Annotated in this window: 54 protein-coding genes, 1 tRNA gene and 1 pseudogene (2 of these 56 running past the window's edge); 22 read left to right on the top strand and 34 right to left on the bottom strand. The window is 33.8% G+C overall.

Annotated features, from left to right (window positions below; all coding sequences use genetic code 11):
* Positions 1–772, top strand: partial view of a Bax inhibitor-1/YccA family protein gene (locus GON26_RS16085; protein ID WP_160375795.1) — the 3' portion only. It extends 2 nt beyond the left edge of the window; the window shows 772 of its 774 coding nt (coding positions 3–774); its start codon straddles the left edge of the window (only 1 of its three bases is visible, at position 1); it ends in the stop codon at positions 770–772.
* A gap of 64 nt (positions 773–836) precedes the next feature.
* Here GON26_RS16085 and GON26_RS16080 read toward each other — a convergent pair whose 3' ends face one another.
* From GON26_RS16080 to GON26_RS16050, 7 genes are all read right to left on the bottom strand, one after another.
* On the bottom strand, positions 837–1,784 hold the full coding sequence (locus GON26_RS16080; RefSeq protein WP_160375794.1) for a DUF3078 domain-containing protein: 948 nt from the start codon (positions 1,782–1,784) through the stop codon (positions 837–839).
* 79 nt (positions 1,785–1,863) lie between these two features.
* A complete protein-coding gene (locus GON26_RS16075) occupies positions 1,864–2,373 on the bottom strand; it encodes a DUF2480 family protein (RefSeq protein ID WP_160375793.1) in 510 nt (169 codons plus the stop codon).
* Positions 2,374–2,447: 74 nt separating this feature from the next.
* Positions 2,448–2,771, bottom strand: a complete 324-nt coding sequence (locus GON26_RS16070) for an SUF system Fe-S cluster assembly protein (protein WP_160375792.1) — start codon at positions 2,769–2,771, stop codon at positions 2,448–2,450.
* Positions 2,772–2,773: 2 nt separating this feature from the next.
* Complete coding sequence (locus tag GON26_RS16065; RefSeq protein ID WP_160375791.1) at positions 2,774–3,496, bottom strand: hypothetical protein; 723 nt, start codon at positions 3,494–3,496, stop codon at positions 2,774–2,776.
* A 1-nt stretch (position 3,497) separates the two neighbouring features.
* Positions 3,498–3,917 carry a SufE family protein gene (locus GON26_RS16060; protein WP_160375790.1) on the bottom strand — a complete coding sequence of 140 codons (420 nt, stop codon included), beginning with the start codon at positions 3,915–3,917 and terminating at the stop codon, positions 3,498–3,500.
* A 2-nt stretch (positions 3,918–3,919) separates the two neighbouring features.
* Positions 3,920–4,345: a hypothetical protein gene (locus tag GON26_RS16055; RefSeq protein ID WP_160375789.1), complete on the bottom strand. Its 426-nt coding sequence runs from the start codon at positions 4,343–4,345 to the stop codon at positions 3,920–3,922.
* Between the two features lie 10 nt (positions 4,346–4,355).
* Positions 4,356–5,570: an aminotransferase class V-fold PLP-dependent enzyme gene (locus GON26_RS16050; protein ID WP_160375788.1), complete on the bottom strand. Its 1,215-nt coding sequence runs from the start codon at positions 5,568–5,570 to the stop codon at positions 4,356–4,358.
* A 222-nt stretch (positions 5,571–5,792) separates the two neighbouring features.
* On the opposite strand from GON26_RS16050, the gene GON26_RS16045 reads away from it, so the two are divergent.
* Positions 5,793–7,142, top strand: coding sequence for a serine hydrolase domain-containing protein (locus GON26_RS16045; RefSeq protein WP_160375787.1), 1,350 nt, complete (start codon positions 5,793–5,795; stop codon positions 7,140–7,142).
* A gap of 154 nt (positions 7,143–7,296) precedes the next feature.
* Here GON26_RS16045 and sufD read toward each other — a convergent pair whose 3' ends face one another.
* From sufD to GON26_RS16005, 7 genes are all read right to left on the bottom strand, one after another.
* Positions 7,297–8,613: a Fe-S cluster assembly protein SufD gene (gene sufD, locus GON26_RS16040; RefSeq protein ID WP_160375786.1), complete on the bottom strand. Its 1,317-nt coding sequence runs from the start codon at positions 8,611–8,613 to the stop codon at positions 7,297–7,299.
* Positions 8,614–8,679: 66 nt separating this feature from the next.
* Positions 8,680–9,426 (bottom strand): Fe-S cluster assembly ATPase SufC, encoded by a 747-nt coding sequence (gene sufC / locus GON26_RS16035; RefSeq protein ID WP_160375785.1) that lies wholly within the window; start codon positions 9,424–9,426, stop codon positions 8,680–8,682.
* A 13-nt stretch (positions 9,427–9,439) separates the two neighbouring features.
* A complete protein-coding gene (locus GON26_RS16030) occupies positions 9,440–9,928 on the bottom strand; it encodes a flavodoxin family protein (protein ID WP_160375784.1) in 489 nt (162 codons plus the stop codon).
* Positions 9,929–10,036: 108 nt separating this feature from the next.
* The gene (locus GON26_RS21825) at positions 10,037–10,207 is read right to left on the bottom strand and encodes a type II toxin-antitoxin system YoeB family toxin (RefSeq protein ID WP_160375783.1); all 171 of its coding nucleotides are present in this window, start codon (positions 10,205–10,207) and stop codon (positions 10,037–10,039) included.
* Entirely contained in the window at positions 10,198–10,395 is a 198-nt protein-coding gene (locus tag GON26_RS16015; protein ID WP_160375782.1) for a DUF2683 family protein, read from the bottom strand. The genes GON26_RS21825 and GON26_RS16015 overlap by 10 nt, the downstream gene beginning before the upstream one ends.
* 15 nt (positions 10,396–10,410) lie before the next feature.
* Complete coding sequence (sufB, locus tag GON26_RS16010) at positions 10,411–11,859, bottom strand: Fe-S cluster assembly protein SufB (protein WP_160375781.1); 1,449 nt, start codon at positions 11,857–11,859, stop codon at positions 10,411–10,413.
* 72 nt (positions 11,860–11,931) lie between these two features.
* Entirely contained in the window at positions 11,932–12,261 is a 330-nt protein-coding gene (locus GON26_RS16005) for a HesB/IscA family protein (protein ID WP_160375780.1), read from the bottom strand.
* Positions 12,262–12,556: 295 nt separating this feature from the next.
* Here GON26_RS16005 and GON26_RS16000 point away from each other — a divergent pair, with 295 nt between their 5' ends.
* Positions 12,557–13,483: a hypothetical protein gene (locus GON26_RS16000; protein WP_160375779.1), complete on the top strand. Its 927-nt coding sequence runs from the start codon at positions 12,557–12,559 to the stop codon at positions 13,481–13,483.
* 83 nt (positions 13,484–13,566) lie between these two features.
* Complete coding sequence (locus GON26_RS15995; protein ID WP_160375778.1) at positions 13,567–14,424, top strand: MBL fold metallo-hydrolase; 858 nt, start codon at positions 13,567–13,569, stop codon at positions 14,422–14,424.
* Between the two features lie 74 nt (positions 14,425–14,498).
* Here GON26_RS15995 and GON26_RS15990 read toward each other — a convergent pair whose 3' ends face one another.
* Complete coding sequence (locus tag GON26_RS15990; RefSeq protein ID WP_160375777.1) at positions 14,499–20,270, bottom strand: T9SS type A sorting domain-containing protein; 5,772 nt, start codon at positions 20,268–20,270, stop codon at positions 14,499–14,501.
* Positions 20,271–20,571: 301 nt separating this feature from the next.
* Between GON26_RS15990 and GON26_RS15985 the strand changes: the two genes are divergently transcribed.
* Entirely contained in the window at positions 20,572–22,206 is a 1,635-nt protein-coding gene (locus GON26_RS15985) for a S8 family peptidase (protein ID WP_160375776.1), read from the top strand.
* Between the two features lie 61 nt (positions 22,207–22,267).
* Entirely contained in the window at positions 22,268–24,148 is a 1,881-nt protein-coding gene (locus tag GON26_RS15980; RefSeq protein ID WP_160375775.1) for a M1 family metallopeptidase, read from the top strand.
* Between the two features lie 55 nt (positions 24,149–24,203).
* On the opposite strand, the gene hflX is transcribed toward GON26_RS15980, so the two are convergent.
* On the bottom strand, positions 24,204–25,442 hold the full coding sequence (gene hflX, locus GON26_RS15975) for a GTPase HflX (protein WP_160375774.1): 1,239 nt from the start codon (positions 25,440–25,442) through the stop codon (positions 24,204–24,206).
* 554 nt (positions 25,443–25,996) lie between these two features.
* On the opposite strand from hflX, the gene GON26_RS15970 reads away from it, so the two are divergent.
* From GON26_RS15970 to GON26_RS15960, 3 genes are all read left to right on the top strand, one after another.
* Positions 25,997–26,776 carry a TatD family hydrolase gene (locus GON26_RS15970; protein ID WP_160375773.1) on the top strand — a complete coding sequence of 260 codons (780 nt, stop codon included), beginning with the start codon at positions 25,997–25,999 and terminating at the stop codon, positions 26,774–26,776.
* 63 nt (positions 26,777–26,839) lie between these two features.
* Positions 26,840–27,976 (top strand): 1-acyl-sn-glycerol-3-phosphate acyltransferase, encoded by a 1,137-nt coding sequence (locus GON26_RS15965; RefSeq protein ID WP_160375772.1) that lies wholly within the window; start codon positions 26,840–26,842, stop codon positions 27,974–27,976.
* Entirely contained in the window at positions 27,966–28,997 is a 1,032-nt protein-coding gene (locus GON26_RS15960; RefSeq protein ID WP_160375771.1) for an asparaginase, read from the top strand. Before GON26_RS15965 ends, GON26_RS15960 begins: the two co-directional genes overlap by 11 nt.
* A 253-nt stretch (positions 28,998–29,250) precedes the next feature.
* Here GON26_RS15960 and GON26_RS15955 read toward each other — a convergent pair whose 3' ends face one another.
* Positions 29,251–30,480, bottom strand: a complete 1,230-nt coding sequence (locus GON26_RS15955) for an MFS transporter (protein ID WP_160375770.1) — start codon at positions 30,478–30,480, stop codon at positions 29,251–29,253.
* Positions 30,481–30,570: 90 nt separating this feature from the next.
* Here GON26_RS15955 and GON26_RS15950 point away from each other — a divergent pair, with 90 nt between their 5' ends.
* From GON26_RS15950 to GON26_RS15940, 3 genes are all read left to right on the top strand, one after another.
* Positions 30,571–31,443, top strand: coding sequence for a LysR family transcriptional regulator (locus tag GON26_RS15950; protein WP_160375769.1), 873 nt, complete (start codon positions 30,571–30,573; stop codon positions 31,441–31,443).
* A 58-nt stretch (positions 31,444–31,501) separates the two neighbouring features.
* Positions 31,502–31,588 (top strand) — tRNA-Ser (locus tag GON26_RS15945).
* Positions 31,589–31,884: 296 nt separating this feature from the next.
* The gene (locus GON26_RS15940; RefSeq protein ID WP_160375768.1) at positions 31,885–33,858 is read left to right on the top strand and encodes an ATP-binding protein; all 1,974 of its coding nucleotides are present in this window, start codon (positions 31,885–31,887) and stop codon (positions 33,856–33,858) included.
* A 189-nt stretch (positions 33,859–34,047) separates the two neighbouring features.
* On the opposite strand, the gene GON26_RS15935 is transcribed toward GON26_RS15940, so the two are convergent.
* The 5 genes and pseudogenes from GON26_RS15935 to GON26_RS21910 all read right to left on the bottom strand — a co-directional run.
* Positions 34,048–35,337 carry a sensor histidine kinase gene (locus GON26_RS15935; protein ID WP_160375767.1) on the bottom strand — a complete coding sequence of 430 codons (1,290 nt, stop codon included), beginning with the start codon at positions 35,335–35,337 and terminating at the stop codon, positions 34,048–34,050.
* A gap of 233 nt (positions 35,338–35,570) precedes the next feature.
* Entirely contained in the window at positions 35,571–36,338 is a 768-nt protein-coding gene (locus GON26_RS15930) for an SGNH/GDSL hydrolase family protein (protein ID WP_160375766.1), read from the bottom strand.
* Positions 36,339–36,404: 66 nt separating this feature from the next.
* Positions 36,405–37,187: a DUF3050 domain-containing protein gene (locus GON26_RS15925; RefSeq protein ID WP_160375765.1), complete on the bottom strand. Its 783-nt coding sequence runs from the start codon at positions 37,185–37,187 to the stop codon at positions 36,405–36,407.
* 83 nt (positions 37,188–37,270) lie between these two features.
* Entirely contained in the window at positions 37,271–38,452 is a 1,182-nt protein-coding gene (locus GON26_RS15920; RefSeq protein ID WP_160375764.1) for an acyl-CoA dehydrogenase family protein, read from the bottom strand.
* A gap of 1,440 nt (positions 38,453–39,892) precedes the next feature.
* A pseudogene (locus GON26_RS21910) lies at positions 39,893–39,955 on the bottom strand (hypothetical protein); the annotation flags it as partial.
* A gap of 145 nt (positions 39,956–40,100) precedes the next feature.
* Here GON26_RS21910 and GON26_RS21905 point away from each other — a divergent pair.
* Complete coding sequence (locus tag GON26_RS21905; RefSeq protein ID WP_369769999.1) at positions 40,101–40,358, top strand: helix-turn-helix domain-containing protein; 258 nt, start codon at positions 40,101–40,103, stop codon at positions 40,356–40,358.
* Between the two features lie 33 nt (positions 40,359–40,391).
* Here the strand turns inward: GON26_RS21905 and GON26_RS15910 are convergent, their stop codons facing one another.
* Genes GON26_RS15910 through GON26_RS15895 form a run of 4 tightly spaced genes read right to left on the bottom strand, consistent with a single transcriptional unit; the run spans position 40,392 to position 41,084 of the window.
* Complete coding sequence (locus GON26_RS15910; protein ID WP_160375762.1) at positions 40,392–40,523, bottom strand: rSAM-modified peptide; 132 nt, start codon at positions 40,521–40,523, stop codon at positions 40,392–40,394.
* Positions 40,524–40,571: 48 nt separating this feature from the next.
* Positions 40,572–40,709 carry an rSAM-modified peptide gene (locus GON26_RS15905; protein ID WP_160375761.1) on the bottom strand — a complete coding sequence of 46 codons (138 nt, stop codon included), beginning with the start codon at positions 40,707–40,709 and terminating at the stop codon, positions 40,572–40,574.
* A 49-nt stretch (positions 40,710–40,758) separates the two neighbouring features.
* Positions 40,759–40,896: an rSAM-modified peptide gene (locus GON26_RS15900; RefSeq protein ID WP_160375760.1), complete on the bottom strand. Its 138-nt coding sequence runs from the start codon at positions 40,894–40,896 to the stop codon at positions 40,759–40,761.
* Positions 40,897–40,946: 50 nt separating this feature from the next.
* Complete coding sequence (locus GON26_RS15895; RefSeq protein ID WP_160375759.1) at positions 40,947–41,084, bottom strand: rSAM-modified peptide; 138 nt, start codon at positions 41,082–41,084, stop codon at positions 40,947–40,949.
* Positions 41,085–41,344: 260 nt separating this feature from the next.
* Here GON26_RS15895 and GON26_RS15890 point away from each other — a divergent pair, with 260 nt between their 5' ends.
* The 7 genes from GON26_RS15890 (at position 41,345) to GON26_RS15865 (ending at position 49,806) form a co-directional block, all read left to right on the top strand.
* The gene (locus GON26_RS15890; RefSeq protein ID WP_160375758.1) at positions 41,345–42,904 is read left to right on the top strand and encodes a vitamin K epoxide reductase family protein; all 1,560 of its coding nucleotides are present in this window, start codon (positions 41,345–41,347) and stop codon (positions 42,902–42,904) included.
* A 93-nt stretch (positions 42,905–42,997) separates the two neighbouring features.
* Positions 42,998–43,156, top strand: a complete 159-nt coding sequence (locus GON26_RS21570; protein WP_202110889.1) for a hypothetical protein — start codon at positions 42,998–43,000, stop codon at positions 43,154–43,156.
* Between the two features lie 326 nt (positions 43,157–43,482).
* Positions 43,483–45,675 carry a peptidase domain-containing ABC transporter gene (locus GON26_RS15885; protein WP_160375757.1) on the top strand — a complete coding sequence of 731 codons (2,193 nt, stop codon included), beginning with the start codon at positions 43,483–43,485 and terminating at the stop codon, positions 45,673–45,675.
* A 42-nt stretch (positions 45,676–45,717) separates the two neighbouring features.
* Positions 45,718–46,077 (top strand): four helix bundle protein, encoded by a 360-nt coding sequence (locus GON26_RS15880; protein ID WP_160375756.1) that lies wholly within the window; start codon positions 45,718–45,720, stop codon positions 46,075–46,077.
* Positions 46,068–47,387 (top strand): HlyD family secretion protein, encoded by a 1,320-nt coding sequence (locus GON26_RS15875; RefSeq protein ID WP_160375755.1) that lies wholly within the window; start codon positions 46,068–46,070, stop codon positions 47,385–47,387. Before GON26_RS15880 ends, GON26_RS15875 begins: the two co-directional genes overlap by 10 nt.
* A 417-nt stretch (positions 47,388–47,804) precedes the next feature.
* Positions 47,805–47,984, top strand: a complete 180-nt coding sequence (locus GON26_RS15870; protein ID WP_160375754.1) for a hypothetical protein — start codon at positions 47,805–47,807, stop codon at positions 47,982–47,984.
* A gap of 172 nt (positions 47,985–48,156) precedes the next feature.
* Positions 48,157–49,806 (top strand): S41 family peptidase, encoded by a 1,650-nt coding sequence (locus GON26_RS15865; RefSeq protein ID WP_160375753.1) that lies wholly within the window; start codon positions 48,157–48,159, stop codon positions 49,804–49,806.
* Positions 49,807–49,854: 48 nt separating this feature from the next.
* Here GON26_RS15865 and GON26_RS15860 read toward each other — a convergent pair whose 3' ends face one another.
* The 4 genes from GON26_RS15860 to GON26_RS15845 all read right to left on the bottom strand — a co-directional run bounded on the left by GON26_RS15860 (position 49,855) and on the right by GON26_RS15845 (position 52,360).
* A complete protein-coding gene (locus GON26_RS15860; RefSeq protein WP_160375752.1) occupies positions 49,855–50,562 on the bottom strand; it encodes a tRNA1(Val) (adenine(37)-N6)-methyltransferase in 708 nt (235 codons plus the stop codon).
* A 141-nt stretch (positions 50,563–50,703) separates the two neighbouring features.
* Complete coding sequence (locus GON26_RS15855) at positions 50,704–51,054, bottom strand: four helix bundle protein (RefSeq protein ID WP_160375751.1); 351 nt, start codon at positions 51,052–51,054, stop codon at positions 50,704–50,706.
* A gap of 193 nt (positions 51,055–51,247) precedes the next feature.
* Positions 51,248–51,772, bottom strand: a complete 525-nt coding sequence (gene rimM / locus GON26_RS15850) for a ribosome maturation factor RimM (RefSeq protein ID WP_160375750.1) — start codon at positions 51,770–51,772, stop codon at positions 51,248–51,250.
* A gap of 15 nt (positions 51,773–51,787) precedes the next feature.
* Positions 51,788–52,360, bottom strand: a complete 573-nt coding sequence (locus GON26_RS15845) for a 30S ribosomal protein S16 (RefSeq protein ID WP_160375749.1) — start codon at positions 52,358–52,360, stop codon at positions 51,788–51,790.
* A 198-nt stretch (positions 52,361–52,558) separates the two neighbouring features.
* On the opposite strand from GON26_RS15845, the gene GON26_RS15840 reads away from it, so the two are divergent.
* Together GON26_RS15840 and GON26_RS15835 are read left to right on the top strand one after the other, a co-directional pair.
* Positions 52,559–53,047, top strand: coding sequence for a DUF6252 family protein (locus GON26_RS15840; RefSeq protein ID WP_160375748.1), 489 nt, complete (start codon positions 52,559–52,561; stop codon positions 53,045–53,047).
* Positions 53,048–53,180: 133 nt separating this feature from the next.
* Positions 53,181–53,534: an RNA recognition motif domain-containing protein gene (locus tag GON26_RS15835; RefSeq protein ID WP_160375747.1), complete on the top strand. Its 354-nt coding sequence runs from the start codon at positions 53,181–53,183 to the stop codon at positions 53,532–53,534.
* A gap of 299 nt (positions 53,535–53,833) precedes the next feature.
* Here the strand turns inward: GON26_RS15835 and leuB are convergent, their stop codons facing one another.
* The 4 genes from leuB to leuC form a co-directional block, all read right to left on the bottom strand.
* Positions 53,834–54,895, bottom strand: coding sequence for a 3-isopropylmalate dehydrogenase (leuB, locus tag GON26_RS15830; RefSeq protein ID WP_160375746.1), 1,062 nt, complete (start codon positions 54,893–54,895; stop codon positions 53,834–53,836).
* Between the two features lie 116 nt (positions 54,896–55,011).
* Positions 55,012–56,535 carry an alpha-isopropylmalate synthase regulatory domain-containing protein gene (locus GON26_RS15825; protein ID WP_160375745.1) on the bottom strand — a complete coding sequence of 508 codons (1,524 nt, stop codon included), beginning with the start codon at positions 56,533–56,535 and terminating at the stop codon, positions 55,012–55,014.
* 127 nt (positions 56,536–56,662) lie between these two features.
* Positions 56,663–57,259: a 3-isopropylmalate dehydratase small subunit gene (gene leuD, locus GON26_RS15820; RefSeq protein ID WP_160375744.1), complete on the bottom strand. Its 597-nt coding sequence runs from the start codon at positions 57,257–57,259 to the stop codon at positions 56,663–56,665.
* Positions 57,260–57,372: 113 nt separating this feature from the next.
* Positions 57,373–57,671, bottom strand: partial view of a 3-isopropylmalate dehydratase large subunit gene (leuC, locus tag GON26_RS15815; protein ID WP_160375743.1) — the 3' portion only. Its footprint extends 1,096 nt past the window's final position; the window shows 299 of its 1,395 coding nt (coding positions 1,097–1,395); its start codon lies beyond the right edge, outside the window — the gene reads right to left on this strand; its stop codon occupies positions 57,373–57,375.

The following is a 57,671-nucleotide window of genomic DNA, read 5'->3' as shown; positions in this document are numbered from 1 at the left end:
GAACTTCAATTCAAAAAATCCATTTTTAAGTAACAAACGTTTTTCATCGAACGCAGTTTCTAAGGCTGAAGAAGTACACCAGGCACAAATTATTGATTATAATCAAGAAATGACTTTGTCAGGTACTATCAATAAAACAGCTATTTTGTTTTTATTATTATGTGGTGCCGCTATGGTAACATGGTGGATGGCTGATAATCAAATGAACCCATTACCTATTGCTATTGGTGGTGCTATTATTGGTTTGATTTTAGTAGTAATTTCTGCTTTCAAACCTCAATATTCTCCTTATTTAGCTCCAGGATACGCTATCTTTGAAGGTTTATTTATCGGTGGAATTTCGGCTATATTTGAAATTAAATATCCGGGAATCGTAGTTAACGCAGTAGGAGCAACCCTTGTTACCTTTTTGGTATGTTTAGGTTTGTACAAATTTAGAATAGTGAAAGTTACGGAACAATTCAAATCAGTAGTAATTGCAGCTACTTTAGCAATTGCAACTTATTACCTGATTTCGTGGGTTATTTCTATGTTTAGCAGTTGGACACCCGTTCATCACGGAAACTCTTTGATGAGTATCGGAATTAGTGTTTTTGTAATTATTATTGCAGCTTTAAACTTATTCTTAGATTTTGATCAGATCGAAAAAGGGGTACAGGAAAGAATGCCAAAATTCATGGAGTGGTACGGTGCAATGGGGTTAATCATCACATTAGTTTGGTTGTATATTGAATTTATAAGATTATTATCAAAATTATCCAGTAAAGATTAATTCTGGATTTATATACAAAAAAGCCTTTTTGAATTTTTCAAAAAGGCTTTTTTGTTTGAAGTATTTAAAATCCGAAATTGATACCCACTCCAAGTACTTGTCTGGTTTGAAAGCCCTGAAAAGCATTATCATCGTAAATGGCCTGGAAAGAAAAATTTGTTGACAGGTATTTATTGACTTTCATTACAATATTTAACGAATAATCAATGTCAACGTTTTTAGGTTTTTCTAAATAATTAGAATACATGTTCAACGTATTTTCGGCTGTAACATTCGTCATTATTGTAAGTTTGTAATAAGCAGAAGCATAAAAACCTAACTCATAACGTGTGCTTTTGTTGGCATCAACCCCAAAATAATCGCCATCTACATACGGTAATCCTGTTCCTGAATCGATACCAGTTGTATAAGCACTGTCAACAAAAGTAAATTTTGAGGTAAGTGGCGCAAAGTTTATTTTTAGGTTATCATCTTTGGTCCAGTAAATACCCGGTCCAAAAGTTAAGTATCCTGGAGATAAAAACGAAGTGTTTTCGGTTCTGATTTCTTTTCCGTTTTCATCTTGTCCGTACACATAACCAGTTGTAAATTGAGTTCTGAAGTTTACAAAAAATGAGTAATACCATTCCCCAAAAGCTCTTTTTCCGAGAACAGAGTTGAACTCGAAACGGTCATCGGTTTTCTTTTCGAAATCGGCATTTTTTGTTTGTAAAATACCATATGAAGCCAAAACTTTATTGTCCCAAGTGATATCATCTTTTTTGTAATTGAAGTCGTAATTGATGCCTAATGTTCCTGAGAAACTATCTTCACCTCCGGCAATCCAATTATTAAAGCTTGATTGATTCAGTAAAAAAGAAAAGTTTCCTTTCGTTCTCCAGCCATTTCCAATGGTGTCTTTTATCTTTTTTACCGCATTTTCGGTGTTTTTGATTAATTCTTTTTCAGAATTTTGTGCCTGAACAAAAGTAAAGCTAGCGAGTAAAAAAATGGATAGTGCTAAGTTTCTCATGGTTGTGAAGTTTAAATTGTAGGAACAAATATACTAAAAACCTGCAAAACGTTAAAAATTACTTAATTGTAAATGTAAATTATTTCTTAGCTTCTTTGTAAAGAGGTACCGCTGAGCAGGCTTCTCCGTACATAATACTTCTGGCAAAAGGCTGTAAATAGGTAGTAGCCAGAATGTAAGCGCGCATGGGTACCGGTTTTCTTGAACAACCTTTTACGATAACAGGTTTGTTTTGATAAACCGAATAATCTATTTTATTTAGGATTTCTTCGTATAAACTGGCTTCAAGATCTTCGATATTTCCGTTGACTACTTTTTTGGCATAAGGTGCCAATTGTACCGCAACCAAAATCGACGCCCAAGCAGGAACTATGGCATCTGTACTGCAATTGATGGCTACATACTGGTCTTGGTATTGTGACCAATCATGATTTTTTAAGTGCTCTCTAAAGTCTTTTTCTTTCAATAAAAATCCTTCTAAAAGCCATTGAGAAATGTCAATTTTAACGCGTGTTCCTTTTGGATAATAATCCTCCAGATCAAAAACTTCTAAAACACTATTGGCAACTTTATTGATAATTTCTTCCATATGAAAAAGTTAGTTTCAGGTTTCAGGTTTCAAGTTGTTGGAACGTGAAACCTAAAAATCTGAAACAAATATTTTTAAAGCATTCCTAATTCTAATTTTGCTTCTTCGCTCATTAAATCTTTGCTCCAGGGCGGATCGAAAGTAATTTCTACATCAACATCTTTGATGTTTTCGATTGTTTTTACTTTTTCTTCAACTTCTCTAGGCAGACTTTCTGCAACAGGGCAGTTTGGCGAGGTAAGCGTCATCAGGATTTTTACTTCGTAATCTGTGTTTACCATTACGTCATAAATCAATCCTAATTCGTAAATATCTACAGGTATCTCCGGATCGTAAATCGTTTTTAAAATCTTTACAATTGATTCTCCTAATTCGTTTGTGTCTATTTCTTGTTCCATAATTATTCTTTACTAAATGATTTTAAATCAAATGTTTCTTCAACACTGATTATTTTTTGAACTCCATATTCCGTATTTGAGAATAAAACATAAGGCGTTACTTTGTCGCTGTAATCCTTATTTAATTCTACGAGGTTTTTGTAAATTCTGTCGTGTACTTTATAAGTGTAATTTCCTTTTAAAGAATCGCTAGTTACAAAATTGATTTTTTTTAAATTCTCCTCAAATGTTTGATTGTAACTTACTGATTGATATTTTAAATAGACTTTTTTCTTATTATAATCTATTTTTACAGTGTAATTAAACTTCTTAAATTTCATTTTTAATATGTCTCTAAAAGAAGCATTTAAATAATCTACATCTTTGGAAACTTCTATTTTTGTACTATTTTTTAACGGATCATATGTCCCTTTAATGATTTCAGTTGAATGACTCAGAATACTGTAAATTTTCTTTAAATCTTTTGCTGAAAATTCTTCTAAAGCAATAAATCCGAGAATATTTGATTGTTCTTTTTTATTGCTGACAATCTTATATTTATGATCAGGAAAATTAGCTTTTAATGATAATGTATCCGCATACAAACCCTCTTTATCAAGTATGCAGTTTGCTCTTCTTTCGTATGTAAAATTAATTTTTGAAGATGTGGTTTTCTCTTTGTTTTGAGAAAAAACAAAGTTTCCGATTACAAATAGTACTAAGAAAATTTTCCTTTTAATATTCATTTTAATTCTTTGAATTGAATGCCAAAGCGTACATTTTGATGTTTTTTATCATCGAAACCAATCCGTTTGCTCTTGTTGCCGATAAATGTTCTTTTAAACCTATTTCGTCAATAAAATCAGTATCGGCTGCTAAAATATCCGAAGCTTTTTGGTTAGAAAAAGTACGGATTAAGATTGCGATAATTCCTTTTGTCAAAATCGCATCGCTATCAGCAGTAAAAACGATTTTATCGTCATTTTCTTCGCCCTGCAACCAGACTTTAGACTGGCAGCCTTTTATTAAATTTTCTTCGGTTTTGTATTCTTCCTTGATTAAAGGAAGGGTTTTTCCTAATTCGATGATGTACTCGTAGCGTTGCATCCAGTCATCAAACATCGAAAATTCTTCTATTATTTCGTTTTGTATTTCTTTTATAGTCATAATTATTCTTCGATAAAACCAGTCAGCAAATTTACCAATTTTTCTATTTCCTTTGGAGGGAAACCATTGTCAAAACTGGTAGTTTCGTATGTTTTCTGATTTTGAATTATTTTTAAATTTGCGATAGCAGCACCATCATAAAAACGTTTTTCGGTTGGTGCTTTTAAGGTTGAGATGGTTTCTAAATTCACTTTTTCAAACTCAGCTACAATCTGATTCCATTTTCCGGCGTCGATTTTGCTTTCAACAGCATCTTGGCCTCTTTCGCTTTCAACCCAAACACTTTGATTTTGAACAGTGATTTTTTTATGAAAACCTCTGGACATTGCCGAATATTCGATTGTAGTGTTGGCCATGTCTGTTTTTTTCTGACTGGAACATCCTGTTCCGATAACCATTATCAAAAGTAAAAAAGATACTATTCTCATAAAGTATTATTTAGCTTAACATTGTTTTTGCTGTTTTTACGGCTTCGACCATTAGATTAATTTCTTCTTTAGTATTATAAAAAGAAAATGAAGCACGAATGGTTCCGGGAATACAAAAGAAATTCATGATGGGCTGTGCACAGTGATGTCCTGTACGAACCGCAATTCCTAATTTATCAATAATAGAACCAATGTCGTACGGATGAATTCCATCAATATTAAACGAAACTACCGAAGCTTTATTTTTTCCGGTTCCGTAGATTTTCAAACCTTCAATTTCTAACAAACGTTTGGTGGCGTGCGCCAAAAGTTCTTCTTCCTGCTTCTGAATATTATCGAAACCAATTTCGTTTAAATAATCAATAGCAGTTCCCAAAACAATTCCTCCAGCGATATTAGGCGTTCCTGCTTCAAATTTATGAGGCAAATCGGCGTAGGTGGTTTTTTCGAAAGTTACTTCTTTAATCATTTCACCACCACCCTGATAAGGAGGAAGCTTGTTCAGCCACTCTTCTTTTCCGTATAAAATTCCGGTTCCGGTTGGGCCACACATTTTATGTCCTGAAAAAGCATAAAAATCGCAGTCTAATGCCTGAACATCTGGTTTAAGATGCGGAACAGCCTGCGCACCATCGATCAAAACAGCAGCGCCAACAGCGTGTGCTTTGTCAATCATATATTTTATAGGATTGATGATTCCTAAAGCATTCGAAATATGATTTACGGTCACAACTTTTGTTTTTTCTGAAAGCAAAGCATCATACGCTTCCATAATCAGCTCGCCCTCTTCGTTCATCGGAATCACTTTTAAAGTTGCTCCCGTTTTCTCGCATAACATTTGCCAGGGCACAATATTACTATGATGTTCTAACGACGAAACAATTACTTCGTCACCCGGTTTTAAAATCGAAGCAAAACCATTAGTCACTAAATTGATTCCGTGCGTTGTTCCTGAAGTAAAAAGTACTTCGTGGGCAAATTTCGCATTGATATGTTCCTGCACTTTGCCACGTGAAATCTCGTAAGCATCAGTGGCTAATTGACTTAAAGTATGTACACCACGGTGAATGTTGGCGTTTATTTCCTGGTAATATTTCGCGTCAGCATCAATCACAACTTGTGGTTTTTGCGAAGTCGCTCCGTTGTCAAAATATACCAAAGGTTTTCCGTTTACTTTTTGTGAAAGTATCGGAAAATCAGCTCTTATTTTTTGAATATCTAGCATAATTTATTTAGAAAAATTCTAATTACAAAAGTACTAAAACTAAATTTGTTTCTACGGCAATTCGATAATTTCCTTTTATAGTAGCATCAATTGACTGTTGAAATAATAATTTTATAAGGTTTGAATCTTTTTTATGTGATATGTGAAATTTAATTCTGAAAAAGACATTAAAAACGTGAACATAAATTATTTATATTGCATTAAAAATAGCACTCACATTTTATGAAAAAAATCCTGAAACTACTTGGTCTTGCATTACTTCTTATCGTTTTTTATTATGGATTTACCACCTATCCTAAGCTTGAATTGATTTCCGGCTTTTCGGCCAAAAGTATCGCCTCGGGTCATTTTATCGATAATCGCTCAAAAGATTTAATCGAAAAAACCGATAATGATATTCCGCTACTCGATTTAGCAACCAACTCTATTGATGATGCAGGGAAATTTGCCACATCGGCTGTTTACGGTTTGAAAGAAAGAAAAGCAATTTATCGTGAAGGTTTGGGCGCTACTCTAATCAACGATGATTTTGATGTTTCGAAACCCTATTTGTTGCCAAAAAGAACCAAATTGGCGAGTAATTTACCTTTTCCTTACGGAAATAATGAACCGAAAGACACTACTTTTTCGAATGTTGATTATGCTAAATTAAAAAAAGCTGTTGACAATGCTTTTGATAAAAGTGGAGGCAAAGCCAAAAGAACTCGTGCTGTGGTAGTTTTGTATAAAGACAAATTGATTGCGGAGCAATACGACAAGAACTTCAATAAAGAAAGTAAAATTTTGGGATGGTCGATGACAAAAAGTATCACCAGTTCGGCTTTTGGGGTTTTAGCCAAACAAGGAAAAATTGATATTTACAAACCAGCTCCTATTAAGGAATGGCAAAATGATGAGCGCAAAAACATCACCATAAATGATTTGCTGCACATGAATTCCGGTTTGGAATGGGAAGAAAATTACAGTACGATTTGTGATGCGACCATAATGCTTTTTCAGTCTGAAGATATGGGGAAAGTACAAATGGATAAACCAGCACAATTCAAACCCAACACACATTGGAATTACTCTTCCGGAACGACCAATTTATTGTCTAGAATTTTAAGAAGCCAGTTTAAAACACAACAAGAATATCTTGATTTTTGGTACAGCGCCGTAATCGATAAAATCGGAATGAACTCGATGATTGTCGAGCAGGATATGACTGGAACTTTCGTAGGTTCGTCTTATGGATGGGCAACACCACGTGACTGGTCTAAATTTGGATTATTATATTTAAGAAAAGGCAACTGGAACGGAGAACAGATTCTGGATGAAAGCTGGGTAAAATATACTGCCACACCAACCAATACTTCCGAAGGAAAATATGGAGCGCAATTTTGGCTTAACGCAGGAGGAAAATTCCCAGATGTGCCTCGCGATATGTTTTATTGCAGCGGCTACCAAGGACAAATGGTAGCAATTATTCCGTCTCTGGATATGGTAATTGTGAGAATGGGTGTTAGAGAAGGTGATAAAAGCTTTGATTTTAATGGGTTTTTGAAAGAGGTGATTGATAGTGTGAAGCAGTAGATTGTTTTATTCCTGCAAGGTTTCCAAAACCTTGTAGGTATCGAAACTTGAGCATAATACCTACAAGGTTTTGGAAACCTTGCAGGAGAGCATAAAAAAACCGATAAACTTTATAAAAGCTTATCGGTTTTTATTTTGTAAAGAATTGAATTTTCTACAAATCAAATCCTAAATTCACACCCAGTTTCATGGCAATGATTTTAGTAATTCTTTGTTTTAATTCCGGTATTTTGATACTTTCGATAACAGCATTTGAGAATGCGTACATCAATAAAGCTTTTGCTTCTTTTTTAGGAATTCCACGAGATTGCATGTAGAACATAGCCGTTTCGTCTAATTGTCCAACAGTACAACCGTGAGAACATTTTACGTCATCAGCAAAAATCTCTAATTGTGGTTTTGCATTGATAGTTGCTTTATCGCTCAATAAAATATTGTTGCTTTTTTGGAAAGCATTTGTTTTTTGAGCTTCTTTTTCAACCAAAACTTTTCCGTTGAAAACGCCTGTTGAGCGATCAGAGAAAATTCCTTTATAATCCTGGAAACTTTCGCAGTTTGGTGTTGCGTGGTTTACCAAAGTATAATGATCAACGTGTTGTTTTTCTCCAATAATTGTAATTCCGTTTAGCGTACTGGTCAATCTTTCACCAAAGTGATAAAAGTTTAAGTTGTTACGCGTAAGATTTCCTCCAAACGAAAAAGTATGTACATAAACATGACTTTCTTGTTGTTGCGAAACGTATGTATTATCAATTAAATTGGCTTCGTTATTGTCGTTTTGAATTTTATAATGATCAACAATGGCGCGTTTTTGAGCAAAGATCTCCGTAACCGAATTGGTTAAAACTGGATTTTCGTTCAAACTTTGGTGACGTTCGATAATTTGAACATGTGAATTTTCACCCACAATAATCAAATTTCTTGGCTGAACCATTAATGCAGCTTCGTTTCCTGTCGAGAAATACATGATTTCGATAGGTTTATCGGCTACTTTCTTTTGCGGAATATTGATAAAAGCTCCTTCGCTTGCAAAAGCTGTATTCAACGAAGTCAAACTTTCGTCTTTGCTGGCAATTTGGTTGAAGTACTTGTCAATAACCATTTTATATTTTGGTTTGGTCAATGCCGATGACATCAAGCAAACGTCGATTCCGTCATGCGTTGTTGAAGACAAATGCGAACTGAAAACGCCATCGATAAACACCAATTTATAGGTGTCGATTTCGTGTAAAAAGTATTTTTTTACGTGGCTAAATTCGATTGCATTTTCTTGCTTTGGAAAAACGGTAAAGTCATTTTTTAAGATGGCGTTTAGCGATGTATATTTCCAAGCTTCTTCTTTTTTGGTTGGGAAACCTTTATTTTCGAAGTTTTTTAAGGCAGTTGTACGAATGTCATGCAAATCTGAATGCACATCAACACGCTCTTCAAAAGCCATAAAAGACGATACTAATTTTTCTTTTAAATCCATTTTTGTAGTTGTAAGTTATGAGTTATGAGTTATGAGTTTTTGCAAACTGTAAACTGTAACTGTAAACTAGTTTTCTGCTTTAATCCAGTCGTATCCTTTTTCTTCCAATTCGTAAGCCAGCTCTTTTCCTCCTGATTTTACGATTCTTCCGTTGTATAGAACGTGAACAAAATCCGGAACGATATAATCTAATAAACGTTGGTAGTGCGTGATAACGATAATGGCGTTTTTCTCGCTTTTTAATTTGTTAACTCCGTTAGCCACAATTCTTAACGCATCGATGTCAAGACCAGAATCCGTTTCGTCAAGGATGGCTAATTTTGGCTCTAACATTGCCATCTGGAAAATTTCGTTTCTTTTTTTCTCTCCTCCTGAAAAACCTTCGTTTAAAGAACGAGATAAAAATTTACGATCGATTTCTAATAATTCAGATTTCTCACGAATTACTTTCAACATTTCGTTGGCCGGCATTTCATCCTGACCGTTTGCTTTACGAGTTTCGTTGATCGCTGTTTTCATGAAGTTGGTAACGCTAACTCCAGGAATTTCTACAGGATATTGAAACGAAAGGAAAACTCCTTTGTGTGCTCTTTCTTCAGGAGCTAAATCTGCAAGATCTTCTCCGTCAAGAAAAACTTCTCCATCAGTAACTTCGTAGTTTTCGTTTCCGGCAATTACAGCCGAAAGTGTACTTTTTCCAGAACCGTTTGGTCCCATGATAGCGTGTACTTCGCCAGCTTTAACTTCTATATTAATTCCTTTAAGGATTTCTTTATCACCTATTGAGGCGTGAAGGTTTTTTATTGATAACATTGTTTTTTTTATTTTATATAAATGTCAATTCTATTTTTGTTGTTTGGTTTAGGATGTTGGCATTAAAATGCGCGTGTCCTAAATATTCCATGCCTAAATAATCGGCTGTTTTTTTGAACGGTATGTAAAAACTTTCTTCAATTTCGTTGTCGTGAGAATTTGATATCACGCCAATTTTCTTTCCTCTAAGTTTTCGTCCGGTTTCTTTTTCAATTCGGATTAAATCTGAAATTCTATCAAAGAAAACCTTCATAATTCCACTCATATTATACCAATATATAGGAGTAGCAAAAATTAAAGTATCGTACTTTTCGATGATTCCTTTTATTAAAGGTAGAAAATCGTCATCTATGTTTTTGCTTTCGTAATCATAATACGAAATCGTATAATCACTTAAATTAATTACATCTATTTCATGTTCTTTAGAAATTTCATCCACAATTTTTGTTGTGTTTCCATTTTTCCTGGATGAACCCAAAATGATGACTTTTTTATTTTCCATTCAATACTTATTCGTAATGTCCTTTTAATGAAGTATATCTAATATCTCGATTGTATTTTCTTCAGTAACTTTATAAATTATTCGATGTTCTTGATTTATTCTTCTAGACTATTTTCCAGACAATTCATATTTCAAAGGTTCCGGTTTTCCGATGCCTTCAAAAGGATGAAGTTGTATATCTTCAATCAAGGCGGTAATTTTATTCATAATTGCTTTATTTTCAGATTTTTTCCAAAATTCTCTGTCTTTCTGTGCCTTTTCAGAATAAATTACTTCCACAAATCTTCTAATTTTATTTTAACTCCTTTTCCATCTTTGATACTTTGTTCAGCATCTAAAATCTCTTTTACAAATTCTGGATTATATGGTTTTTCTTTATCTTCTATAATTTCAAAACCAAGGGATTTTGCCAGTGATTGAAAAACTGGAAAATCTTTTTTCTTTACATTTTTTAAGATGATATCCATAATTTTTGAATTTTATTATCCAACAGATCCTTCCAAGGAAATCTCTAATAATTTTTGCGCTTCAACAGCAAATTCCATTGGCAATTTGTTCAATACATCTTTACTGAAACCGTTTACAATTAAGGCAATCGCTTTTTCAGTTGGGATACCTCTTTGGTTGCAATAAAAAACCTGATCTTCTCCAATTTTACTTGTCGTAGCTTCGTGTTCTATTTTAGCCGATGGATTTTTACTTTCGATATAAGGAAAAGTATGTGCTCCACAATTGTTCCCCATCAAAAGAGAATCACATTGCGAAAAGTTTCTGGCGTTTTCAGCTCTTGCTGAAATTTGCACCAATCCACGGTAACTATTTTGTGATTTACCAGCCGAGATACCTTTAGAAATAATAGTCGATTTAGTGTTTTTTCCTAAATGGATCATTTTTGTTCCCGTATCGGCCTGTTGGTAATTATTGGTAACAGCGATAGAATAAAATTCTCCTACCGAATTATCTCCTTTTAATACACAAGAAGGATATTTCCAGGTTACAGCTGAACCGGTTTCTACCTGAGTCCAGGAAATTTTAGCGTTTGTTTCGCATAAACCTCTTTTGGTTACAAAGTTATAAACCCCACCTTTTCCTTCTTTGTTTCCAGGGAACCAGTTTTGAACAGTAGAATATTTAATTTCGGCATCATCCAAAGCGATCAATTCAACCACAGCGGCGTGCAATTGATTTTCGTCACGACTTGGTGCGGTACAACCTTCAAGGTATGAAACGTAACTTCCGGCATCAGCAATTACAAGAGTTCTTTCGAATTGTCCTGTTCCTGCCTGGTTGATTCTGAAATAAGTTGAAAGTTCCATTGGGCAACGAACGCCTTTTGGAATATAGCAGAAACTTCCGTCAGAGAAAACTGCTGAGTTTAATGCTGCGTAAAAGTTGTCTTTTTGAGGTACAACAGTTCCTAAATATTTTTTTACTAATTCAGGATGTTCTTTGATAGCTTCAGAAATCGGACAGAAAATAATTCCTTTTTCGGCCAATGTTTTCTTGAAAGTAGTAGCCACCGAAACAGAATCGACCACAATATCCATAGCGACATTGTTCATCATTTTTTGTTCATCGACAGAGATTCCTAACTTTTTGTACATTTCAAGAAGTTCCGGATCTACATCATCCAAAGTTTTGTTTGGATCTACTTGTTTGGGAGCCGAATAATACGAAATAGCCTGAAAATCAGGTTTTGTATAATGCACATTTGCCCATTCTGGTTCGATCATATCTTTCCAGGCACGAAAAGCTTCAATACGCCAGTCGGTCATCCATTGAGGCTCATCTTTTTTAAGAGAAATAGCTCTCACGATGTCTTCGTTTAGGCCAATAGGAAACGTCTCCGATTCGATATCAGTGTAAAATCCGTATTCGTATTCTTTAGTTTCGAGTTCGATTTTTAAATCGTCTTCAGTGTATTTTGACATTTTTTTGTTTTTTAAAACGCATTAGAAATTAGCTTTCCTTCCTGATGTGTTTAATTTTTTTTGATTCTTTATTTATAGCGAAAAAGATTCACCACAACCACAAGTTCTGCTTGCATTTGGGTTATTAAATACAAATCCTTTTCCGTTTAATCCTCCTGAAAACTCTAAAGTTGTTCCGGCAAGATACAGAAATGATTTTTTTTCAACTGCAATCGTTATATCGTTGTCTATAAATATTTTATCGTCGTCACCTTTGGTATTGTCAAATTTTAAATCATAAGACAAACCAGAGCATCCGCCACTTTTCACGCCTACTCTTACGTAGTCATGTGCAGCGTCAAAACCATCATCTTTCATCAAGTCGATGATTTTCTTTTTGGCAGTATCAGAAACCTTTATCATTGTGTATAGATTATGTCTAAATTATCCGCAAAGATACGACTTAAAAACCTTTTTCCATAATTCAATACATTATTATAACAAATGTTAAAATAGATAATATTTATTTGTAAACGGCAAATTATAAATAATTCTATTTATTAAAGAAAAATCATATATTTTTTGTAAAAAAGCGAAGAATTTAAGAAAATATGTAAGAATCAATACAGAAAAACTCAAAGATTAAGTTAAAAACACGTATAAATACGCATCTCACATGCTATTATAATAGTATTTTTGCACAAAATTGGGAGTAATTATGAAAAAACACTACAAGAACAAATGGTTAAAAGGAGCTTTTGCCACATTATTGGTTTTAGGAATAGGCGCTTCATTTTTTCTTTTTAGTAAAGAACTAAATGAAGGAGAATTACAATCAAAAACAGAAATCAATATACCTAAAGAAGCTCCAGATACTAAGGAATCTCTAGGTAAAAGAAACATATTAGATTCGTTAAATTTATTGAAACTTGCGTATGATGTCGCTTTGCTGGAAAAAACATCTTTATCGGAAGAGCTGGAATTTCAAAAAAGAAATGTTGAGAATTTGATGGAAATTATCAAAGCTTCAAAAGAACCGTCTCTTTCGGAAATTGATGTTTACAGGAGGCAGCTTTCGGAACTAAAAACAACATTAGACGCCAAGGTTTTAGAAATAAATCAGCTTAAATCTCAAAATAAAAAATTATTGACGGAGATAGAAACTCAAAACGTAGTAATGTATAAACAAAAAACTCAAAATGATACATTAGTTTCGAAACAAAAACAACTGGAATCTACTATAAAAGCAGCTGCCCGATTGTCTTTGAATAATTTTAAAGTAGTCGCGCTGAAAGAAAGCAGTTCCGGAAAAGAATCTGAAACGAAAAAAGCAAAACACACCAAAAAACTTAAAGTAAGCTTTTCGGTTCTTGCCAATGCAATTGCAAAAACGGGTAAAAAAATATTTTATATTCAGGTTTTAGATCAAAAAAATAAAGTTTTAGGTGAAGATAAATTAATTGAATTCGACTACGACAAGGCTTTGGTGTACAGTTTTATTGCCGCAGTCGATTTTCAGGGAAAAGCCGCTAACGTTTATGGAATTCTGAATGCAGACGAAAACCCATTTCAAAAAGGAACTTATTTTGTAAATTTCTTTGATAAACAAGAAATCCTGGGCAGCACGTCGATTACTTTAGAATAGGCTTTTCATTAATTTTTAAATTGAATTTTTAGCAAAAGGAATTTGGATTCCCTAGCTTTGTTTTCATCTTAGAAATTACACACATGAAACTTTACCCTATAGAATCCGGAAATTTTAAATTAGACGGTGGCGCCATGTTTGGAGTCGTGCCTAAAACCATCTGGAACAAAACCAATCCAGCAGACGCGAATAACCTTATTGATATTGCGGCGCGCTGCCTGCTGATTGAAGATGGAAATCGCCTGATTTTGATTGATACCGGAATGGGCAACAAACAATCTGAAAAGTTTTTTGGTTATTATTCGCTTTGGGGTTCACATTCTTTAGATACTTCTTTGGCAAAATATGGTTTTCATCGTGCCGATATTACCGATGTTTTTATGACGCACCTTCACTTTGACCATTGCGGTGGTAGTGTTCAATGGAATGATGCTAAAACCGGTTACGAACCGGCTTTTAAAAACGCTAAATTCTGGACCAACGAAAACCATTGGCAATGGGCAACGCAGCCCAATGCGCGTGAGAAAGCTTCGTTTTTGTCTGAAAATATTTTACCCATGCAGGAAAGCGGGCAACTTAATTTCATTCAAAAACCTGAGTCTGATTTTGGCTTTTCTAGCGAAATGAATTTTGGAATTTACTACGTCGATGGTCATACCGAAAAACAAATGATTCCGCACATTCAGTACCAGGACAAAACGATTGTTTTTTGTGCTGATTTACTGGCTACAGCAGGACATATTCCTTTATCTTATGTGATGGGTTACGATACGCGCCCATTACTGACTATGCCTGAAAAAGCAAAACTACTGAACGCTGCAGCAGATCAGAATTATTATTTGTTTCTGGAACATGATGCTCATAACCAGATTATAACGGTTGAACATACTGAAAAAGGAGTTCGTCTGAAAGAAGTTTTTACGTGTGAAGAAATCCTTTAAAAAAACTTTTATACATAAAAAAAAGTCCCATTTTCAAAGAGATGAAAATGGGACTTTTAATTTAGGATTATCGATTACTCTACTATAATTTTCTTAGCCGAAGCAGCATCTCCGCTAATTAAATAGATATAATAAACACCTTTTGAAAGACCAGACAAATCAATTGTATTGCTGGTGTCTCCAGAATCAAGGGTTACTGTTTTTACCAATTGACCCAAAGTGTTGTAAACTGTTGCTTTTTCTAAAGCAATATTATCAACATGTACCACACCTTTTGTAGGGTTTGGATACACGGCTACTAGATCAAAAACAGACTCTTCAAGACCTAATGTACAATTTGCTGAATACGATGCCGTATCATCTTTAAAAAATACGTCACTAGAAGCTGCAAAAGTTGGATTATCAACCATGATACAGGTTAAAGCCGGGTTTTTGAATACCAATGCGCCTTCAAAATTGATGTTATTTCCGTTTTTCAGATTTAATATTTTTAAGGCATTCTCTGAAGCATTGATGTAAACTAACTTCGTGTTTTTAGAAACATCTAAATCTGTCAATTGGTTTTTATTCGTCTGTAATGTGGTAAGCTCTGTATTTGCTGAAACATTTAAACTTGTCATAAGATTTCCGTGGCAATACAATTCTATCAGATTTAAATTTCCTGATAAATCTAAAGTTGTCAAATTATTAAACTGACAGTTTAAGTATTGCAATGAAGCGAAACCTTCAATTCCTGTTAGATCATTAATTTCGCTCAACTGAACGTTTAAGTCTGTAACAACTGCAATAGATGTCGTTAATACTTTTCCGTTTTTACCATCTTTATCAATTCCTAAATCAATTAATTTTTGTTCAAAATTTGGATCCGGAATCAAGGTAAAGTTGCTACAATCCTCTGCAAAAAAGGAGGTTTTGTCCAATTTACCATTCCAGTTATCATTAGAATACGTAACATCATCAACCTGAATACAGCTTAATGAAGGGTTTTTGGTGAAATTCACACTAAACCAGCCCAGATTGGTATTAAAACCATTTTTCAGGTTTAAAGAAGTCAAACTGTTATTAGAAATATTAATTGCAATTAAAGCCGGGTTCTTTGTTACGTCAATTACTGTAATAGCGTTATAGGAACAGTTTAACTCTGCTAACAATGGGTTTTTTGAAGGAGTTAAAGAAGTTAGTTCGTTTGTGTTGCAATTTAAAATAGTAAGAGCCGTGAAATCTTCAATTCCTGTTAAATCTTTAATGGCACTTGATGAAACATCTAAAGTTGTAACAGAAGCAATACTACTAGTTTTAACTTTTCCGTTTGGACCATCTTTATCAATTCCTAAAGCGATTAATTTATTTTCAAAATTAACATCCGGAATCGTCGTGTATTGCGCACAATCTACATTGTAAGTTGCCGTAACATCTTTTATCGCTGACCAATTAGCATCAGCATAAGCAATATCATCAACCTCGATACATTTTAAATTTGGATTGTTTACAAAATTAGAGTAGGTTAAATCTAAATTTACGTTGTTTCCGTTTTTTAAATTCAGATATGTCAAGTTATTGTTTTCGCAGGCTAGCTCCGTAATTTTAGGGTTGTTAGAAATATCAAGTCCTGTTATTTTATTAAAAAGACAATCTAACATATACAATTCCGGATTTTGCGATACATCCAAAGAGGTTATTTCGTTGTAATGACACATCAATACTTCAAGTAAAATGTTTTTCGAAACATTCAGGCTGGTAATTTGGTTGTAGTGACATGCTAATGAAGTCAAAAGTGTATTTTTCGACACATTCAGACTTGTCAGCATATTGTTTCCACAATTCAAATTCGTCAATGCTATATTGTTGTCAAGATTTAATTGTGTTAATTTATTAGCAACAATACTTAGGCTTTCTAATTGAGTGTTTTGCGACAGGTCGATCGCGGTTAAAGCATTTTTAGAACAGTTTAAAAAAGTTAAAGAAACAAAATCCTGAATTCCTGTTAAGTCTGCAATAGCACTATCTGAAACATTTAATTCTGTAACTGAAGCAATACTTTCGGTTTTAACCTTTCCGTTTTTACCATCTTTATCAATTTCTAAAGCAATTAATTTATCTTCAAAATTCGAATCCGGAATTAATGTGTAAGCTGAACAATCTACATTATAAGATGCTCCGGAATCTTTCTTATCGAACCAGTTGGCATCAGCATAAGCAACATCATCAACCCTAATACATTTTAGATTTGGATTGTTTGAAAAAAAGACATTCGTATTCGTCAATAAGGTATTAGTACCGTTTTTAAGATTTAAACTGGTAAGATTGTTAGAATGGCAAAATACTCTTGTCAACGCCTTATGTTGTGATAAATCTAATGATGTTATCGTATTGGACTGGCATTCTAAATGACTTAAATTTAAGTTTTTAGAAAGATCCAAAGAAGTTAACTTATTAGAATCACACTCCAGCCTCGTTAGTGCCAAATTTTTAGAAACATCTAATGAAGTCAATTGATTACCATAACAATATAAAACTGTCAGGGCAGTAAAATCCTGAATCCCTGTTAAATCTGCAATTACAGAATTATTCACGTTTAAATTTGTTATACTCGCTATGCTTTCGGTTCTAACTTTTCCGTTTTTACCGTCTTTATCAATATTTAAAGCAATCAATTTATCTTCAAAATTCGAATCCGGAATCAAAGTATAAGCAATATTTTCGGCACAAATTTCAGCATAACTGGATGTGGCATCTGTTGCATTCCAATTGTCTGTAGCATAAACAGCATTGTCAACCTGGATACAGCTTAAATTTGGATTATTAGTAAAATTACCAAAAATCATTCGCTGCATATTGGCATTATTACCATTTTTGATATTAAGATTATAGATGTTATTATTAGAACATTCTAATTCTTTCAGTATCGTATTTTTAGAAACATCCAGATTTGACAGTTTGTTAAAACCAATGTTCAGGATGGTAAGATTAGTGTTTTTAGAAAGATCAACTTTTGCAATCTGGTTAAAACTTGCGTTTAATTCGCTTAATGCAAGATTATTATCCAGTACTAAAGTACCAAGCTGGTTGTTGCTGCAATTTAAACTGGTCAAAAATAAATTTTTAGTCAAATCGATAGTCGTAAACTCGTTGTTATTACACACTAAAGAAGTTAACTCTGTAAAATCCTGAATACCCGTTAAGTCTTTGATGCTACTATTTGCAATATTTAAACTGGTAATAGTATTGATGCTGTTCGTTACTACTTTTCCGTTTTTACCATCTTTATCAATATTTAAAGCAATTAACTTATCTTCAAAATTTGCATCTGGAATAAGAGTGTACGTTTCAATAAAAGTACAAGTTCCAGAAAAGTTTGCAGTAACATCTTTTAAAGAAGTCCAATCAGAATTTGCATAAGCAACATCATCTACCTGAATACAGGTTAAGTTTGGATTGTTTTTGAAATCGCTGTTATTGTAGTACGTTATCAGATTATTATTGTTGCCATTTTTTAAATTAAGATTCAACAGCTTATTGTTTGAACAATTGAAAATAGTCAGGTTACTATTTTTAGAAACATCAATTGTTTCCAAATAATTAAAAGAACAATTTAATGTTTGCAGAACTGCACATTTTGAAACATCAAGCGTTTTTATTTGATTTCCTGTTAAGTCAATAGCTTGAAGCTTTGAGCCATTAAAATTTAGCTTTGTTAGTTTATTGATATTACAGTTCAAACTTACCAATTCAGCAGTTGCCGAAATGATTAGTGTATTTAGCTGATTGTAAGAGCAATTTAAAACTTTTAAATTATTGTTTTTAGAAAGGTCTAAAGAAGTTAATTTTCCATTCCCTCCGTTAGTTGGACTTCCGTTATATCCATTGCAATATAAATTTGTCAACGCTGTATTTTTAGAAAGATCTAAAGAGGTAATAGGATTGTTTGACGCGTTTAAGGTGCTTAGGGCTACGAAATCTTCGATACCAGTCAAGCTGGTAATCAAGCTGCCGGAAACATCCAATGAAGTTATTGAAGCAATATTACTGGTAATAACTTTTCCATTAATTCCATCGGCATCAAGACCAAGTGCGATTAATTTTTCTTCGAATTTAGAATCTGGAATAAGAGTGTAAATTTCACAATCAAGACTAAAACCAGCAATTGGATCTTTAATGGTTGTCCAATTTGCTGCTGCATCAACATCTGCTACCTGAATACAAGTTAACGACGCGTTATTTGATGCGTTTAATGAATTTAAAGCTGCGTTTTTAGAAAGATTTAATTTTGTAAGCGTGTTCCCTGAACAATTTAGTTCAGTCAAAGCCACAAAACCTTCAATTCCTTTCAAATCTGTAATGGCACTATTAGCAACATCCAGAGTCGTTACAGTTGCAATATTACCACTTAAAACCAATCCGTTTTTACCATCGGTATCAATTCCTAAATCAATTAATTTTTGTTCAAATTTTGGATCCGGAATAAAAGTGTATAAATTACAATCTGAATTAAAAGTAGCACCAGCATCTTTACTTGAAGCCCAATTTAAATCAGAATAGGCTGCATCATCTACCTGAATACAGCTTAAAGTTGGGTTCGTTTTCAAGAATAAAGATCCAGAAGTCATCAACTTATTCTTTCCGTTTTTTAAATTCAGACTCAAAAGAGCATTTGATGAACAATATAAAGTGCTTAAAAGTGAATTATTTGAAAAATCCAAACTGGTTATTGCGTTTGAAACACAAGACAGATAATTTAATTTAAGGTTTTTAGAAACATTCAAACTTGTTAATTGATTTGAATCACAAGTAAGTTTGGCCAAAGAGCTGTTTTTCGAAAGATCTAAAGCCGACAGAGGATTATATGAACTGTTTAAAGTAGCTAAATTTAAATGGTTCGAAAGATTGATAGTCGTAATTTGATTGGAGCTAAAGTTCAATATAGATAAAGCAGTATTTGCCGAAACATCTAAACTTGTCAGTTTATTTGATGCACAATCCAGCTGGTCTAAATTTTTATTCAATGAAACATCCAAAGTTGTTAGCATGTTTACTGCACAATCCAAATAGTTCAAAGAAATATTTTTTGAAACATCTAAAGTGGTCAAACTGTTAGCTGGACAAATTAATTTAGTCAGTACTGTATTAGCAGAAAGATCTAAACTGGTTATTTTGTTTGAATAACAACGTAATTCTGTTAAAAGTGTATTTGAAGAAACATTTAAAGAAGTCAGTAAATTGAAGTTACAATCTAAACTTTTTAAATTCGCATTTTTTGATAAGTCTAAGTCTGTAAGTTTATTTACCTGACATCCTAAGGTGGTTAATTTAGTATTTGCCGTAACATCTAATGATGTTAATGCATTGCGGTCACACCCTATATTAATCAGCAAATTATTGTTTGAAACGTCCAGACTTGCAAGTTTATTATCAACACAAGATAAGATCATTAGTTTTGTGTTTTTTGAAATATCAAGAGTATTTAACAGATTGTTACTACAGTCTAAATTATTTAATAAAGTATTTTGCGAAACATCCAGGCTGGTCAAAACATTTCGGTTACATGACAAGCTGGTTAAAGCTATGTTTTTAGTAACATCTAAGGTGCTTAATTTATTATTATAGCAAATTAAACTTTGCAGAGCTACGAAATCCTGGATACCGGATAAATCAAGAATAGAACTATTGGAAACGTCTAAAGTTTTAACACCAGCAATATTGGCAGTAAGAACCTGGCCATCTGTTGCTCCCGAATCAAGCCCTAAAGCAATTAATTTATTTTCAAAATTTACATCTGGAATCGCAGTGTTTTGGGCATAAATAGAAAAATTTGCTACTAATAGCAACAAAAGTAATTTTGTTCTCATAGATTAAGTTTAAGATTCGGAAGTGCAATTATACAAATTATAAATCATTTTCTTACTTCAGTATTGTTGTTAATTTGTTATTATTTTTTAAAATTATGCTGCATTTTTATGTAACAAATTACATTTTTATGCTATTTCCTTGTTATACTGCAAGAAAATAAGATTTAGTAGAAAGCTTTGAATGGAAAAAAAATCGCCTTTTAGAAAGCAAAAAAATCATAATTAGGTGTTAATCTCTATATATTTGTAACAAAAAATCATAATTTAGACCCATATATAAAGACAAAATAAATTTAACAATATGAATCATATAAAACCTTTTACTTTATCGGCCTGGATTTTACTTGCTTTAGCAGGCAGTGGTACACTGCAGGCACAAGTTTCAACTCCTAAAGAACCCATTGTAGCGCCTTTAGCTATTGTAAAAAAAGCACCCATCTCTGAAAATGATTTGAAAAGATGGAGTCATCTGGATCTTGTAAAAGACAGTATTCCAGGTATGAGTGTTGACAAGGCTTACGCCGAATTACTACAGGGGAAAACTGGAGCCAAAGTAATCGTAGGTATTGTAGATTCTGGTGTTGATATCGAACACGAAGATTTAAAAGGAATGATTTGGACCAATCCAAAAGAAATTCCAAACAACAATATTGATGATGATAAAAATGGTTTTATAGATGATATTCACGGATGGAACTTCCTTGGAGATGTTATTCATGAAAACCTTGAAATGACCCGTATCATTAAAAAAGCCGATGATGGATCTGCTGAATACAAAAATGCTTTGGCTCAGTATGATAAAAAATACGAAGAAGCCTTAAAAGATAAAGAGCAGGTAGATTTTTTATTGGAAGTTCATAACGTGATTAAAAAAGAACTTAATAAAACAACCTATAAAGTTGAAGATTTAAGCACCATCACTTCCACAGATCCTAAAGTTACGCAAAGCAAAATGATCATGACCCAAATTTTCACTAATGCGGGACCTACTTTTGATCCGGAAGCTGAACTTGAAGAATATAGAAAACAAGTTTACGACCAGTTAAATTACAACTTAAATAAAGAATTAGACAGTCGTAAAATTTTAGGCGATAATCCTGATGATATCAAAGACAAAAAATACGGAAATAATGTTGTTTTTGGTCCGGATAAAGAAGAGGCCCTTCACGGTACGCACGTAGCCGGAATTATTGCTCAGGTTCGTGGTAATAATTTAGGTGGAGACGGCGTAGCTACAAATGTCGAGATTCTTACGGTAAGAGCTGTTCCCGACGGAGATGAATACGATAAAGACATCGCATTAGCCATTCGTTATGCTGTTGATAATGGCGCAAAAGTAATCAACGGAAGTTTTGGAAAAAGCTTTTCACCACACAAAAAATGGGTGTATGATGCCATAAAATATGCTGCTAAAAAAGATGTTTTAATTGTTCATGCAGCGGGTAATGACGGTTATAATATTGATGAAACTAAAAACATCAATTACCCAAATGATTCTGAAGATAACATCAAAGAATTTGCTGATAACGTAATCACAATTGGTGCAATTAATAAACAATACGGAGAAACTGTTGTTGCTGGATTTTCAAATTTCGGAAAAATAAATGTTGATGTTTTTGCTCCTGGAGAAGAGATTTACGCTACAGTTCCTAATAACAAATACAAATACTTACAAGGAACTTCAATGGCTTCACCAAATGCTGCCGGAGTTGCCGTTTTAATCCGTTCGTATTATCCAAAATTAAAGGCAAAACAGGTAAAACAAATTTTAATGGATTCCGGAGTTGCGCTTCCTGAAAAAGTGGTTCTTGGCGAAAGCGAAAATCCAGACGAAAAACCAGTGGCAATTTCTTCTGCAGAGTCATCAAAAACTGCAAAAATGGTCAATGCTTATAACGCTTTGCTTATGGCAGAAAAAATTTCTAAAAAGAAATAACTAGAAAAAATACTAATCCAATGGAAGGGTGGCAACTCTTCCATTTTTTATTATATTAATCATGCGAAAAATTATTTTATTATCCTTTTTGAGTTTTGGTTTAAACTCAGCTTTTGCCCAAAACGCTCCGTATTGGCAACAACATGTTGACTATAAAATGGAGGTGTCGATGGACGTAAAAAACTATCAGTACAAAGGGAAACAAGAGTTAGTCTATACTAATAATTCATCCGACACTTTGAAAAAAGTGTACTACCATTTGTTTTTTAATGCTTTTCAGCCAGGAAGCGAAATGGATGCGCGCCTGCATTCGATAAAAGATCCTGACGGAAGAATGGTCACTAAAGTAAAAGGCGCTGATGGAAAAGACGTTAAACAAAGCCGAATCGAAACCCTGAAACCTAACGAAATTGGGTTTTTAAAAATAACCAATTTCAAACAAGATGGTGTTACGGCTCAAACCAGAACTTCAGGAACAATCTTAGAAGTTACTTTGGCTAAGCCCATTTTACCCAATTCTAAAACTACTTTTACTTTAGATTTTGACGGACAGGTTCCGGTTCAAATTCGTCGTGCTGGAAGAAACAATTCGGAAGGAGTAGCATTGTCTATGTCGCAATGGTATCCTAAATTAGCCGAATTTGATTTTGAAGGCTGGCACGCAGATCCTTATATTGCAAGAGAATTTCATGGGGTTTGGGGTAATTTTGATGTAAAAATTACTATCGACAAAGAATATACAATTGGAGGTTCCGGATATTTACAAAACAAAAATGAAATTGGTCACGGATATCAGGATTCAGGCGTTACGGTTGTTTATCCTAAAAAAACCAAAACATTAACCTGGCATTTTGTAGCGCCAAATGTTCATGATTTTACCTGGGCAGCTGATACGGAATATACACACGATATCGTAAAAGGACCAAATGATGTTGATGTACATTTCTTTTACAAAAACAATCCAAAAGTTACCGAAAATTGGAAACAATTTGAACCTTTAATGGTAAAAGTAATGGATTATTATAACAAAACAGTTGGAGCTTATCCGTACAAACAATATTCGTTTATTCAGGGTGGTGATGGCGGAATGGAGTATGCCATGTGTACTTTGATGTTAGGAAACGGAACTCTGGAAGGACTAACCGGAACGGGTGCTCACGAATTAGGACATTCCTGGTTTCAGCATATTTTAGCTTCTAACGAATCAAAACATCCTTGGATGGATGAAGGATTTACAACTTATATTCAGGATTTGGCCGAAAATGAATTAAAAGGAGATAAAAAAGAAGTAAATCCATTTAAAGGAAATTACAATGCTTATTACAGTTTGGTAAATTCTGGGAAAGAGCAGCCTCTAACAACACACGGAGATCGTTACGATGAGAACAGACCTTATAGTATTGCAGCTTATGTAAAAGGCAGTATCTTTTTGTCGCAATTAGTTTATGTAATCGGGCAGGAGAATTTAGATGCTACGCTGAAAAGATATTATACTGATTTTAAATTCAAACACCCAACTCCTAATGATATCAAAAGATCAGCTGAGAGAGTTTCGGGAGCAGAATTAGACTGGTATTTAACTGATTGGGCACAAACGGGTAATACAATTGATTACGGAATTAAAGATGTCGCAGATAATGCCGGAAAAACAATCGTTACCTTAGAAAGAATTGGCAGAATGCCAATGCCAATCGATTTGACCGTTGAATACACTGACGGTACTACTGAAAGTTTTTACATTCCATTACGAATGATGAATTTTATCAAACCTAATCCTAATCCAAACGTAAAAAGAACGGTTTTAGAAGACTGGGCGTGGGCTATGTCAAACTATAGTTTTACCATTGATAAAAGTAAAACTTCCATCAAGAAAATCACTATTGATCCAAGTGGCTTAATGGCTGATGTGAAGCAAACTAATAATGTTTTAGAAATAAAATAAAACAATTAGAACATAAAAAAAACGGCTTTTGAAATTAATCAAAAGCCGTTTTTTATTATTCATCTTCTTTCTCTTCTTTTTCAATAGCATCCTTATAATCAGGATACAAAAACTTATTATAGGGAAATCTCGTGATATGAATCTGGCGAACTGCTTCATAGACTCTTTCTCTAAATTCCTCAAAGTTTTCCTTATTAGTTGCCGAAATAAACAACGCATTCTCTTCACCCAAACGGTGCATCCAGGTTGCTTTCCACTCATCAAGTGTATAATGCCTTGGTGTTTTCTCGGTCATTAAATCATCCTCGTCAATCGTAAGATGTTTGTACGCATCAATTTTATTAAAAACCATAATAACCGGTTTCTCATGCGCTTTAATATCCTGCAAAGTCTGATTGACAGATGCTATATGATCTTCAAAATCAGGATGAGAGATATCAACAATGTGTAATAACAAATCGGCTTCACGAACTTCATCCAGTGTGCTTTTGAAAGAATCTACCAATTGTGTTGGTAATTTACGAATGAACCCAACGGTATCCGAAAGCAAAAAAGGAAGGTTTTTAATCACCACTTTTCGAACTGTCGTATCCAGAGTTGCGAATAATTTATTCTCAACAAAAACATCACTTTTCCCAACAGCATTCATCAAAGTCGATTTTCCCACATTGGTATAACCTACCAGGGCGACACGTACCATCGCACCACGATTACTACGCTGAACGCCCATTTGTTTGTCAATCGTCTTGATTTTTTCTTTCAGCAACGAAATTCTGTCACGAACAATACGTCTGTCCGTTTCAATCTCGGTTTCTCCGGGTCCACGCATACCAATACCCCCTTTTTGACGTTCAAGGTGGGTCCATAAACCGGAAAGTCTTGGGAGTAAATAAATACATTGCGCTAGCTCAACCTGCGTTCTTGCATAAGAACTTTCGGCTCTTTGCGCAAAAATATCCAGAATCAAATTGGTTCTGTCTAAGATTTTACAATCTATAATTTTTGAAATGTTTTTTTGTTGCGATGGCGATAATTCATCATCAAAAATCAAGGTCGAAATATTATTCTCTTTTACATAAAGATTGATTTCGTCTATTTTCCCTGTCCCCATAAAAGTTTTAGGATTCGGACGTTCCATTTTTTGCCAAAAGCGCTTAATAACTTCACCGCCAGCGGTAAAAGTCAAAAACTCTAATTCGTCAAGATATTCGTTAAGTTTTTCTTCACTTTGATTTTGAGTTACAATACCAACAATGGCGGTTCTCTCAAAATTTATAACTTCTTTTTCTAACATAATATTGAATAAGCTACAAATTTAGTGATTTGTAAGGTACCAAAGCATATGTAGGAACGCTATTTTTGCTTGCTTTTTCATCTTTGGCTAAAAAATTAAACACAAAATACACAAGAGCTCTAAGTTTTTTAAGCCACAGATTAAAAGGATTTTAAAAAAATCTGCTCAATCTGCAAAATCTGCGGGGGAAAAAAACCGTTTCTGTTAGATTCAAATTTTTTTGTTTCCATTTTCCATTCCAATTGACCGCAGAGGCACACAGCAGTGCGTCTTTTAGGAGCGGTGGTCCTGCGGCAAAGGCACAAAGGCTCTAAGTTTTAAAGCCACAGATTTAAAGGATTAAAAGGATTAAAAAAAAATCTGCAAAATCTGCGGGAGAAAAAAATGCGATGGATACTGCTTTAATAAAAGAGTTTGTAGAAGTTTCACCGTAATTAATCCTTTAAATCTGTGGCTAAAAAAAATAAACGCAAAACACATAAAGTAAATTTAACTTAAATCTGTTTGCTACTTTGCCGAAAAACTTCGCAACTTTGTACTCTTAAACTTTGAATTTGGAAACCCAAACAATAATCACCGATACACACACGCACTTATATTCTGAAGAATTTGATCAGGATCGTGACGAAATGATACAGCGAGCTATAAATGCCGGAGTAAAACGCTTTTTTATTCCTGCCATCGATGCTGCTGCAACGCAATCTATGTATGATTTAGAGCAAAATTATCCAGATTATGTTTTCCTGATGATGGGGTTGCATCCCACTTACGTGAAAGATAATTATCTGGACGAATTGAAACATGTAGAAGCAGAACTGGCAAAAAGAAAGTTTTATGCCGTGGGCGAAATCGGAATTGATTTGTATTGGGATAAAACGCATCTGAAAGAGCAGCAAATCGCTTTCAGAACCCAAATTCAATTAGCTAAAAAATACAAATTGCCCATTGTAATTCATTGCCGTGAAGCTTTTGATGAAATTTTTGAAATTTTAGAAGAAGAAAAGTCAGCAGACTTATTTGGTATTTTTCATTGTTTTACCGGGACTTACGAACAGGCACTTCAGGCAATTTCGTATAATATGAAATTAGGAATAGGAGGAGTAGTAACTTTTAAAAACGGAAAAATTGACCAGTTTTTAGATCAAATAGATTTGAAACATATTGTTCTCGAAACCGATTCTCCTTATTTAGCTCCAATTCCTTTTAGAGGAAAAAGAAATGAGAGCAGCTATTTGGTGAATGTAATTACTAAATTAGCTCAAATTTATCAGGTAACAGAAGCTGAAATAGCCACAGTTACTACGCAAAATTCCATCGATGTTTTTGGGATTTAATCGACAAGTAACAATTGTTTAATTTTTTTTTTGTTCTTTTGCCCACTAAAATAGATATTTATAATGCAAAAATTTGATGCCATTCGACCTTTTTATGATTCTGAAATAAATGAAGCACTTCATGGTGTTGTCAATCATCCGATGATGAAAGCCATGATGAATTTTACTTTTCCGGAATTAGAAGACCAGGTTTGGAAAGATCAATTGAAGAAAACACATTCGATTCGTGATTTTCAGTGCAATTTTATCTACGAAACCATTCAAAAAGTTCTCGAAAGAAGTTCTGAAGGATTAACAACTTCAGGTTTCGAGAAACTGGAAAAAAACACCTCTTACTTATTTGTTTCTAACCACCGTGATATTTTATTAGACACGACGTTGCTTAATGTTTCCTTATTTGATCATGGTTTGGTTATGACGGCATCGGCTATTGGAGATAATTTGGTTAAAAAAGCATTTTTGAGCACACTGGCAAAACTGAATAGAAACTTTTTGGTTTTAAGAGGTTTAACGCCAAGAGAAATGCTGCAAAGTTCTAAATTACTTTCAGAATATATGGGGCAGTTATTGCTTCGTGAAAACCGTTCGGTTTGGATTGCACAAAGAGAAGGACGTACCAAAGACGGAAACGATGAAACCAATCCAGGTGTTCTTAAAATGATCGGAATGGGTTCTGATGAAGCTAATCTGATGGATTATTTTAAGAAAATTAAAATTGTTCCGGTTGCTATTTCGTACGAATACGACCCAACAGATGTTTTGAAAATGCCGCAATTAATGGCAGAAGCAAACAACGAAATTTACATCAAAGAAAAAAACGAGGATTTCATGACCATTTTGAGTGGTATCATGGGAACTAAAAAAAGAATACATATTTCAGTTGGTGATGTTTTAGACACTGAAATTGACCAAATTGTTGCAGAAAACGACAATGCAAACAAGCAGATTCAGGCTTTGGCGCAAGTTATTGATGATGCAATTCTGAAAAATTATCAGTTATGGCCAACGAATTTTATTGCGTACGATATTGTAAATCAAACGGATAAATTTTCGCATTTGTACAAAGAAAACGAAAAAATGCTTTTTGAGCGTCGTTTAGAAATGCGTATTGGCAGTGATAATCCTGTTACAAGACAAGGGTTTTTATCGATGTATGCTAATCCGGTTGTCAATAAATTAAAATACCAGGATGTCATCTAAAGCTAAAATATTGCTGATTTATACCGGTGGAACCATTGGTATGAGCAAGGATTTTGAAACGGGCGCACTCAAGGCTTTTGATTTCGGAAAATTATTAAAAAATATTCCTGAAATCAAACAACTGGATTGCGAAATCGAAACGGTATCTTTTGAAGATCCGATTGACTCCTCGAACATGAATCCGGCGATGTGGACAAAGATTGCCGAAATTATCGAAAGTAATTATAATACTTTTGACGGATTTGTAGTTTTACACGGTTCCGATACCATGTCGTATTCCGCTTCAGCTTTGAGTTTTATGCTAGAGAATTTGGCTAAACCAGTGGTGTTTACTGGCTCGCAATTGCCTATTGGTGATTTGCGTACCGATGCCAAAGAAAACCTGATTACAGCCATCCAGATTGCTTCGCTGCAGGAAAATGGCAAACCTGTAATTACAGAGGTTTGTTTGTATTTTGAATACAAATTATATCGCGGAAACCGAACTTCAAAAGTAAATGCAGAGCATTTTAGAGCCTTTACAGCACCCAATTACCCTGAATTGGTGGAGTCTGGAGTTCATCTTAAATTAAACACACATTTATTTCTTCCAATAAATAAAGATGCAAAACTCATTGTACATAAAAATCTGGACAATCACGTAGCAATCATCAAAATGTTTCCCGGAATGAGCGAAACGGTTTTGGCTTCGATTTTGGACATCAAAGATTTAAAAGGAATTGTACTGGAAACCTACGGCGCCGGAAATGCCCCAACCGAAGACTGGTTTTTAGATTTGATTAAAAAAGCCATTCAATCCGGTTTGCACATTGTCAATGTTACACAATGTTCAGGCGGAAGCGTGAATATGGGTCAATACGAGACCAGTACGGTGCTGAAATCCCTTGGCGTGATTTCCGGAAAAGATATCACTACTGAAGCTGCTATTACCAAATTGATGTATTTGCTGGGACATAATATTGCACCAAAAGACTTCAAAGATATTTTCGAAACTGCTTTGCGTGGGGAAATATCTTTGTAAATAAAATTCCAATATTTTTAAAAAATTGCTTCGCCTGTTCGCTATCGCCCGGGTCCAAATTCCAAAAAAAACGAAAATATTCTTTTTGAAAACGAATGCCCTAGCCCCGATAGGAGTGGAAATCCTTTTGTTTTTTTCTTTAAAAAACAAAAGATTGCAACGGATAGCGGGATTAGCTCCTGAAAAAAAATAGTTGGTTTATTATAGAAATTGAAATGACAAGTTTACACAATTGGAATTTGGAATTTAAAATTTAATTCTTGTACCTAACCGGACAAGTCTCCAATTCTTGAACTTTTTGATTTTTGTAATATACATAAACTAGCACCGAAAGAATACAAATTATTCCCTGAACGGCAACGGTATTTCTGGTTCCGATGTTGTTAGAAATATATCCAACCAATAAACTTCCAACCGGAATCATACCCTGATACGCCATCATATAATAACTGATGCTTCGCGAACGCATGCGTGCACTGCTTTGAGTCTGAATATAAATATTTATAGAAGAGGTTTGAGCCATCATTCCCACACCGCTCAACGCCATACAAATAAGGGCGATGGTCAAATTATTGGAATAGGCCAGAATAATAATACTGAATCCCAATAATAAACTTGCCGCAATCATAATTTTATTGATGTTTTGTGAGGTTTTCAGATTCGCCAGATAAATGGCTGAAAGGATAGAACCAATCCCGGCCGCACTTTCGAACCAACTAAAAGTTTGTGCGTTACCGCTAAAAATATCTTTGGCAAAAACAGGCATCAGTGTATTAAAAGAAATTACAAATAAACTACTGCACATTAACATCAAAAGCATTTTAGCCATTTCGCTTTCTTTTTTCACATAATCCAGTCCTTCAATAAAATCATCTAACATTTTCATTTTGTCAGTTGCTTTAATGTGCGGCGTAATTTTCATCATTAATAAAGAAATTAAAACCGGAATATAACTTAAGAAATTTCCAATAAAGCAAAAGTCTTCTCCATAATTGTGCAGGATAATTCCAGCCAGAGCAGGGCCGGCAATTCTCGCAAAATTGGTCAAGGTAGAATTTAGCGCCACTGCATTGGGTAAATCATCTTTACTATCGACAATATCCACCATCATGGTCTGACGACACGTCATATCAAAAGCATTGATGATTCCCTGAATAAGGCTTAAAGCCAATATATAATTGATGTTGTATATTTTTAGATAAATCAGTAAAGCCAAAGCTCCGGCTTGTAACATTGCCATCGATTGCAGGATAATCATACTTTTATGTCTGTCGTAACGTCCAATGATACTTCCGGCTAAAGGGGCTAAAAACAAAGACGGAATCATGCTTAAAAAAGTGGCTAATCCTAATAAAAATACAGAACCTGTAATGCTATATACCATCCAGCTTACAGCAGTTTTTTGCAGCCAGGTTCCAATTACGGAAACCGATTGGCCGTAAAAGAACAATTTGAAGTTTCTTGATTTTAACGCTTTAAACATAATGCTACTTATTTTTTACAAAGGTCGGAATTAGTATTTCATTAGAAAAATTAATAATTTTACTTAAAATGAGTAGTAAAACTTATCAATATGGAAATCTATCAATTGCAGTATTTTATAAAAACAGCTGAGGTGCTTCATTTTACAAGAGCAGCCGAATTGTGTTTTGTAACCCAATCCGGATTGTCTCAGCAAATAAAAAAACTCGAAGAAGAACTCGGAATGCCTTTGTTTGTTAGGATTGGTAAAAAAGTAAAACTGACCGAAGCAGGATCTGTTTTCCTGATTCATGCCAGGCAGATTATCGAAAATGTACAAAGCGGGAAACAGGCTATTGATGATTTGAACCAAATGATTGGAGGAGAATTACGAATTGGCGTTACGTATATTTTTGGACTTTTGGTTTTGCCCATTGTGAATTCATTCGCTAAAACCTATCCGAATTTAAAAATTGTGGTTGAATATGGAACCACAGAGCCTTTGGAAAAAAAATTATTAAACAACGAACTTGATTTGGTTTTGGTTATTTCGTCAAATGAAATTGAACTTCCTTTTCAAAAAATTCCACTGTTTACTTCAAAATTGGTAATGGCCGTTTCAAAAACACATGAATTGGCGGTTTTGGATAAAATCGAATTTAAAAAAATAGAAAATATTCCGCTTATTTTGCCCGTAAAAGGATTTAACTCACGGGAATTTTTAGATGAGTTGTTTTTAAAAAACAATATGAAGCCCAAAGTTTCGATAGAATTAAATGCGGTTCATGCACTTTTGCGATTGGTAGAAGCTAGTGACTGGGCTACAATTGTAACTGAAAAAGCCCTGAGAGACTGGAATAACCTGAAAGCCATTCAGATTGTTGGCGTCGATACCAAGCGTGATTCGTTTATACTTACGATCGATGGAACGTATCAAAAAAAGGCAGTAAATTTATTTATAGAAGAATTTAGAAAAAGTATGTAAGTTATTTCGATTTTGTTTTCGAAAGTCACTTTTTTTTGTGTTCTTTGCAGACCAATTTAGAGAGGTGTCCGAGTGGTTGAAGGAGCTAGCCTGGAAAGCTAGTATATGGGTAACTGTATCGAGGGTTCGAATCCCTTCCTCTCTGCAAAAATCTCGCTAACCCTTTAAAACATTTAAGTTAGCGAGATTTTTTATAAAAATGCTGTGTCAAATCTGTGTCAACTTTTTTTATAGAAAGGCTGCGAGTTCCCGCTCTTATTCGGCTGACTTCTTAAATACTTTTGTTTTCTTTCGTTATTTTAATCATAAATAATTGCTACTTTAAATTAACTTTATTATTGTAGTTTTACTACGACTGAAATTATTTAATTACCATTACAAATACGTAAAACTGATTAGAAGGGGGTATAAGTAGAATCAAAAATTAATTAAAAATATATTATGGAAAATAATTCTTGGGATCCTCTTGTTACTAGTAAAGTAACTGATACGGAAGTTGTTTCAGCAGCGCAAAAAAGAGAGATTAAAAACATTCTTAAATCATATGTAGGTAAATATGATTCATTCTCAGAACTTATCCAAAATTCAATGGATGCAGTTGATAAAAGAGAGAAGGATTTAAAAGAAAAGGATTATATTAAAAAGATTTGGATTGAAATAAATTTAGCCGAAAACTCGTTTACGATCGCTGATAATGGTATCGGATTTAATGAAAAAGAGTTTAAATCATTTCTTGCGCCGAATATCTCATACAAAGACGGAGAAAAAACACGAGGAAATAAGGGTGTAGGTTCTACATATATTGGTTATGGATTTAATTATTTAGAATTTGGAACTAAAGGAAATGGGCATGAATTCAAAGGGAAATTAGTAGGTGGAAGAGATTGGGTAGAAGATTTTAAAGGTATTAAAACTAGACCAGTAGTAACAGAATGTATTGATAGAAATCCATATTTTGATCAGATAAAAAGAGGAGCCACATTTAAAATTATATTTGAAGGTGATAATATAAGACCGAAGGATTTATCATGGTATACAGCAAAAACTCCTGAGCAGTGGTTTCATTTGCTTTTACTTAAGACTCCTCTAGGTTCTATAAAATATATTGATAACGACGATACGACGCCAATAGTATTTGATTTAAATGTTGTGAAAAAAGATGGAACTTTAAATACTTTAAAAGACATTAATGCAGCGTATATTTTCCCGCATAACGCAATTAAAGCAAGTAACAGTCTTAAAGAAGTTTTAATGTACCAAACAAAAGCAATTGAAGCCGGAAGGGATTCATCTGCGATACCGAGTAGATTTAAAAGGGCAAACGGGATATATGAATTTTTCACGACTGATGAGATACTTAAATTCCGAAAAAATGATGAAGAATTTAATGAAATAATTAAATTGTATAAAGTTGAAGCGTATGGATATTTTACTTATTCAACTGCCGTTTGGGACCAATTTAATGATTCAATAGCGAATCTTCGAAAAGGTTATAGAGTTTTACGAGGAGGATTGCAATTAGCCAATAATAAAATGATCCAAGGTGAACTAATTGCAATACCACTTACATCTAATATTGGATATCAAAATCAGTGTCACATTATCGTACATTTTAAAGACGCTGACCCAGATCTAGGTAGAAAGGGATTTCAACCTGAATTAAAAGATCAAGCAGAAAAACTTTCAGTAGCAATTGTAAATAGGTTTAAGAGTTGGAAAATACTTTTAAAATCTGATACTGGTGCCAAACCTGATATAGCTAAAGAAATTAATCTTCATCAGTGGATAGTAGCACAAGTTGAACATGAAACAAAGTTTCCACTTAAACTAACAAATAAAAATTTTTTTGCGCCTATAAATGAAATTTCTATAACATCTGAGCCACAGTCAGAACAGGATACAGTAGTTTTATTCAATCAATTGATTGCAGGGGGTGTTATCAGGGGAATTAATCTTCTTGCAACAAGTCAAGTCAAGCAGTACGATGGAATTTTTAAATTTGTTGTTAAAAATCCTTTGAAAAATCATGTCTATAATAAGGAAAATAATCCATTAGGTGTAGAAGAACTACATCATTCAAGTGAGTTTACGAGTCCTCCAAAAGTGTTAGAGTACAAATATAATTTAGATGCATTGATTCGTGAATTTGAAAGTGAATATAAGTCCGAAAAAGATATTCATTTGGCAATAACATGGGAAATGGGTACAGAATGGAAGAAAAATTATGAAGCTATCTCCTATTTAGATCTTGATAATCTACATCAGAGAGATTTTCATGGAATTACGCATTTGCTAACTTCAGGAAATACTAAATTTCATGTTATTGTACTTAAGGAGTTAATGGAATATTTGAATGATGTAGATGGCGTTCAAGAATTTCAGAAAGAACACTACGGAGATGATTTATTTATTTAAAATAGCATAAATAAGTTTATTATTTAGCTTTTGACCTGTGTCATATTTGTGTCAAAAATGATGAAAAATAGCTAAATTTCCAGTTAAAATAAGGTTGAAAACCAATGTTTTATAAAGTAATTGGATGGCAAAGAAAATCCCTTCCTCTCTTCTGAAAGCCTTTTGTGAATCACACAAAAGGCTTTTTTATTATGCTGTTGGAATATAAATGTCAAATTTAGCTCCATGGTGTAGTTTTCCTGTAGCTGTAATGACTCCGTTATGGTTTTCTACAATTTTTTTTACGATCGCAAGGCCAATTCCGGTTCCTTTATAATCGGATTTACTATTAAGTTGCTGAAACATTTCGAAAACACGACTTTCGAACTGAGGTTCAAATCCAATGCCGTTATCGCTAATGGTTATGTGGCAATAATCAGAGGATGATTTTTTGATTGCTTTTGGTTTCGTATAAAGACTTTCTATACGTATATGCGGTGCTTTATCTTCAGTCGAAAATTTAAGAGAATTGCTTACCAGATTGCAGATTAACTGGTGAAACTGTGTTGGAATTATATAAGCACGACAATTTCCGGATATTTCGATAATCGCTTTTTTTGCTGTGATTTCTTCTTCCAGATCTTTAATGACTGTATTTATAATATCATTAAGATTTGTGTTTTCAAATTTCTTTTCCGTTACACTGGTTCGGGAATAGGTCAGTAAATCATTTATAAGCGCCTGCATGTGCGAAGCCGAAACTTTCATACGGTCAAAATAAAATCTTCCTTTTTCGGTTAAATTTTGACTTTCATCAGTAACAATTCGGTTCGAAAAAACCTGTATTTTTCGTAAAGGTTCCTGTAAATGATGACTGGATATATAGGTAAAAGCTTCCAGCTCATTGTTGGCTAAGATTAATTCGGCAGCCCGTTTTTCTTTTTCATTGTTCTGAAAAACCAGTTCGGCATTGGCTATAAGAAGTTCTGCTGCAAGTTTTTCTTTTTCCTTATTTTGATAAGCCAGTTCTTTGTTGGCAATTACAAGTTCCGCAGCCCGTTTTTCTTTTTCTATATTCAGGGAAGTCAGTTCTTCATTGGCAATAACAAGTTCCGCAGCTCGGTCTTCTTTTTCTTTATTTTGATAAGCCAGTTCGGTATTGGCTATAACCAGTTCCGCTGCCCGTTTTTCTTTTTCTTTGTTTTGAAAAAGAAGTTCATTATTAGCGATGACCAGTTCGGCTGCACGTTTCTCTTTCTCTTCGTTCTGATAGGCAAGTTCGGTATTGGCTATAACTAATTCTGCAGCCCGTTTTTCTTTCTCTTCATTTTGATAAGCCAGTTCGGCATTTGCGATAATTAGTTCAGCAGCACGTTTGTTCCGGTTTTTTATTTGCTGGGCAAGTCTTTTGTTTACAAGCAGCAATTCATCATTATGATTTGCTTTTGTACGTTCGGGTAAGGTAGTAGCATCAGGCGGAATATCTTTTTTTTCACTCATGTTTTCTCACACATTTAGTCAAATATAACCTAACTAAATCTAATGACTTTGTTTTAAAGTTAATAACTGAATTTATATTGCAAAATTCGTAGTATTACTCAAAATATCAGTTTTTATCTTTAAGTTTTTTCTTATTTTTTGTTTTTGAAAAATTAAAAAATTTGTAGCAATTATTTTTAAGTGTATTGCTGTTTTGGAGTGATTAAGTTTGAAGGAAAGAAATCCAAAAACAACTAATCCTGCAAGGCCGCTTTTATTTGTGGCAGCATACGGTCAACAAATAAGGTATAGGCCAACTCTGAAGGATGTAAACCATCTGTGGCCACTAAACTTGGATTGTTGAGGCCCTGGCGGGTAATGTCTGTGATAGGTACAAATGCAATGCCGTTGTTATTGCAATAATTTTCGGCAAAAGCGTTGTATTTATTGATTTCATTGGTAATCGTCATGCTTTGATCAGTAGCTACTTTAGCACCATAAGGCGTATAAGCATAATCCGGAATCGAAATGACCACTACCTTTTTTTTGTTTCCTCTGGCCAAAGCAATTGCTTTGAGCACCAATTCAGGGAATTCTTTTTCATACAATGAAAATTCTCTGCCCTGATACTGATTGTTTACACCAATTAAAAGTGTAACCAAATCATAATTGGGTTCTAATTTTTGACTGTTTATTGCCGATAATAAATTGGTCGTAGTCCAGCCCGTGGTAGCGATTATTTTTAGAGGAAAAGTAGTGTTTGAATAAGTTGAATTCAATTTTTTTACTAACTGTGCAGGATAGCGACACGTTTCGCAAACACTTTGCCCAATGGTATAACTATCTCCAAGAGCGAGATAATTTACAGTTCCGGCAATAGGAAGAGTGGGAACAGTGGGTGTAGTAGGCGGCGTTACAACCGGTGGAGTAGTTGTTTTTTTAGTTATTGGCTCATCAGAACTGCAGCTGAAAAGGAATACTGAAAGTAAAAGCGTAACTATTTGTCTGAAATACGGTGTCATAATTTGTATAAATTAAGTTTTGGGTCGTTCTAAACAAATAGTTACGTTAAATAAGAAGATTTGGTTTTAAACCATCTCTGTTTTCATTGCAATTTCTTCTTCGATAGCATTCCAGAGACCAATTCTTTTTTCTAAAGCTAGAATCGAAATTTCTTCAACTTCTTTCCATTTTTGGGCGTCATCTTCGCATAGATCCGTAATCATTTGCATCGCCATTGGACCGTGTTCGTCAGCATCTAATTCGATATGTCTTTCAAAATAATAAAGCAATTTGCTCAAATCTACTTCGGGTAAATTTTTCTGGAAATTTTTCAAAATGGCCGTAAACATACTCGGAATCAAATCTTCTCTTCCAAAAGTAAAAGCTGCTGCTATTTCATGCGGTTTTCCCTGTTCGATAACTCTAAAAGTGAAATCTAAAAAAGCTTTTGTATCCGGATGCAGATTGCTTTGTTTGATAGCGACAAAAATATTGTGAAGTGAAGTTACCTGATCTAAAAAGGTATTGATTTTGGTTGTATCGGCACCGCAGTCTTCCATCGCTTCAAGGTACATTTCGTAATGGCTTTGTCTTCTTCCGTCAATGCTCAGATCAGTTTCTTCGGCCAAGACAATCTCATTGATTAAGTATCTAGTTTCCGGATTTTTTGTAGCAAACCAGGGTGTAGTAGTACAGGTAAGTTTGGCCTGTAACGCTTTCAGTAAAGACATAAAATCCCAAACGGCAAAAACATGACTTTCTAAAAACTGATGTAAATCGTCTAAATTTTGAATTTTATTGTATAAAGAATGCTGTAAAAGTTGTTCTTTCTGGGCTTGAATGCTATGGTGGATAGTTTCAATATTCATGTTTGGAATTTTTTGTAAAGATAAAAAGCTTCTTGATAACAAGAAGCTTTTAGTATTGATTTTATTGATATTTTAATAAACAACTATGATTTAAATGCTGGAATGCCAGTAACATCCATTCCGGTAATGAGTAAATGAATGTCGTGTGTACCTTCATACGTAATAACACTTTCCAGATTCATCATGTGTCGCATGATAGAGTATTCGCCGGTAATTCCCATTCCGCCTAACATTTGTCTGGCTTCGCGGGCGATATGAATTGCCATGTCCACATTGTTTCTTTTGGCCATCGAAATTTGAGCAGTAGTTGCTTTTCCTTCGTTTCTTAAAACGCCTAAACGCCAGGTAAGTAATTGTGCTTTGGTGATTTCGGTAATCATTTCGGCTAATTTTTTTTGTTGCAATTGGGTTCCTGCAATAGGTTTCCCAAACTGGATTCTTTCTTTTGCGTAGCGTAAAGCCGTATCATAACAATCCATTGCGGCTCCAATTGCGCCCCAGGCAATTCCGTATCGAGCTGAATCTAAGCAGCCAAGTGGTGCTCCTAATCCAGATTTATTAGGTAATAGGTTTTCTTTAGGAACTTTTACATTATCAAAAATTAATTCTCCGGTCGATGAGGCACGAAGCGACCATTTATTATGAGTTTCAGGAGTCGAAAATCCTTCCATACCACGTTCTACAATCAATCCGTGAATTCTTCCGGTTTCATCTTTTGCCCAAACTACAGCAATATCGGCAAACGGTGCGTTCGAAATCCACATTTTGGCACCATTCAAAAGATAATGATCGCCCATATCTTTAAAATTGGTAATCATGCTTCCCGGATCAGAACCATGGTCAGGTTCTGTTAAACCAAAACAGCCCATAAATTCTCCTGTTGCTAATTTTGGCAAATATTTCATTCTTTGTTCTTCATTTCCATATTTCCAAATCGGATACATTACTAAAGAAGATTGTACAGATGAGGTCGAACGAACGCCAGAATCACCACGCTCGATTTCCTGCATGATCAATCCGTACGAGATCTGGTCTAAACCGGCACCGCCATATTCTACTGGGATATACGGACCAAAACCACCTATTTCTCCAAGTCCTTTTATAATTTGTTTGGGAAATTCGGCTTTTTGAGCGTATTCCTCAATAATAGGAGACACTTCTCTTTTTACCCATGCACGGGCTGATTCTCGAACTAATTTGTGTTCGTCTGTTAAAAGATCGTCAAGATTATAATAATCTGGAGCTTGAAATAAGTCTGGTTTCATTTTTTATAGTTTAATAAACAAATTTACGCAATAAAAATATAACAAAACAAAGTTAAATTGTTATATTTATAAAAATAATTACACAAATAAATTAAAAATAAGCTGAATTATGTTTAGTTATTTGATGTTTATAGGTTAATTTTGACATTCCAAAACAAATCAAATGAGGCTTATCATCTCTTTTTTATTCTTTTTTATATGGAATATTACTATTGCTCAGGAAAAGAAGACTTTGACTGAACAAGAGTATTTGGTTTTAAAAGATAAAATCCGACTACATATAAATGCTAATGTAGATAGTGCCGTTGTATATGCAAATCAAATGGCAAAATCGGATAATTATAAGCATTTAACCTTTGCAAACGGAGCTTTGTCTTATTTGTTACAATTAAAAGGAAATGCAAAGTTATCTCACGAAAAATATATTTTGGCATTTCAGTCTTTAGAAAAAATACCAGATTCCAGAGAAAAAATACAACTTGAATCCTACCTATATAATTATGGTGGCCTGATCGATAGAAAAAAAGGCGATTTTAGTGATGCTTTGGATAAGTACCAAAGAGGTATAAAGCTTTCGATACAATTAGGAGATATTATACAAATAGTCAAGTTCAAAAATAATATAGCAACTATTAATGAAGCCGTAGGGAACTATCAATTAGCTATTAACAACCTAAGAGAACTCGATAATTTTGTTGATAAAAACGGCAATGTTTACAGCAAAGAACAGTTTTTAAGCAATAAAAGTAATATCAATCTTTCTTTAGGTTCTTCATACGAAAGTTATTATATGAAGAATCTTAAAAAGAAACATTTACTTGATTCTGCTGAATATTTCTATAAAAAAACCATTGGTTATTCTCAGAGTCTGGCCAATAATAAAATTGTCGCTAAATTAAGTTTAGGAAATATTTATAATTTGAAAAAAGATTATAAAAATGCCGAGAAAACCTATTATGATATTATGTTTTTTGCGGAGCAGAATAATTTAAAAGAAGAATTATGTATTTCAAACTATAATTTAGGTGATGTATATTATAGTACAAAAAAATACGACAAGGCATTAGTTTTTTTTAAAAAAGCAGACTCAATTGCACGCATAACAAAGCACAATCAGATTGATTTTTTAAAGTCTAATTACTATCAGGCAAAAATTTATAACATCAAAGAAGAGCCGGAGTTAGCTTATAAACATTCTAAAATTTATTTGGATAATTATGAGAAATTCGAAACAAAACTCAGAGAGGAAGCACTTGAGGTAAATTACAAATTAGGCGTTAATGACCTGACAGATGAGATGGTTACTATTCAGGAAAAATACAAATATGATGTTTTTATCAATAAGGCATTGAAAGTATTTTATGTTTTACTTGTTTTGGGAATTGGATTTTTATTAATAAAAAATATTAGAGATAAAAATAAGGCACACAAAAAAATGAATGCTTTAATTGAAGAGTTTAAGGCTAATTTAGAGAAGAAAGAGGAGCCGCAACCTGAGGAAATACTTCTCGAAGGAGGGCAGATTATAACTAAAAAGGAAAATGCCAATCTGAGTATTGATGAAGCTAAAGAAAATAAAATTGTAGAAAAACTTTTGGCGCTTGAAAACAAACAAGAGTTTCTCAATCCTGATTTTACATTGCCTTATGTGGCAAAAAAGATAAAAACAAACACCACTTACTTATCGTATGTAGTAAATAAACGTTTTGGTAAATCTTTTGGAGAGTATTCTAATGAATTAAAAATCAATTATGTAATCAATGAAATGATTACGAATCACATGTATCGTAAATACTCAACACAAGCTATTGCAGAAAGCGTAGGATTTAAGAATGCAGTTTCTTTTGCCAAATCATTTCGCAAAAGAACTGGAGTATCTCCAGCTCAGTTTGCGAATAATATTTAAACAAAAACAGTTTATATATGGTTTTATAAAATATTAACCATTTCCGTTACCAGTACCTTTTCCTGGATCAATAGGCTCTCCATCACCTCCACGAACTACTAATTGTTGATTTTTTGATAATTTTTCTGTGCTGAAATCTTCGAAATTTAATTTTTTACTTGTCATGTTTGTCTGTTTTAAGAGGTATATTTTTTGATTTTTTTTAATAAAGTATTAGCCATTTCCGTTTCCAGTTGCTTTTCCCGGATCTATTGGATCTGTCTCGGCATCACCTCCACGAACTACTTTTTGTTGATTTTTTGATAATTTTTCTGCGCTGAAATCTTCGAAATTTAATTTTTTACTTGTCATGTTTGTCTGTTTTAAGAGGTATATTTTTTAATTTTTTTCTTTAAAAGTATTAACCATTTCCGTTTCCAGTTGCTTTTCCCGGATCAATTGGAGCTGGTTCTGCATCACCTCCACGAACTACTTTTTGTTGATTTTTTGATAATTTTTCTGCGCTGAAATCTTCGAAATTTAATTTTTTACTTATCATGTTTGTCTGTTTTAAGAGGGATATTTTTTGATTTTTTTCTTTATAAATTATTAACCATTTCCGTTTCCAGTTGCTTTACCAGGATCAATTGGATCTGGTTCTGCATCACCTCCACGAACTACTTTTTGTTGATTTTTTGATAATTTTTCTGCGTTGAAATCTTCGAATTTTAATTGTTTACGTGTCATGTTTTTATGAATTAAGATTATTGTTTTACCAAAACTAGACAAAAACATAAACGATTGATTAAGAATGGGTTTTTCGCCTTTTTGTATAAACTAAAAAAGACTTATAATATTGTAATTCAGCTATTTATGAAGTTTAGTAAGACTGCTATAATTTATAAATTGTATGTAGTATTATTTACTAAATGTGTAATGCAAGGCTCTTTTTTTCAATTAAAACACCAATATTTGCATCAAAGTTTAGATAACCAGAGCGAAATTAAATGATAAAAGTTGTTCAAAAATTTCTTCAGATAAATCGATATGGAAGTTTTAAAAACGAATTTGAAGATTTGTTTTTATCGCACCCAAATTATCCAAGTTTATTTGCGATAACGGACTCTTTTGATTTGTTGGGGATTGAAAATGCCGCGGTTAAAATTCCTAAAGAACAAATACTGGATTTGCCAGCATCTTTTTTAGCCTATTTTAACGATGAGTTGGTTCTGGTAGCAAAAAATGATAAAGGAATTGTACTGGATACGATTAAGGGAAAAAGATTAAAAATAACATACGAGCAGTTCTTGTTAGATTGGAGTGGAGTAATTGTGGCTATTGAGCCTAATAAAACATATGTGAAAGAGGATAATGCAATTAATTTTAAATGGCTAAGATATATTCTGCCAGTTTTGATTTTGATTTTTACCTCAATGTTTTATTATCCTTATAAAATAATTGATTATTTTTTTTTGGGAAGCGCAATACTAGGTTTTACGATCAGTGTTTTTATTGTTCAGGAGAAATTTGGATTCAAAAATAATTTCTTTGCCCAGTTTTGTAATAGGAATGCTAATATGTCGTGTGATAACGTTTTAAAATCGGATACGGTTTTTTCAGGCACATTAGTCAATTTTGCAGATTTGCCATTGATTTTTTTTGGAACAATTCTTTCCTCAATATTAATTTGGCCTCACGGATCTGGAGTTTTTATTGGTTTTTTAAGTTCATTGGCAATACCTGTAGTAGTATCTTCAATTTGGATACAGAAATTTGAATTGAAAAAATGGTGTGTGTTGTGCCTGATGGTTTCAGCATTAATATTAGTTCAAAGCGTAATCTGGTTTTCAACCAATCAGTTTACACTAAACTTTGAATTGACAAATGTTCTTCCATTTTTCTTTTCTTTTTTGTTTGTTTTGACGGTTTGGTTATCGGTAAAAACGATTATTAAACATAAAATTGAAATTGAAAATGAGTTACAAGAGCTTAAAAAATTCAAGAGAAATTATAATGTCCTGAATTTTTTATCAAGAGATGTTCCTGTTACAAATGGCTTTTCGTCATTATCGGGATTGAATTTTGGAAACAGAAATGCTCCCATAAAACTCTCTTTGATTTTGAGTCCTAGCTGCAATCTGTGCTTTAAAGCTTTTCAGGATGCGTTTGAGCTGGTTTTGAAATCTCCGGAGCGGGTGTTCCTGAAAATATTGTTTAATGTTAATCCTGAAAACAACGATAATTCATATAAAGTGGTTGTTGAAAGATTATTGATTATTAATAAAGTAACACCGGGAAAAATTGTCGAAGCCATATCAGATTGGTATATAAAGAAGTTTGACCTGAAAGAATGGTCAGATAAATGGCAGGTAGAGAATACCAGTATGATGGTTAATCAGGAAATACAAAAGCAATACGACTGGTGTTCGGTTAATAATTTTAATTATACACCCGTAAAAATTGTAAACGACAAGGTGTATCCTAACGAATATGAATTACAGGATTTGAAATATTTTTTGAATGAATTTGTGGAAGAAAGCAATCTGGTTTTAGAGCAAACAGCTTAATGGCCTAATGATAATAATTGTAAAGTATATTAAATAAATCAAGTTTTTAATATTAGTAATTATACCGAAACCCAAATTTTTAAAATTAATTAGATGTTAGAAAAAATTTTAAACCTGGAAGGAGCCAAAGAGCTCACTAAAAAAGAACAAAAAGCAATAAAAGGAGGTTTAAAAGATTGTATCGACCCTTCGACTAATGCTTGTAAATATTACAGCATAGCATGCGCTCCGCCTTGCCAGGTTTTGCCATAACCTGACTGACGGATATTAAAAAAGAAGTTTTAAGAATACATACGATATTGCCTATTTTAGAATTTAGTCATGTTTTTTTTGAATTTGTAGGCGCTCAATAATGAAAAAAGTTGAGCAAAATCCCGACATTGGTGGTCACTGAAGGGAATCTCTGGAAACTGGTTACTGTGTTAATCTTGACGTAAGATTAACCAGTACCGTATCCTGGGGAATTTTAAAAGAAATTACTTTTAGAAACAGAGAGGAATAAAATTCTTCTCTGTTTTTTTTTGATAAAAAAGTAAAAAAAATTGTGTTATATTGCTGTGTAAAAACAAAAGTTAAAATTGAAAAAATTCACGAATTACAGACAGGCAGATCATAAAGATTGTGGCCCTACCTGTTTAAAGATAATAGCAAAACATTACGGAAAAACAATCAACATCCAGGAGTTGAGAGATTTTAGCGAAACCACTCGCGAAGGAAGTAATTTATTGTTTTTAAGTGAAGCTGCTGAAAAAATCGGTTTTAGAACACTCGGCGTAAAACTAAGTCTTGAGAGGCTGGAGGAAGCGCCTTTACCCTGTATTTTGCACTGGAATAATGAGCATTATATAGTCCTTTACAAAATAAAAAAAAATACGTATTATGTGTCCGATCCAGCGATAGGATTGCTGGAATATAAAAAAGAAGAATTCCTTAAATTCTGGATAGGTAATAACGCCGATCAGACTACTCCGGAAGGAATAGCTTTATTGATCGAAGCAACGCCTAAATTTTTTCAGTCAGAATTTGATAAAGAAGATCATAAAGGACTAGGTTTTAAAATGCTGGCGCAATATGTTTTGCGTTATAAATCATTTTTGACACAATTGAGCATAGGGCTTTTAGCCAGCAGTTTGCTACAGCTAATTTTTCCGTTTCTTACCCAAAGTATTGTAGATGTCGGGATACAAAATCAAAACATTCACTTTATTTATCTGATTCTTTTTGCACAATTGTTTCTTTTTGCAGGAAGAACAGGTTTAGAATTAATCAGAAGCTGGATTCTGCTTCATCTTTCAACCCGGATAAACATCTCCTTAATTTCAGATTTCTTTATCAAATTAATGAATTTACCCATTTCGTTTTTTGATGTTCGAATGACTGGAGATATTATGCAAAGAATCAACGATCATCGCAGAATCGAGCGAATTCTTACCACATCATCGTTAAATGTTTTGTTTTCTATGATTAATATGATGGTCATGGGGGGCGTTTTGTTATATTTTAATGTTCAGATATTTTTAGTGTTTTTTGCAGGAAGTGTTTTGTACTTCGGGTGGATTACTTTGTTTCTTAAACGAAGAGAAATATTAGATTACAAACGTTTTGCCGAGGTTTCCAGCGAGCAAAGTAAAGTAATGGAGCTCATCAATGGTATGCAGGAAATAAAGCTTCACAACGCCGAAAAGCAAAAACGCTGGGGTTGGGAGTATGTTCAGGCAAGACTTTTTAGAGTTTCTATAAAAGGGTTAGTTTTAGAGCAGACGCAAACTATTGGTTCATCTGTGATTAATGAATTAAAAAATATCTTTATCATTTTTCTTTCGGCCAAACTGGTTATCGATGGCGAAATTACGTTAGGGATGATGTTAGCGATAAGTTCTATCGTAGGAAGTTTAAACGGCCCTATTACGCAGCTGATCGAATTTGTCAGAGAACTGCAGGATGCCAAAATATCATTGGCAAGATTGTCTGAAATTCACGATAAAGACGATGAAACGCAACAGGAAATACATCAGACCAATGATGTTCCGTACAATCAGAATATTGAGATTAAGAATTTATCGTATCGCTATTTAGGTTCTGATATTCCGGTTTTGCAGGATTTAAATTTAATAATTCCTGCCAATAAAGTAACCGCAATTGTAGGCGTTAGCGGAAGCGGAAAAACAACTTTGATGAAATTATTGCTAAAGTTTTACGAACCTGAAAAAGGAGAAATAAATATAGGCAATTCGCAACTTAAAAATATTTCGCAAAAAGCATGGCGATCAAGTGTTGGAGCGGTCATGCAGGAAGGTTTTGTATTTAGTGACACAATTGCAAACAACATTGCTATTGGTGTCGATAAAGTTGATAAAGAAAAATTAGTTTATGCAGCCGATGTTGCCAATATCAAAGAATATATTAGTGAATTACCTCTGGGATACAATACTAAAATTGGAGCCGAAGGATTAGGAATGAGCACCGGGCAAAAACAACGATTGTTAATCGCAAGGGCTGTTTACAAAGATCCTGAGATTTTGTTTTTTGACGAAGCAACTTCTGCCTTAGACGCTAATAATGAAAAAGAAATTATGCAAAAACTCGATATTTTCTTTAAAGACAAAACGGTTATTGTAATTGCGCATCGCCTGAGTACAGTGATGAATGCCGATCAAATTGTAGTTTTAGATAAAGGAAAAATTATCGAAATAGGAAATCATAAAACATTAGTTGAACAAAAAGGAAGCTATTTTGAGCTGGTTCGGAATCAATTGCAGCTTGGAAACTAGAAGTTTGGAGATGTATGTGTAAGTGAAAAAAAAGTATAAGAGATGAGTTTTAAGTTCGAGAAATTAATTATTTGGCAAAAAGCAATGGATTTTGGTGAAGAAATAAATATTTTATCAGTAGGTTTTCCTAAGAGAGAAATGTATAATTTGTCATCACAAATCCTAAGGGCCGCGGATTCGGTTGCGTTAAATATTCCCGAAGGTTCCATAGAACAATCTAATCCTGAATTTAATAGATTCTTAGGATATTCTGTGAGGTCTTTAGCAGAAGTTGTAACTTGCTTGTATAAAGCTAAAAGAAGAAGTTATATAGATGATAATACATTTGATAAACTTTATAACGATGCGTTTAATTTGATGAATTTGATGATTTCTTTTAAAACAAAATTAAAATGCCAGTAGATAAAACTTCTGACTCCCATCTTCCCACTTCAAGCTTCGAACTTCGAAGCGAAGAAGTTCAGGACATCTTGACCAAAGTACCTCATTGGATGATTCGCTGGGGAACAGTTTTGATATTCATAATATTACTGATGCTGTTTTTTATTTCATGGTTTGTAAAATATCCGGATGTGGTGGCTTCCGAAATCACTATTACAACCAATATTCCGCCTGAAAAAATAGTTTCTAAATCTTCAGGACGTATCGAAGTTATTTTGGTTAAAAATAAAGCCGAAGTTTCTAAAAATACCACTTTGGCCATTATTGAGAATACAGCCAATTATAAAGATGTTTTTTTGTTAAAAAGCATCATCGATAATTACAATATTAATGACTCGAAAAAAGCTTTTCCTTTTGATTTGCTAAAAAACACCCAATTAGGAGAAATTGAAAGTGCTTTTGCCGTTTTTCAGAAAGATTATCAGGCTCAGGAACTGAATAATAGTCTGCACCCTTTTGAAGTAGAAAGCAGGGCCCAAAGTTCAGAAAACATTCAGATTAAAGAACGTTTGGATATTTTACAACAACAAAAAGTAATTAACGAAAGCGAATTGCAGCTTCAGAAAAACGAAGTCGCAAGATTCGAAACTTTATTTAATAAAGGTATTGTTTCGACTCAGGAAATGGAAGCTAAAAAACTGGCTTATCTGCAGGCACAAAAGAATTATAAGAGTCTTTTGTCGTCTATTTCACAATTAAGGTCGTCATTGATTAATAATACAAAATTAGGGCAGAATTCGCAGATAAACAGCACCAGGGAAGAGGTAAACCTGGGGCGAAATGTGGCGCAGTCGTTTTATCAGCTTAAGAAAATTATCAAAGACTGGGAATTGAATTATACCTTACAGTCATCCATAAGCGGAGTCGTAACTTTTCTTCAGGTATGGAATGAAAATCAGACTATAAATGTTGGGGATAATGTTTTTTCGATCATACCGGATGCTAAAAATGGTTTTATCGGAAAAGTAAAAGCACCGGCTCTCAATTCAGGAAAAATAAAAGTAGGGCAAAAAGTAAACATCCGACTGGCAAATTTCCCAGACCGGGAGTTTGGAGTTTTAAGAGGGAAAATTCAAAATATTTCTCTGGTTCCGGACAAGGACGGAAATTTATTACTTGATGTTTCTTTGCCTAATGGTTTAAAAACTTCGTATAAAAAACAAATTATATTTCAGCAGGAAATGAAAGGCAGCGCTGAAATTGTTACCGAAGATTTACGATTAATCGAAAGAATCTTATACCAGTTTAAAAGTATTTTTGAACAGGTTTAATTTCTTTTAATTAAATTAAAATCTGTAACTAAGTTTCAGCTTGCTTACAGATTTTTTTATATAATCTTTAAGGTTTTATAAAAGCGCACTTGTTTTTCATAATTACACAATTTGTCTTATTTATTTGCGTTTATATATTTTATTTAACTTAATTAACAAGTATTATTTTTGTTTTTAACTAAAAAACAGTGTTTGGTTTTGGAAGAGGTTTGTTAGTACAGCTGTTTCAATTTGCTTTAGGTCTGAATAATGTTTCTAAATTTTGTCTCTCACTACTTTACCGTTAACAATTAATAAGCATTTAATTTGAGTTTAATTTGATTTAAGCTCACTAAAAATATTCTTGCGCAAGAGTAGACATAAACCCAAATGTCTTTAATTGATTGGGCTATAAAATAACAATAAAATCTATAAATTATGTTGAAAACCATTTTAAATTCAGTTGGTGTTAAAGAATTAACAAAAAACGAAAAAAAAGCTATTAATGGCCAAGGTTCAAGCTATTCAGATGCAACAGGCTATTGTGTTAGTCCAAGTCCAACTTGCGGAGGAGTATATCCCGTACAATATCCTGGAGGATGGTGTTGTCAAAGATAATTTTGAATATGTAAGTATATATAAGAGAGAAGCAAAAAACTTCTCTCTTTTTTAGGTATTAATTCATTGCTATATTCTTTGAAAAAAAGACTAAATATTACATATGGTTGCTGTATAAATTGAAAGCTTTACTATATTTAACTTTTGTAATGTTAAAATACCACTTATTTATATGAAAAAAATCTACTTAATTCTTTTTGTTCTCTTATTTCAATTTTCTTTTTCAAAACCAATAACTGAAACTGAAAAATTAGCGGCAACCTGTAAAGTTTGGGGTTTCCTAAAATATTATCATCCAAATGTGACAGATGGAAGTAAAAATTGGGACGAACAATTGTTTCAGGTTTTACCAAAAGTTGAAGAAGCACAAACTGCTGAGGCCTATTCTCTGGTAATCGAAAACTGGATTGCTTCCTTAGGAGAAGTAAAAGTAAATGCTTCAAAATCCACAGTAAAAAAAGAATATTTTGATAAAAACTTCGATTTGTCGTGGTTTTCGAAAAATGACTTGTTTTCTAAATCACTTTCGAAAAAATTAAAATTTATTGAAGAAAACAGATCTCAGGGGAATCAATATTATGTTGATTATGCGTTTGGCGGAGGCAGTGCGCCTTTGCAATTTAAGAACGAAGTAAAATATGCAGATTTTAAATGGTCAGATAAAAATATGCGTCTTTTGACTTTATTCAGATATTGGAATTACATTGAATATTTTTTTCCCTATAAATATCAAATGGATGAAAATTGGGGCAAAGTATTAATTACGATGCTTCCAAGTTTTTATGCTCCAGAATCGGATAAAGTTTTTGCTTTGGCAATGCGTGAGATTTCTGTAAAACTAAATGATACACATGCGTCAACTCACATGCCTCAATTGTTTGAATATTTTGGAGATAAATTTATTCCCGCAGATGTCGAAATTATTGATGAAAAAGCAATTATTGTTAGTTTGAAAAACGATTCATTAGCCAAAATAAACGATTTAAAAGTGGGTGATGTAATTACAAAAGTTGAAGGAAAAACTATTGCAGCATTATTAAAAGAAAACAGAAAATATGTTGAAGGGTCAAATGAACCTTCTGTATTAAAGAATGCCTATTGGACAATTTTTAATGGTAAATCACCATCAGTTGAAATAGAATTTGTCCGTGACGGAAAAACGGCTTTAAAATCAATAAATCGTTATAAATATCAAGATTTAAAAATTCAGTTTCCAGGCAGCGAAAAGTGGAAAATTTTAGAAGGAAACATTGGTTATGTTAATTATGATGAGGTAGAAGAAAAAGATGTTCCAGAATTAATAAAAGCCCTTAACAATACGAGTGCGATTATTTTCGATAATAGAATGCGTCCGCAGGATGTTCTGTATGCTATTTCGGATTGGCTTAATCCAGAACCTAAAGAATTTGCCAGATTTCTTGATCCTGATATAAGTTATCCTGGTCGTTATGTTTGGAGAGATGGTGTTGAAAAATGTGGCAAAACCAACCCAGATTACTACAAAGGAAAGGTAATTGTTTTAATAAATGAAAAATCGGTAAGTCACGCAGAATTAAATGCCATGAGCCTGCAGACAGCTCCGAAAGTTAAAGTGATAGGAAGTCAGACAGGCGGTGCCGATGGAGCAAATTATAGATTTAGCATTATAAAGGGATTTTCTTCGTCGTTTACTTGTTATGGCGTTTTTTATCCCAATAAAAAAGAAACACAAAGAATAGGAATTGTTCCTGATATTGAAGTAAAACCTACTATTTTGGGTATCCAGCAAGGAAAAGATGAGGTTTTAGACCGAGCGATTCTTTTTGCTAAAAATGGAAAATAATAAATGATAAATCTTTGTCAGAGTTCTCGACTTTGGCAAAGATTTTTTTTACATCTTTAAGTAAAAATCTTTAGTCAATGCAATATATTCAGGCGTATAAATATGTCTGTCTATTTCGATAACCAATTCATCGATTTGAATTTCAGGACTTTCATTTCGGCTAAAAGCCAATAAACTACGTTTAATAGGAGAATTTATGTTTCCTTTTACGCGAGTAATTTTCAAAGGGTATAATTCAGATTCTTTGGCTAAGGCAATGAATTTTTCTTCTTCTTTGAATGGAATAATCAAAGCGAAAATTCCGTTTTCCGAAAGTAATAAATCAGCAGCTTCTACCAATTCCTCAAAAGGCATAGCATCCTGAAAACGGGCTAAATCGCGTTGTTCATTTTCGGTTTTATAATCCTCTGAAAAAAATGGCGGATTTGAAACAATCAAATCGTATTCATCTTCCGGTTCTTCGATAAATTCATCCAAACCAGCGTGAAAACAAAATAAGCGATCGCCCCAAGGGGAACTTTCAAAATTATCAACGGCCTGTTCGTAAGCATCTTCGTCTATTTCAAGAGCATCAATCTGTTCGGCATGAGTTCGCTGAGCCAGCATCAAAGCTATAATTCCTGTTCCTGCGCCAATATCTAAAATACTAAAAGGATTATGATCAATTGGAGTCCAGGCACCTAATAAAACACCATCTGTTCCTACTTTCATGGCGGTTTTGTCTTGCTGAACTGTAAATTGTTTGAATGAAAACATAAAATAGAAATTCCAATTTTTAAATTCCAAATTCCAAACCTGAAAAGGAAAATTTCAATAAAGAAATTCCAAATTTCAATTGAAAAGAGTAAGTTATTATGATTGATTTGGGTGTAAAAATAAGATTAAAATCGCAATTAATTATTTTGATGTTTTGGTAATTATTGCTGATAGAATTTTTCTTAATTCTTCTACTTCAAATAGTAAAGAATCTGAAAGTGTTTTTTGGTCAGGATTTAATTCATGTAATAAACGTAACCAAAACTTAGATTCTTTAGCCTCTTTTCGAGCGATTTTAAGTCTAAATATTAAATCCTTATCTCCCAGTTTTTCATTTGCTTCAATATAATTTGCGCCTACCGAGCCAGAAGATCTTATTAGTTGCTTTCCATCTTCAATATTGGATGCTGTTTTGGATAAAGTTCTGATGTAAATTCGGCATTCTTTAGCAAATAAGAAAGTTCTTTCCTCTAAATCGTATGGTTTGTTCATTGTGAAATCTCAATTTTTTAAATTCCAAATTCCAATAAAGATATACAATTAGTTGTAAAAAAATAAGTTTTTTCTTTCTTATTTAATGAAATATAAAATAGTTCCACGTAAATATTGGAATTTGAAATTAAAAGAGTTTGGAATTTCCCTTTTCAGGTTTGGAATTTGGAATTTAAAATTTGGAATTTTAAGCTTAAAGGTACATCTCCACTAAGCCTTCAGGAAGATTCATGATTACTTTTTTATTCTCACGATCAATTTTTACAAGAAAATGATCAATCATTGGGATAAGCATTTCGACTTCGCCATTCAAAACTTCAAAAAGCGGTTGGGCAGTAGAGTCGTTTACGGCTACAATTTTTCCGAAAACGCCTAAACGTTGGTCTTCGATTTCGAAACCAATCACTTCGTGGAAATAAAATTTGTTACCTGTAAGTTTTGGCAACATGTTTAATGGGAGATAGATAGCGTTTCCTAATAAGGCATCCGCTTCTTCCTCTGATTTTACGTCTTCAAAAAGAATTCGAAGAAAATCGTTTTTGTGTAATGAACTTTTTTCAATAAAAAAAGGAACCAGGTGTTTGTTGCATTCAACAAACACTGATTCCAGATTTTCGTATAACTCAGGTTCGTCTGTGTCTAAATAAGCCAGAACTTCACCTTTGAAACTAAATTTTTTAGCGATTTTACCTAAATAAAAACATTCTTCTTTACGCATTATCGCTGACTAAAATTATGCTTCAGTTGTTTCGTTATTTTCTTCAGCAGCAGGAGCTTCTTCAGTAGCAGCTTCTGCTTCTACTTCAGCAACTTCTTCTTCAACTGCAGGAGTTGCAGCTGCGATAGCATCAGCTTCAGCCTGAGCTGCAGCAGCTAAACGCTTAGCGTTAACTTCTTGTTCTGCTTTGAAAGCTTTAGCTTTAGCATCAGCTTGCGCTTTCGATAAACCATCTTTCTTAGCGTCAACTTTTCCAGATTTTGCCTCTAACCAAGCAGCTAATTTAGCGTCAGCTTGCTCTTGAGTTAAAGCTCCTTTACGAATACCTCCATCAAGGTGGTGTTTCAATAAAGCTCCTTTGTATGAAAGGATTGCTCTTGCAGTATCTGTTGGCTGAGCACCATTGTGCAACCATTTTACAGCGCTATCAAGGTTTAATTCGATAGTTGCAGGGTTTGTGTTTGGATTGTAAGTACCGATTTTCTCTAAGTATTTACCATCTCTTTTTGAGCGTGCATCTGCAGCTACAACCCAGTAAAAAGGTTTTTGTTTTTTACCGTGTCTTTGTAATCTAATTTTTACTGACATAATCGTATGATTAAATTTTGAGGTACTCGACCTCTGTTAATTAAGGGCGCAAAGATATAATTTTTTTCTCAATTATGCGTTCGAAAAGCATGATTTATAAATAAATGACTTTTTTTTACTGATTTTTGATGTTTTTTATTCTTTTGGTTTAATTATTTCTCTTAATTAAGGTATTTTTACCGCAAAATTTATGTGTTTATGAAAAAATGCCTTTATCTGCTAGCTCTTATTTTTTTGGTTTCATCCTGCACAGAGGATGTTAAGTTTAATAATCCTGCTTTTCAAACTTTAAAAAATAATGACTTTTGGAGAGCCAGAAACTATGAAGCTCATATTGAATCTAACGGGAATCTGATTATCGAAGGAAGTTTGGGTTATGAAAAAGTAACCTTGCAAACACAATCCCCGCAAGCAAAAACCTATGTTTTAGGAGTTGATGAGGCTTCAAAAGCAATGTTTTCGGATACTTTTCCTGAGCGATTAAGTGAGTTTTCTACCGGTGTTGACTCTGGTTCGGGGCAAATTGTAATTACGGAGTATGATGTGGTAAATAAAACCATTTCAGGAACCTTCAAATTCAATGCGGTAAATGCTGATGAAGAAGATATTGAAAACCCAACGATTAGTTTTACAGAAGGTGTTTTTTATAAAGTTCCTGTTTCCGAAGGAAGCGTACTTATAGAGTAAATTTTCATTACAAATCAATTGATTTTATTGGAATATCCTTTTTTAAATCAAAATAAAAACATAAATAAGCTAATATATAGTAGATTAGAGAAAAATAAGACTACATTTGCTACATTATTATAAATAAGTACATATGAACATTTTTGTTGGAAGCCTTCCATTCAGTATTGAGGAAGCAGATTTAAGAGAGTCTTTCGAGGCTTACGGAGCAGTTGATTCAGTTAAGATCATTACTGATAAATTTACTGGAAGAAGTAAAGGATTTGGTTTTGTTGAAATGACAAACGATGATGAAGCTCAAAAAGCGATTGACGAATTGAACGGAGCAACTGTTCAAGGACGTGCAATTGTGGTTAACAAATCTGAGCCGAAACCTGAAGGTGAAAGAAGAAGCTTCAACAATAACAGCCGTGGTGGAGATTCACGCGGAGGTTATGGTGGAGGAAACCGTGGTGGAAATGACCGTGGTGGTAGAGGAGGATATTAATATTTTTTTCTAAATATATAAAAGGGATCAACTTACGTTGATCCCTTTTTTTGTTTAAAATTGTTTCAGGTTTCAAGTTGGAAAACCTGAAACTTTTGTTTACATCTTTTTTTTTTAAGCGGTATTTTTCCGTAGAGATGCACAGCAGTGCATCTAACACAAAGCGAAGACGCACTCTTAAGCGCACCTCTACATGAAACAAAAATTAACTATAAGTTTCAGGTTTCATGTTCCAACAACTTAAAACTTGAAACCTGAAACAAAGTAAAGACGCACTGCAGTGCCTCTCTACATGTACATTATATATTCGCAACCAGCCAATCACCAACTTCGCTGGTTTTGTAGGCTTTTGTTCCTTTTGGTGCTAAATCTTCAGTCACAATTCCTTGTTCTAATGATTTATTTACAACGGCTCTAATAGCTTCGGCTTCGTCTTTTAATCCAAAAGCATCTTCAAACATCATCGCAGCAGATAAAACTGTTGCTAATGGATTTGCAATATTCAATCCAGTTGCCTGAGGGTAAGAACCGTGAATTGGCTCGTATAAAGAAGTATGTTCTCCAACAGAAGCAGAAGGCATTAATCCCATAGATCCTGAAATTACCGAAGCTTCATCGGTTAAAATATCTCCAAATAAATTCTCTGTAATCAATACATCGTAAGAGTTTGGCCATTGTACCAAACGCATGGCAACAGCATCAACAAATTCATAAGAAACGGTAACTTCTGGATAATCTTTTTCCATTGCCTGAACGGTTTCTCTCCATAAACGTGAAGTCTCCAAAACGTTGGCTTTATCAACGCAACATAGTTTTTTAGAACGTGTCATGGCTAATTCAAAACCTTTTTTTGCTAAACGCTGTACTTCGGCTCTGGTGTAAACACAATTGTCAAAAGCAGTTTCTCCACCGTCTTTTCTTCCTTTTTCTCCAAAGTAAATTCCGCCAGTTAATTCTCTTAAGAAAACTAAGTCAGTTCCTTCGATTCTTTCTCTTTTTAATGGAGAATTATCAATCAAAGAAGGAAAAGTAAAAGTAGGACGCACGTTTGCAAACAATCCTAATTTTTTACGCATCAATAATAAACCTTGCTCTGGACGAACTGGAGCGCTTGGATCATTATCGTATTTTGGATGTCCGATGGCTCCAAATAAAACAGCATCTGCTTTCATACAGATTTCGTGTGTTTCATCTGGGTAAGGAACACCAACTGCATCAATAGCACAAGCTCCTGTAAGAGCAGGTGTCCAGGTTATTTCGTGATTGAATTTTTTTGCAATTGCATCAGATACTTTTACAGCTTCATTAATTACTTCTGGTCCGATTCCGTCACCGGCTAAAAGGGCTATGTTAAATTTCATTTTTTAAGTATTTATTATTTTAAGGTTCAAAGTGGCAAAGGCTCAAAGGTTCAAAGTTTAAAAGTGTAAAGAGAAAAAACCTTTGTTCCTCTGTAACTTTGAACCTTTGTTCCTTTTTATTGAGTAATCACATTCAACATCTTCTGCGTTGCGATAATCGCTGCAACCGTCTGATCTGAATCTAATCCTCTTGTTTTAAATTCTTTTCCGTTGTTTACCCAGGTAATGATTGTTTCGCACAAAGCATCAGAACTACTTCCTGGTGGAATTCGTACGGCGTAATCAATCAGTTTCGGAAGGGTTAATTTTTTTTCTTTATAAATTTTAGACAAAGCATTCATAAAGGCATCAAACTGCCCGTCACCTTGTGCGTGTTCTTCGATGATTTCACCATCTATTTTTAAGCATAAAGTGGTCGAAGGACGCATTCCTTTTGAATGTACTAATATATAAGATTCAATCGTGATTTTCTCTTCGTAAGTATGACTGTCCAAAACATCCGAAATAATGTAGGGCAAATCTTCTTTGGTAACGGTTTCTTTTTTGTCGCCCAATTCGATGATTCTTTGGGTTACCAATTTCAAATCTTCCTGATTTAATTTCAAACCTAATTCCTGAAGATTTTTTTCGATATTGGCTTTGCCTGAAGTTTTTCCTAAAGCATATTTTCGTTTTCTTCCGAAGCGTTCCGGAAGTAAATCATTAAAATATAAATTATTTTTATTGTCTCCGTCAGCATGAATACCGGCAGTTTGAGTAAAAACATTGTCACCAACAATTGGTTTGTTGGCAGGAATTCTGTAACCCGTAAAGGTTTCAACCAATTTGCTTACTGTATAAAGAGAAGTCTCTTTTATATTGATGCTAACTTCTGGCAAATAATCGTTTATCACGGCAACAGTACTTTCAAGAGGCGCATTTCCTGCGCGTTCTCCCATTCCGTTTACCGTAACATGAAGTCCGTTGATGCCGGCTTTTATGGCTTCCATAACATTGGCGACACTTAAATCGTAATCGTTATGTGCATGAAAATCAAAATGAATTTGAGGATATTTGGCTCTAATTTCAGAAATAAATTCAAAAGTTTTAGTCGGAATTAAAACGCCCAAAGTATCAGGAAGCAAAATCCTTTTGACAGGTTGAGTCGCTAAAAAATCAAGAAATTGAAAAACATACTCTGGAGAATTTCGCATTCCGTTGCTCCAGTCTTCTAGGTAAACATTGGTTTCAATATCATTTTCTTTAGCTAATGCAATAATTTGTGCAATCTCAGAAAAGTGTTGTTCAGGCGTTTTTTTTAACTGATGCGTTAAGTGATTCATGGAACCTTTGGTCAATAAATTTTGCACTTTTGCACCCGCTTTTTTCATCCATTCTATCGAAACGCCACCATCAACAAAGGATAAAACTTCAATTCGATTAATATATCCTCTTTCTTCGGCCCAAGAAGTAATGCCTTTTACAGCCTGAAATTCTCCTTCGCTCACGCGTGCTGAAGCAATTTCGATTCTATCAATATTTAATTCTTCCAACAACAATTGTGCAATGGTGAGTTTTTCTGCAGCAGAAAATGAAACTCCCGAGGTTTGTTCACCATCACGGAGCGTCGTATCCATTATTTCAATTTTTCTTTTTTTCATTCTAAATATGATATGACTTTTAACGATTAGAGATTATTCTAATCGGATTTTTCTAAATTGTAAAAAGCAGTTACAAAGTCCAACTTTAAGGTTGAAACTTGCGTAACTGCGTTTAAGTTGGTTGTGTTTAGTAAGGCAATTTGTCGGCAAAAGCCACAATATCTTCCTTAATATTTTGCAAATAATCAATGTCATCAAAGCCATTGATCATGTTGTTCTTTTTGTATCCGTTGATTGCAAAAGACTCTTGTTGACCAGTTGCCAATAAAGTAATCGTTTGGTTTGGCAAATTGATTTCTAATTGCGTATTTGGGTCTGCTTCGATTGCTTTAAAAATAGTATCAGCAAATTCAGGACTCACCTGAACTGGCAAAACACCAATATTCAGACAGTTTCCTTTGAAGATATCAGCAAAGAAACTAGAAACTACAGCTCTAAAACCATAATCATAAACTGCCCACGCAGCGTGTTCTCTTGAAGATCCTGAACCGAAGTTTTTTCCTCCAACCAAGATTTTTCCGCTGTAAGTTGAATCGTTTAAAACGAAATCTGCTTTTGGAGAATCGTCTCCGTTGTATCTCCAGTCTCTAAAAAGGTTATCTCCAAAGCCTTCACGTTTTGTAGCTTTCAGGAAACGAGCCGGGATGATTTGATCTGTATCTACGTTCTCAATTGGTAGTGGCACAGCACTACTCGTCAATATATTAAATTTATCGTATGCCATTTTAATTTTAGATTTTTGGGTTTTAGATTTTAGATTTTCTGAAAAAGAGAATCTATTTTAAACCTAAAAGCAATTTTATTGAATTTTGAAATTGTTATTGCAATTGTCATTTACTAGAACAGCTCGCGCGGATCTGTTAGTTTTCCTGTTACAGCAGCTGCAGCAGCCATAATTGGAGACGCAAGCAAAGTTCTTGAACCAGGTCCCTGACGACCTTCAAAGTTTCTGTTTGAAGTACTTACTGCATATTTCCCAGCTGGAACTTTATCATCGTTCATCGCTAAACATGCTGAACACCCAGGCTGACGTAATACAAAACCAGCTTCTGTCAGGATATCCAAAATACCTTCTTCTTTAATCTGAGCTTCCACAACGTGAGAACCCGGAACTAGCCAAGCGGTAACATTATCTG

The organism is Flavobacterium hydrocarbonoxydans (assembly GCF_009789235.1).
Lineage (GTDB): Bacteria > Bacteroidota > Bacteroidia > Flavobacteriales > Flavobacteriaceae > Flavobacterium > Flavobacterium hydrocarbonoxydans.
The sequence above is the reverse complement of the archived record's forward strand: the minus strand, read 5'-3'. Positions and strand labels throughout refer to the sequence as shown.

What these genes read in the sequence shown, in the direction of transcription:
- GON26_RS16080 (WP_160375794.1), bottom strand. Translation starts at nt 1,784, where the DNA reads ATGAGAAACTTAGCACTATCCATTTTTTTACTCGCTAGCTTTACTTTT.
- GON26_RS16075 (WP_160375793.1), bottom strand. Translation starts at nt 2,373, where the DNA reads ATGGAAGAAATTATCAATAAAGTTGCCAATAGTGTTTTAGAAGTTTTT.
- GON26_RS16070 (WP_160375792.1), bottom strand. Translation starts at nt 2,771, where the DNA reads ATGGAACAAGAAATAGACACAAACGAATTAGGAGAATCAATTGTAAAG.
- GON26_RS16065 (WP_160375791.1), bottom strand. Translation starts at nt 3,496, where the DNA reads ATGAATATTAAAAGGAAAATTTTCTTAGTACTATTTGTAATCGGAAAC.
- GON26_RS16060 (WP_160375790.1), bottom strand. Translation starts at nt 3,917, where the DNA reads ATGACTATAAAAGAAATACAAAACGAAATAATAGAAGAATTTTCGATG.
- GON26_RS16055 (WP_160375789.1), bottom strand. Translation starts at nt 4,345, where the DNA reads ATGAGAATAGTATCTTTTTTACTTTTGATAATGGTTATCGGAACAGGA.
- GON26_RS16050 (WP_160375788.1), bottom strand. Translation starts at nt 5,570, where the DNA reads ATGCTAGATATTCAAAAAATAAGAGCTGATTTTCCGATACTTTCACAA.
- GON26_RS16045 (WP_160375787.1), top strand. Translation starts at nt 5,793, where the DNA reads ATGAAAAAAATCCTGAAACTACTTGGTCTTGCATTACTTCTTATCGTT.
- sufD (WP_160375786.1), bottom strand. Translation starts at nt 8,613, where the DNA reads ATGGATTTAAAAGAAAAATTAGTATCGTCTTTTATGGCTTTTGAAGAG.
- sufC (WP_160375785.1), bottom strand. Translation starts at nt 9,426, where the DNA reads ATGTTATCAATAAAAAACCTTCACGCCTCAATAGGTGATAAAGAAATC.
- GON26_RS16030 (WP_160375784.1), bottom strand. Translation starts at nt 9,928, where the DNA reads ATGGAAAATAAAAAAGTCATCATTTTGGGTTCATCCAGGAAAAATGGA.
- GON26_RS16015 (WP_160375782.1), bottom strand. Translation starts at nt 10,395, where the DNA reads ATGGATATCATCTTAAAAAATGTAAAGAAAAAAGATTTTCCAGTTTTT.
- sufB (WP_160375781.1), bottom strand. Translation starts at nt 11,859, where the DNA reads ATGTCAAAATACACTGAAGACGATTTAAAAATCGAACTCGAAACTAAA.
- GON26_RS16005 (WP_160375780.1), bottom strand. Translation starts at nt 12,261, where the DNA reads ATGATAAAGGTTTCTGATACTGCCAAAAAGAAAATCATCGACTTGATG.
- GON26_RS16000 (WP_160375779.1), top strand. Translation starts at nt 12,557, where the DNA reads ATGAAAAAACACTACAAGAACAAATGGTTAAAAGGAGCTTTTGCCACA.
- GON26_RS15995 (WP_160375778.1), top strand. Translation starts at nt 13,567, where the DNA reads ATGAAACTTTACCCTATAGAATCCGGAAATTTTAAATTAGACGGTGGC.
- GON26_RS15990 (WP_160375777.1), bottom strand. Translation starts at nt 20,270, where the DNA reads ATGAGAACAAAATTACTTTTGTTGCTATTAGTAGCAAATTTTTCTATT.
- GON26_RS15985 (WP_160375776.1), top strand. Translation starts at nt 20,572, where the DNA reads ATGAATCATATAAAACCTTTTACTTTATCGGCCTGGATTTTACTTGCT.
- GON26_RS15980 (WP_160375775.1), top strand. Translation starts at nt 22,268, where the DNA reads ATGCGAAAAATTATTTTATTATCCTTTTTGAGTTTTGGTTTAAACTCA.
- hflX (WP_160375774.1), bottom strand. Translation starts at nt 25,442, where the DNA reads ATGTTAGAAAAAGAAGTTATAAATTTTGAGAGAACCGCCATTGTTGGT.
- GON26_RS15965 (WP_160375772.1), top strand. Translation starts at nt 26,840, where the DNA reads ATGCAAAAATTTGATGCCATTCGACCTTTTTATGATTCTGAAATAAAT.
- GON26_RS15960 (WP_160375771.1), top strand. Translation starts at nt 27,966, where the DNA reads ATGTCATCTAAAGCTAAAATATTGCTGATTTATACCGGTGGAACCATT.
- GON26_RS15955 (WP_160375770.1), bottom strand. Translation starts at nt 30,480, where the DNA reads ATGTTTAAAGCGTTAAAATCAAGAAACTTCAAATTGTTCTTTTACGGC.
- GON26_RS15950 (WP_160375769.1), top strand. Translation starts at nt 30,571, where the DNA reads ATGGAAATCTATCAATTGCAGTATTTTATAAAAACAGCTGAGGTGCTT.
- GON26_RS15940 (WP_160375768.1), top strand. Translation starts at nt 31,885, where the DNA reads ATGGAAAATAATTCTTGGGATCCTCTTGTTACTAGTAAAGTAACTGAT.
- GON26_RS15935 (WP_160375767.1), bottom strand. Translation starts at nt 35,337, where the DNA reads ATGAGTGAAAAAAAAGATATTCCGCCTGATGCTACTACCTTACCCGAA.
- GON26_RS15930 (WP_160375766.1), bottom strand. Translation starts at nt 36,338, where the DNA reads ATGACACCGTATTTCAGACAAATAGTTACGCTTTTACTTTCAGTATTC.
- GON26_RS15925 (WP_160375765.1), bottom strand. Translation starts at nt 37,187, where the DNA reads ATGAATATTGAAACTATCCACCATAGCATTCAAGCCCAGAAAGAACAA.
- GON26_RS15920 (WP_160375764.1), bottom strand. Translation starts at nt 38,452, where the DNA reads ATGAAACCAGACTTATTTCAAGCTCCAGATTATTATAATCTTGACGAT.
- GON26_RS15910 (WP_160375762.1), bottom strand. Translation starts at nt 40,523, where the DNA reads ATGACAAGTAAAAAATTAAATTTCGAAGATTTCAGCACAGAAAAATTA.
- GON26_RS15905 (WP_160375761.1), bottom strand. Translation starts at nt 40,709, where the DNA reads ATGACAAGTAAAAAATTAAATTTCGAAGATTTCAGCGCAGAAAAATTA.
- GON26_RS15900 (WP_160375760.1), bottom strand. Translation starts at nt 40,896, where the DNA reads ATGATAAGTAAAAAATTAAATTTCGAAGATTTCAGCGCAGAAAAATTA.
- GON26_RS15895 (WP_160375759.1), bottom strand. Translation starts at nt 41,084, where the DNA reads ATGACACGTAAACAATTAAAATTCGAAGATTTCAACGCAGAAAAATTA.
- GON26_RS15890 (WP_160375758.1), top strand. Translation starts at nt 41,345, where the DNA reads ATGATAAAAGTTGTTCAAAAATTTCTTCAGATAAATCGATATGGAAGT.
- GON26_RS21570 (WP_202110889.1), top strand. Translation starts at nt 42,998, where the DNA reads ATGTTAGAAAAAATTTTAAACCTGGAAGGAGCCAAAGAGCTCACTAAA.
- GON26_RS15880 (WP_160375756.1), top strand. Translation starts at nt 45,718, where the DNA reads ATGAGTTTTAAGTTCGAGAAATTAATTATTTGGCAAAAAGCAATGGAT.
- GON26_RS15875 (WP_160375755.1), top strand. Translation starts at nt 46,068, where the DNA reads ATGCCAGTAGATAAAACTTCTGACTCCCATCTTCCCACTTCAAGCTTC.
- GON26_RS15870 (WP_160375754.1), top strand. Translation starts at nt 47,805, where the DNA reads ATGTTGAAAACCATTTTAAATTCAGTTGGTGTTAAAGAATTAACAAAA.
- GON26_RS15865 (WP_160375753.1), top strand. Translation starts at nt 48,157, where the DNA reads ATGAAAAAAATCTACTTAATTCTTTTTGTTCTCTTATTTCAATTTTCT.
- GON26_RS15860 (WP_160375752.1), bottom strand. Translation starts at nt 50,562, where the DNA reads ATGTTTTCATTCAAACAATTTACAGTTCAGCAAGACAAAACCGCCATG.
- GON26_RS15855 (WP_160375751.1), bottom strand. Translation starts at nt 51,054, where the DNA reads ATGAACAAACCATACGATTTAGAGGAAAGAACTTTCTTATTTGCTAAA.
- rimM (WP_160375750.1), bottom strand. Translation starts at nt 51,772, where the DNA reads ATGCGTAAAGAAGAATGTTTTTATTTAGGTAAAATCGCTAAAAAATTT.
- GON26_RS15845 (WP_160375749.1), bottom strand. Translation starts at nt 52,360, where the DNA reads ATGTCAGTAAAAATTAGATTACAAAGACACGGTAAAAAACAAAAACCT.
- GON26_RS15840 (WP_160375748.1), top strand. Translation starts at nt 52,559, where the DNA reads ATGAAAAAATGCCTTTATCTGCTAGCTCTTATTTTTTTGGTTTCATCC.
- GON26_RS15835 (WP_160375747.1), top strand. Translation starts at nt 53,181, where the DNA reads ATGAACATTTTTGTTGGAAGCCTTCCATTCAGTATTGAGGAAGCAGAT.
- leuB (WP_160375746.1), bottom strand. Translation starts at nt 54,895, where the DNA reads ATGAAATTTAACATAGCCCTTTTAGCCGGTGACGGAATCGGACCAGAA.
- GON26_RS15825 (WP_160375745.1), bottom strand. Translation starts at nt 56,535, where the DNA reads ATGAAAAAAAGAAAAATTGAAATAATGGATACGACGCTCCGTGATGGT.
- leuD (WP_160375744.1), bottom strand. Translation starts at nt 57,259, where the DNA reads ATGGCATACGATAAATTTAATATATTGACGAGTAGTGCTGTGCCACTA.